The sequence below is a fragment of the Aridibaculum aurantiacum genome (genome assembly GCF_017355875.1).
Lineage (GTDB): Bacteria > Bacteroidota > Bacteroidia > Chitinophagales > Chitinophagaceae > Segetibacter > Segetibacter aurantiacus.
This window is the reverse complement of record NZ_JAFEWC010000001.1, coordinates 1556514-1614184: the sequence shown is the minus strand read 5'-3', so window position 1 is coordinate 1614184 and position 57671 is coordinate 1556514. Positions and strand designations below refer to the sequence as shown.

Annotated in this window: 53 protein-coding genes (2 of these 53 cut by a window edge); 32 read left to right on the top strand and 21 right to left on the bottom strand. The window is 42.9% G+C overall.

The features are described from left to right. Window positions 1-1153 carry the 5' portion of an exonuclease domain-containing protein gene (locus J4N22_RS06730; protein WP_207493163.1) on the bottom strand. 209 nt of this gene lie to the left of the window's left edge, so the window shows 1153 of its 1362 coding nt (coding positions 1-1153); it begins with the start codon at window positions 1151-1153; the stop codon falls past the left edge of the window. Between the two features lie 238 nt (window positions 1154-1391). On the opposite strand from J4N22_RS06730, the gene J4N22_RS20085 reads away from it, so the two are divergent. The 7 genes from J4N22_RS20085 to J4N22_RS06700 all read left to right on the top strand — a co-directional run bounded on the left by J4N22_RS20085 (window position 1392) and on the right by J4N22_RS06700 (window position 9795). Continuing rightward, on the top strand, window positions 1392-1517 hold the full coding sequence (locus J4N22_RS20085) for a hypothetical protein (protein WP_255551664.1): 126 nt from the start codon (window positions 1392-1394) through the stop codon (window positions 1515-1517). A 136-nt stretch (window positions 1518-1653) separates the two neighbouring features. Further along, window positions 1654-1893, top strand: a complete 240-nt coding sequence (locus J4N22_RS06725; RefSeq protein WP_207493162.1) for a hypothetical protein — start codon at window positions 1654-1656, stop codon at window positions 1891-1893. 160 nt (window positions 1894-2053) lie between these two features. Further along, window positions 2054-4696 (top strand): valine--tRNA ligase, encoded by a 2643-nt coding sequence (locus tag J4N22_RS06720; protein ID WP_207493161.1) that lies wholly within the window; start codon window positions 2054-2056, stop codon window positions 4694-4696. Window positions 4697-4752: 56 nt separating this feature from the next. Beyond that, complete coding sequence (locus J4N22_RS06715; protein ID WP_207493160.1) at window positions 4753-5349, top strand: phosphatase PAP2 family protein; 597 nt, start codon at window positions 4753-4755, stop codon at window positions 5347-5349. Between the two features lie 209 nt (window positions 5350-5558). Beyond that, window positions 5559-7199 (top strand): M14 family metallopeptidase, encoded by a 1641-nt coding sequence (locus J4N22_RS06710; protein WP_207493159.1) that lies wholly within the window; start codon window positions 5559-5561, stop codon window positions 7197-7199. Window positions 7200-7366: 167 nt separating this feature from the next. Beyond that, window positions 7367-9097, top strand: coding sequence for a M14 family metallopeptidase (locus J4N22_RS06705; protein WP_207493158.1), 1731 nt, complete (start codon window positions 7367-7369; stop codon window positions 9095-9097). A gap of 128 nt (window positions 9098-9225) precedes the next feature. Then, window positions 9226-9795 (top strand): GNAT family N-acetyltransferase, encoded by a 570-nt coding sequence (locus tag J4N22_RS06700; RefSeq protein ID WP_207493157.1) that lies wholly within the window; start codon window positions 9226-9228, stop codon window positions 9793-9795. A gap of 141 nt (window positions 9796-9936) precedes the next feature. On the opposite strand, the gene J4N22_RS06695 is transcribed toward J4N22_RS06700, so the two are convergent. Both J4N22_RS06695 and J4N22_RS06690 read right to left on the bottom strand, forming a co-directional pair. After that, window positions 9937-12021, bottom strand: a complete 2085-nt coding sequence (locus tag J4N22_RS06695; protein ID WP_207493156.1) for a T9SS type A sorting domain-containing protein — start codon at window positions 12019-12021, stop codon at window positions 9937-9939. A 382-nt stretch (window positions 12022-12403) separates the two neighbouring features. Beyond that, window positions 12404-12901 (bottom strand): Lrp/AsnC family transcriptional regulator, encoded by a 498-nt coding sequence (locus J4N22_RS06690; protein WP_207493155.1) that lies wholly within the window; start codon window positions 12899-12901, stop codon window positions 12404-12406. Between the two features lie 308 nt (window positions 12902-13209). Between J4N22_RS06690 and ahcY the strand changes: the two genes are divergently transcribed. The 9 genes from ahcY (at window position 13210) to J4N22_RS06645 (ending at window position 21168) form a co-directional block, all read left to right on the top strand. Continuing rightward, window positions 13210-14535, top strand: coding sequence for an adenosylhomocysteinase (ahcY, locus tag J4N22_RS06685; RefSeq protein WP_207493154.1), 1326 nt, complete (start codon window positions 13210-13212; stop codon window positions 14533-14535). Between the two features lie 88 nt (window positions 14536-14623). Next, window positions 14624-14887 carry a type II toxin-antitoxin system HicA family toxin gene (locus J4N22_RS06680; RefSeq protein WP_207493153.1) on the top strand — a complete coding sequence of 88 codons (264 nt, stop codon included), beginning with the start codon at window positions 14624-14626 and terminating at the stop codon, window positions 14885-14887. Continuing rightward, on the top strand, window positions 14877-15089 hold the full coding sequence (locus J4N22_RS06675) for a type II toxin-antitoxin system HicB family antitoxin (RefSeq protein WP_207493152.1): 213 nt from the start codon (window positions 14877-14879) through the stop codon (window positions 15087-15089). Before J4N22_RS06680 ends, J4N22_RS06675 begins: the two co-directional genes overlap by 11 nt. Before the next feature lie 329 nt (window positions 15090-15418). Then, window positions 15419-15766 (top strand): hypothetical protein, encoded by a 348-nt coding sequence (locus J4N22_RS06670; protein WP_207493151.1) that lies wholly within the window; start codon window positions 15419-15421, stop codon window positions 15764-15766. Between the two features lie 95 nt (window positions 15767-15861). After that, the gene (locus tag J4N22_RS06665) at window positions 15862-17013 is read left to right on the top strand and encodes a sensor histidine kinase (protein WP_207493149.1); all 1152 of its coding nucleotides are present in this window, start codon (window positions 15862-15864) and stop codon (window positions 17011-17013) included. Further along, window positions 17006-17725 carry a LytR/AlgR family response regulator transcription factor gene (locus J4N22_RS06660; RefSeq protein WP_207493146.1) on the top strand — a complete coding sequence of 240 codons (720 nt, stop codon included), beginning with the start codon at window positions 17006-17008 and terminating at the stop codon, window positions 17723-17725. Before J4N22_RS06665 ends, J4N22_RS06660 begins: the two co-directional genes overlap by 8 nt. Before the next feature lie 223 nt (window positions 17726-17948). Further along, window positions 17949-18968, top strand: a complete 1020-nt coding sequence (locus J4N22_RS06655) for an FKBP-type peptidyl-prolyl cis-trans isomerase (protein WP_207493141.1) — start codon at window positions 17949-17951, stop codon at window positions 18966-18968. A 110-nt stretch (window positions 18969-19078) separates the two neighbouring features. Beyond that, window positions 19079-19576 carry a deaminase gene (locus tag J4N22_RS06650; RefSeq protein ID WP_207493138.1) on the top strand — a complete coding sequence of 166 codons (498 nt, stop codon included), beginning with the start codon at window positions 19079-19081 and terminating at the stop codon, window positions 19574-19576. A 122-nt stretch (window positions 19577-19698) separates the two neighbouring features. Beyond that, window positions 19699-21168 (top strand): tetratricopeptide repeat protein, encoded by a 1470-nt coding sequence (locus J4N22_RS06645; RefSeq protein ID WP_207493132.1) that lies wholly within the window; start codon window positions 19699-19701, stop codon window positions 21166-21168. Window positions 21169-21278: 110 nt separating this feature from the next. Here the strand turns inward: J4N22_RS06645 and J4N22_RS06640 are convergent, their stop codons facing one another. After that, window positions 21279-22262: an aldo/keto reductase gene (locus J4N22_RS06640; protein ID WP_207493120.1), complete on the bottom strand. Its 984-nt coding sequence runs from the start codon at window positions 22260-22262 to the stop codon at window positions 21279-21281. A gap of 93 nt (window positions 22263-22355) precedes the next feature. Here J4N22_RS06640 and J4N22_RS06635 point away from each other — a divergent pair, with 93 nt between their 5' ends. The 3 genes from J4N22_RS06635 (at window position 22356) to J4N22_RS06625 (ending at window position 24465) form a co-directional block, all read left to right on the top strand. Further along, window positions 22356-22823, top strand: a complete 468-nt coding sequence (locus J4N22_RS06635; protein ID WP_207493115.1) for a GNAT family N-acetyltransferase — start codon at window positions 22356-22358, stop codon at window positions 22821-22823. A 178-nt stretch (window positions 22824-23001) separates the two neighbouring features. Beyond that, window positions 23002-23661: a carbonic anhydrase gene (locus J4N22_RS06630; protein WP_207493110.1), complete on the top strand. Its 660-nt coding sequence runs from the start codon at window positions 23002-23004 to the stop codon at window positions 23659-23661. 48 nt (window positions 23662-23709) lie between these two features. Next, window positions 23710-24465 carry a rhomboid family intramembrane serine protease gene (locus J4N22_RS06625; RefSeq protein ID WP_207493105.1) on the top strand — a complete coding sequence of 252 codons (756 nt, stop codon included), beginning with the start codon at window positions 23710-23712 and terminating at the stop codon, window positions 24463-24465. A gap of 78 nt (window positions 24466-24543) precedes the next feature. Here the strand turns inward: J4N22_RS06625 and J4N22_RS06620 are convergent, their stop codons facing one another. The 3 genes from J4N22_RS06620 to J4N22_RS06610 form a co-directional block, all read right to left on the bottom strand. Continuing rightward, window positions 24544-24957 carry a putative toxin-antitoxin system toxin component, PIN family gene (locus J4N22_RS06620; protein WP_207493100.1) on the bottom strand — a complete coding sequence of 138 codons (414 nt, stop codon included), beginning with the start codon at window positions 24955-24957 and terminating at the stop codon, window positions 24544-24546. Then, window positions 24938-25162, bottom strand: a complete 225-nt coding sequence (locus tag J4N22_RS06615; RefSeq protein WP_207493087.1) for a hypothetical protein — start codon at window positions 25160-25162, stop codon at window positions 24938-24940. The genes J4N22_RS06620 and J4N22_RS06615 overlap by 20 nt, the downstream gene beginning before the upstream one ends. A gap of 155 nt (window positions 25163-25317) precedes the next feature. Continuing rightward, the gene (locus tag J4N22_RS06610; RefSeq protein WP_207493084.1) at window positions 25318-25701 is read right to left on the bottom strand and encodes a response regulator; all 384 of its coding nucleotides are present in this window, start codon (window positions 25699-25701) and stop codon (window positions 25318-25320) included. A gap of 204 nt (window positions 25702-25905) precedes the next feature. Between J4N22_RS06610 and J4N22_RS06605 the strand changes: the two genes are divergently transcribed. Both J4N22_RS06605 and J4N22_RS06600 read left to right on the top strand, forming a co-directional pair. Further along, the gene (locus tag J4N22_RS06605; protein ID WP_207493080.1) at window positions 25906-27405 is read left to right on the top strand and encodes a malate:quinone oxidoreductase; all 1500 of its coding nucleotides are present in this window, start codon (window positions 25906-25908) and stop codon (window positions 27403-27405) included. Window positions 27406-27553: 148 nt separating this feature from the next. After that, window positions 27554-29509, top strand: a complete 1956-nt coding sequence (locus J4N22_RS06600) for a T9SS type B sorting domain-containing protein (protein ID WP_207493074.1) — start codon at window positions 27554-27556, stop codon at window positions 29507-29509. A gap of 8 nt (window positions 29510-29517) precedes the next feature. On the opposite strand, the gene J4N22_RS06595 is transcribed toward J4N22_RS06600, so the two are convergent. Further along, window positions 29518-30096 carry an META domain-containing protein gene (locus J4N22_RS06595; RefSeq protein WP_207493071.1) on the bottom strand — a complete coding sequence of 193 codons (579 nt, stop codon included), beginning with the start codon at window positions 30094-30096 and terminating at the stop codon, window positions 29518-29520. 140 nt (window positions 30097-30236) lie between these two features. Then, on the bottom strand, window positions 30237-31046 hold the full coding sequence (locus tag J4N22_RS06590) for a S1/P1 nuclease (RefSeq protein ID WP_242692080.1): 810 nt from the start codon (window positions 31044-31046) through the stop codon (window positions 30237-30239). A gap of 203 nt (window positions 31047-31249) precedes the next feature. On the opposite strand from J4N22_RS06590, the gene J4N22_RS06585 reads away from it, so the two are divergent. From J4N22_RS06585 to J4N22_RS06575, 3 genes are all read left to right on the top strand, one after another. After that, complete coding sequence (locus J4N22_RS06585; protein WP_207493067.1) at window positions 31250-32191, top strand: NAD(P)/FAD-dependent oxidoreductase; 942 nt, start codon at window positions 31250-31252, stop codon at window positions 32189-32191. 68 nt (window positions 32192-32259) lie between these two features. After that, the gene (locus tag J4N22_RS06580) at window positions 32260-32757 is read left to right on the top strand and encodes a DUF4251 domain-containing protein (protein WP_207493062.1); all 498 of its coding nucleotides are present in this window, start codon (window positions 32260-32262) and stop codon (window positions 32755-32757) included. Window positions 32758-32804: 47 nt separating this feature from the next. Beyond that, complete coding sequence (locus tag J4N22_RS06575) at window positions 32805-33581, top strand: oxygenase MpaB family protein (RefSeq protein ID WP_207493058.1); 777 nt, start codon at window positions 32805-32807, stop codon at window positions 33579-33581. Between the two features lie 60 nt (window positions 33582-33641). Here the strand turns inward: J4N22_RS06575 and J4N22_RS06570 are convergent, their stop codons facing one another. The 5 genes from J4N22_RS06570 to J4N22_RS06550 form a co-directional block, all read right to left on the bottom strand. Next, window positions 33642-34022, bottom strand: a complete 381-nt coding sequence (locus tag J4N22_RS06570; protein ID WP_207493053.1) for a DoxX family protein — start codon at window positions 34020-34022, stop codon at window positions 33642-33644. Between the two features lie 222 nt (window positions 34023-34244). Beyond that, window positions 34245-35330: an oxygen-dependent tRNA uridine(34) hydroxylase TrhO gene (gene trhO / locus J4N22_RS06565; RefSeq protein WP_207493049.1), complete on the bottom strand. Its 1086-nt coding sequence runs from the start codon at window positions 35328-35330 to the stop codon at window positions 34245-34247. A gap of 203 nt (window positions 35331-35533) precedes the next feature. Continuing rightward, on the bottom strand, window positions 35534-37969 hold the full coding sequence (locus tag J4N22_RS06560) for a DUF5686 and carboxypeptidase regulatory-like domain-containing protein (protein ID WP_207493044.1): 2436 nt from the start codon (window positions 37967-37969) through the stop codon (window positions 35534-35536). Between the two features lie 68 nt (window positions 37970-38037). Next, window positions 38038-38430 (bottom strand): hypothetical protein, encoded by a 393-nt coding sequence (locus J4N22_RS06555; protein WP_207493038.1) that lies wholly within the window; start codon window positions 38428-38430, stop codon window positions 38038-38040. A 9-nt stretch (window positions 38431-38439) separates the two neighbouring features. Further along, a complete protein-coding gene (locus tag J4N22_RS06550; RefSeq protein WP_207493033.1) occupies window positions 38440-40896 on the bottom strand; it encodes a penicillin acylase family protein in 2457 nt (818 codons plus the stop codon). Window positions 40897-41069: 173 nt separating this feature from the next. Here J4N22_RS06550 and J4N22_RS06545 point away from each other — a divergent pair, with 173 nt between their 5' ends. Beyond that, on the top strand, window positions 41070-41684 hold the full coding sequence (locus J4N22_RS06545) for a MiaE family protein (protein ID WP_207493028.1): 615 nt from the start codon (window positions 41070-41072) through the stop codon (window positions 41682-41684). Window positions 41685-41720: 36 nt separating this feature from the next. Beyond that, window positions 41721-42167 carry a hypothetical protein gene (locus J4N22_RS06540; protein WP_207493026.1) on the top strand — a complete coding sequence of 149 codons (447 nt, stop codon included), beginning with the start codon at window positions 41721-41723 and terminating at the stop codon, window positions 42165-42167. On the opposite strand, the gene rpmA is transcribed toward J4N22_RS06540, so the two are convergent. Next, entirely contained in the window at window positions 42164-42430 is a 267-nt protein-coding gene (gene rpmA / locus J4N22_RS06535) for a 50S ribosomal protein L27 (RefSeq protein ID WP_207493024.1), read from the bottom strand. The genes J4N22_RS06540 and rpmA overlap by 4 nt on opposite strands. Before the next feature lie 86 nt (window positions 42431-42516). Beyond that, complete coding sequence (rplU, locus tag J4N22_RS06530; RefSeq protein WP_207493022.1) at window positions 42517-42822, bottom strand: 50S ribosomal protein L21; 306 nt, start codon at window positions 42820-42822, stop codon at window positions 42517-42519. Window positions 42823-43016: 194 nt separating this feature from the next. On the opposite strand from rplU, the gene J4N22_RS06525 reads away from it, so the two are divergent. The 3 genes from J4N22_RS06525 (at window position 43017) to rseP (ending at window position 47345) form a co-directional block, all read left to right on the top strand. After that, the gene (locus J4N22_RS06525; RefSeq protein WP_207493020.1) at window positions 43017-44522 is read left to right on the top strand and encodes a GH3 auxin-responsive promoter family protein; all 1506 of its coding nucleotides are present in this window, start codon (window positions 43017-43019) and stop codon (window positions 44520-44522) included. A gap of 43 nt (window positions 44523-44565) precedes the next feature. Further along, window positions 44566-45723, top strand: coding sequence for a 1-deoxy-D-xylulose-5-phosphate reductoisomerase (locus J4N22_RS06520; protein WP_207493017.1), 1158 nt, complete (start codon window positions 44566-44568; stop codon window positions 45721-45723). Between the two features lie 272 nt (window positions 45724-45995). Then, window positions 45996-47345, top strand: coding sequence for an RIP metalloprotease RseP (gene rseP, locus J4N22_RS06515; RefSeq protein WP_242692079.1), 1350 nt, complete (start codon window positions 45996-45998; stop codon window positions 47343-47345). 218 nt (window positions 47346-47563) lie between these two features. Here rseP and J4N22_RS06510 read toward each other — a convergent pair whose 3' ends face one another. Continuing rightward, window positions 47564-49354 (bottom strand): MutS family DNA mismatch repair protein, encoded by a 1791-nt coding sequence (locus J4N22_RS06510; protein WP_207493014.1) that lies wholly within the window; start codon window positions 49352-49354, stop codon window positions 47564-47566. Between the two features lie 114 nt (window positions 49355-49468). Between J4N22_RS06510 and J4N22_RS06505 the strand changes: the two genes are divergently transcribed. Next, window positions 49469-49693 carry a hypothetical protein gene (locus J4N22_RS06505; protein WP_207493009.1) on the top strand — a complete coding sequence of 75 codons (225 nt, stop codon included), beginning with the start codon at window positions 49469-49471 and terminating at the stop codon, window positions 49691-49693. Between the two features lie 275 nt (window positions 49694-49968). Here J4N22_RS06505 and J4N22_RS06500 read toward each other — a convergent pair whose 3' ends face one another. Next, window positions 49969-50286, bottom strand: coding sequence for a hypothetical protein (locus tag J4N22_RS06500; RefSeq protein ID WP_207493003.1), 318 nt, complete (start codon window positions 50284-50286; stop codon window positions 49969-49971). 205 nt (window positions 50287-50491) lie between these two features. On the opposite strand from J4N22_RS06500, the gene J4N22_RS06495 reads away from it, so the two are divergent. Beyond that, window positions 50492-51535, top strand: a complete 1044-nt coding sequence (locus J4N22_RS06495) for a serine hydrolase domain-containing protein (RefSeq protein WP_207492999.1) — start codon at window positions 50492-50494, stop codon at window positions 51533-51535. Between the two features lie 6 nt (window positions 51536-51541). Here J4N22_RS06495 and J4N22_RS06490 read toward each other — a convergent pair whose 3' ends face one another. Together J4N22_RS06490 and ligD are read right to left on the bottom strand one after the other, a co-directional pair. After that, complete coding sequence (locus tag J4N22_RS06490) at window positions 51542-54121, bottom strand: TonB-dependent receptor (RefSeq protein WP_207492995.1); 2580 nt, start codon at window positions 54119-54121, stop codon at window positions 51542-51544. A gap of 179 nt (window positions 54122-54300) precedes the next feature. Beyond that, entirely contained in the window at window positions 54301-56928 is a 2628-nt protein-coding gene (ligD, locus tag J4N22_RS06485; protein ID WP_207492986.1) for a DNA ligase D, read from the bottom strand. A 67-nt stretch (window positions 56929-56995) separates the two neighbouring features. Here ligD and J4N22_RS06480 point away from each other — a divergent pair, with 67 nt between their 5' ends. Then, window positions 56996-57517, top strand: coding sequence for a 2'-5' RNA ligase family protein (locus J4N22_RS06480; protein ID WP_207492985.1), 522 nt, complete (start codon window positions 56996-56998; stop codon window positions 57515-57517). Between the two features lie 9 nt (window positions 57518-57526). Here J4N22_RS06480 and J4N22_RS06475 read toward each other — a convergent pair whose 3' ends face one another. Continuing rightward, window positions 57527-57671, bottom strand: partial view of a hybrid sensor histidine kinase/response regulator gene (locus tag J4N22_RS06475; RefSeq protein ID WP_207492983.1) — the final stretch only. Its footprint extends 965 nt past the window's final position; 145 of the gene's 1110 nt are visible here — the last part of the coding sequence; the start codon falls outside the window, past its right edge — the gene reads right to left on this strand; its stop codon occupies window positions 57527-57529.

The window sequence follows — 57671 nt, the reverse complement described above, 5'->3', positions numbered from 1 at the left end:
TAGGCAGCGCCACATGCTCAACCACGGCAAAGCTTGGCATCGAATTCTTCAAGTGATCGACAGCCAACTTAACCCTTGCATTATAAGCTTCGCAACTTATACCCAACGCTTCAGCCAAACTAGGCCCCGGCGAATGATCAATAAAACAAAGCCGCGGACAAAGCTCAAACTGCTCTATCAACGCCTTCATCATATTATGACCATCCAGCAACATGCTGAATGTATACAATGGCTGCAGGTGCTTTTTCTTCTTCTCTATCAACAGGCGCTGGTAGCCTCTGCCGTCTTCAAACATGTACAAACCATAGGCTTGCTCAAATCCTTTCTGGCTTCTATTGTAAATGGGCCACAACCGCTTTATCTCTACACTCTCCAGTATATAGGCCATAAGTTCAGTACCGCACACCTGGTAGGTAACATTGTATATCTCCCTAAGAAAATCTTGTTTTTGCTTCCCCGGTTTATTATTAGCAAAATGACTGGTAACACGTTTCTTCAGGTCTTTGGCTTTGCCTACATATATCACCTTTCCCTTCTGGTTGTGGAAGTAGTAAACACCCGGCAATGCAGGCAATTCAGCAACACGTTCTTCTGCAAGATTAGGAGGCAGATGACTGTTCTTATTGCGCCCTTTCAACATCGCTTTCAACTCGCCTTCCACGTCTGCCTGCAGCATTCTTTCAAACAACTTCACCGTTGCCAGCGTGTCGCCACCAGCCCGATGTCGTTGCTCAATTTCTATTTCCAGGCTCCTACATAATTTTCCGAGGCTATAACTTGGATATCCAGGCAATATTTTCCTTCCTAAGCGAACCGTGCAAAGCTTTTTACAATCCAGGCATAGCCCTGCTCTTTCAAGATGGTGCTTTATAAAAGAGTAATCAAAATTTACATTGTGCGCTACGAAGATCTTATCATGAAGCAGCTCATAGATACGCGGCGCCACTTCATCAAAGTAAGGCGCCTGGCTAACCATAGCGTTTGTGATGCCTGTCAACGACTGTACATACCTCGGAATAGGCATGTCAGGATTAATCAATGTTTCATAGTAATCCACCATTGATGTTCCATCATGTATGGCAATAGCAATTTCTGTAATACCATTAGCGCTGGCATACCCACCTGTCGTCTCAATATCTACAATAGCAAACATCTGGCAATTTCAAAGGATAAAGGTAGCATGAAGAAGAACTGGTAAAGAAAATATTCCCAGAAAAAGATTTGTTTCATATTGAAACGATTTATAACTTCAAACACAGCAAGCGCAGGTATTTGCTCTTGGTTTAACGAACATGTTCCCAGGTTTTAGTGTTGATAAAAAAGGCTTAGCCTTTTAACTATGAAAAGCCACCCTAACGGTATCATTTTTATCACGTTAAATATTAATTGCCATGGAGAACTCTACACACCACCATCACCACATGAGCGATGGCTTAAGGAACACACTGATCTTCATTTTCATTTTTGGATTGATTGCATTGATCACCTACCTGGAGTGGGCTGGTAAACTGCATTAATTTTTTTTACAGGGTGTAACATATTTCTCTAAAGCCCGTTGTAATACCGGATCGTTCAAAAAATCAAGAAAGGTTAACCTAAATTAACCATAGAGCTTTCCTTTCGTTGATACATTCGCATTACAAACCAAAGGCTATGAGAAAGTTTCTTTACATTACCACCCTGGGTTTATGTTGTACAATAACTGCTTGTCATTCTAATCAAATAAAATCTGCCTGTACAGGCATATCCACTATTGTTAGCTGTTGCAAAGCATTTAATGCAAAATGCAGCAAACTGGATATGCAGCAGGTAAAGGACCCGGGCGGCAACCAGGACGAAGTAACTGCCCCGCTACCTGCGTATTCGTGGGATAGTAAGATGATGTTTTATTGATCACCCAAACCTATCTGCTTTGAATCCCGCCGGCATGCCTGCGGGATTTTTTATTGTCCCGCCTTCCACTCTTCGATTTTTGTACATTTGCCGCCAGCTAAAAGATACAGCAGTATTTAAAGCTTTAACCTCCATCCACTACGGATCACCTTAAGAAAATATGGAACTAAGCAAAAACTACATACCGTCGGCGGCAGAAGAAAAATGGTACCAGCATTGGCTTGATAAGAAATATTTCAAAAGCCAGGTGGATGATCGTCCACCCTTCACCGTTGTTATTCCCCCACCAAACGTTACTGGTGTCCTTCATATGGGACACACCCTTAATGAAACGGTTCAGGATATTTTGGTCCGCAAGGCACGTATGAGTGGCTTTAATGCTTGCTGGGTTCCTGGAAGTGACCACGCAAGTATTGCAACGGAATCAAAGGTGGTACAGATGCTGAAAGAAAAAGGCATTGACAAGAATTCACTCACCAGGGAAGAGTTCCTGCAATATGCTTTTGAATGGAAGGAAAAATATGGCGGCATCATTTACAGCCAGATCGCTAAGCTTGGCTGCAGTGTAGATTGGGACCGCACCACCTTCACTATGGATGATCATTACTACAAGGCGGTAATCAAAGTGTTCGTGGACCTATACAACAAAGGCTTGGTATACCGCGGTGCACGTATGATAAACTGGGACCCGGCAGCCAAGACAGCCCTAAGCGATGAGGAAGTAGAATATAAGGACATCAATGGTAAGCTATACCACCTGAAATACCAGCTGGCAAACGATGCCGAACCATTACTTGATCAATACATAACCATTGCAACGCAACGTCCTGAGACAATTATGGGCGATACGGCCATCTGTGTTAATCCTACTGATGAGCGTTATGCACACCTCAAAGGCATGTACGCTATCGTACCGCTGATCAATAAGAAAGTGCCAATTATTTTTGATGAATATGTAGATCCTGCATTTGGAACGGGAGCATTAAAAGTTACACCAGCACACGATATCAACGACTACAACCTGGGATTGAAACACAACCTGGAAGTAGTGGATACTTTAAATGAAGATGGAACATTGAGTGCAGCCGCACAGATATATGTAGGTGAAGATCGTTTTGCAGCACGTAAAAAGATCGTGACCGAACTACAGGAGAAAGGTTACCTGCTTAAAGAAGAAGAATACACTACCCGCCTGGGTTACAGCCAACGCAGTGGTGCAGTGGTAGAACCCCGCATCAGCACGCAGTGGTTTGTAAAAATGAAGGAACTGGCTGAGCCTGCACTGCAAGCTGTAGTTGATGGCGACATCAAAATTCACCCGGGAGATAAATTTTTAGCTACTTATAAATACTGGCTGGAAAATGTAAAAGACTGGTGTATTAGTCGCCAGCTTTGGTGGGGACAGCAAATTCCTGCCTGGTATGCTCCTGATGGAAGTTTTGTAGTAGCAGAAACGAGAGAAGAAGCTATAGAACAATTCAAGAACCAAAATTTAGAAGTTACAATTGATGAACTAAGACAGGATGAAGACTGCCTCGATACCTGGTTCTCATCTTGGCTATGGCCGATGGAGGTTTTCAAAGGCATTTCGGCTCCTGAAGGCAATAAGGAGATAGACTACTATTATCCTACTTCTGTATTGGTTACCGGCCAGGACATTATCTTCTTCTGGGTGGCTCGCATGATCATGGCGGGCATGCACTACAACCAGGTGAAACCATTTAGCGATGTTTATTTTACCGGTATGGTGCGGGATAAACAAGGCCGCAAAATGAGTAAGAGCCTTGGCAACAGCCCGGACCTTTTGGAGCTTATTGACAAATATGGAGCTGATGCTGTTCGCTTTGGAATAATGATCTCCTCCCCTGCCGGTAACGACCTGCTCTTCGACGAAGCAAGTTTGGAGCAAGGCCGCAACTTCAACAACAAGCTATGGAATGCACTGAAGCTGGTGAAGATGTGGGAAGGAAGAAAAGCTGATGCAAACACCAGCGAAACAGCTACCAGCACTTTTGCTGTTGAATGGTTTGAAAGCCGTCTTGCGCAGGTGCGTGCCGAAGTAGACAGCCTTCATAGCCAGTTCAGGCTGAGCGAAGGTCTGAAGAGCCTTTACTCGCTAATCTGGGACGACTTCTGTAGCTGGTACCTTGAGTGGGCAAAACCAGGTTTTGAACAGCCAATAGATGCTATTGTTTATGAAAAAACTGTTGACTTCTTCGAGCAGCTGTTACAAATGCTACATCCTTACATGCCTTTCATCACCGAAGAGATCTATCACCTATTGCGTGAAAGGCAGGACGACCTTTGCGTAAAGCAATTTGAAACAGTGGCGGCAGCTGACAAAAATATCATTGCTGAAGGCGAGCTTCTGAAGCAGGTGATCACTGCACTACGTGATGCCCGTAATAAAAACCAGGTTAAGCCAAAGGATGTAATTCAACTGCACATCCAAACTGAGAACCAAGCGGCTTATGCCGTTATCGAGAACATCCTGGCCAAGCAGGTGAATGCCGGCTCCATCTCGTATGTGGATGATGCCGTAGCCAACACCATCGTAGTAGCGGTAGAAACAGATAAATTCTATATAGAAAGCGAAAAGCAGCTGGACACAGAAGTATTGAAAGCGGAGCTACTAAAAGACCTGGAGCACCAGCAACGGTTCCGCGAATCGGTTTCCAAAAAGCTGAGCAATGAGAAATTTGTAGCCAATGCAAAACCCGAGGTGGTTGACCTGGAAAGAAAGAAGCTTAGCGATGCCGAGGCACGTATTAAAGTGCTGGAGGAGAGCCTGGCAAATTTCTAATTCACCTTTTCCCTAGTATAATGAAGCACCTGTCACATCATATAAAAAGCATCCTTTTGTTAGGATGCTTTTATTTTTTATTCATCTCCTGCTTTGCACAGAATTGGGAGGCCGATGTTGTGCGTGCTATTAATCCTGAGAACACCAGCTCGTATCTGTGGAAGTATACCAACCAATCTGCAAAGCCCATCAGCGCAGGATTTCCACTGGCCTTGCTTGCTACGGGCATCATCACCAAAGACAAACAGCTGCAAAACGAGTCTTATGAAATGCTGGGCGGACTGCTCGTCACCATTGCAGCTACTGAAGGACTGAAGCAAGTAGTAAACCGCCCTAGGCCATACCAGAGCTACAGTGGCATCTACCCTAACGAGTTCAAGGACGGGAAGTCATTTCCGTCAGGACATGCATCAGTGGCTTTTTTCACGGCCACTTCGCTTTCTATCAATCATCCTAAGTGGTACGTTGTAGCGCCCGCCTTCACATGGGCTGCTGGTGTCAGTTATGCCCGCCTCTACTACGGTCAGCATAATCCAACCGACCTCTTGGCATCGGCTATCATAGGTGCAGGTAGCGCCATCGCCGCCAACCGCATCAGCAACTGGATGCAACGGAAAAAAAATACAACTACTTCCACCTCTTTACTTCCTTAAGAAGATTTCTTGTGTACAAGCAGCAGATCGTTGACCATGCTCCTGTTGCGTCGCACACTTGTACGGCATATCATTTTGCATCAGCCAACCAGCCATCTTCTCAATTTATTTTCGATACAAATAGCCTCTAGCAGCTATACCTGTAAACGCAACTAATTTTCAATGAACCTGCTGCTGTTTACCTATATTTATTTTTCAAAACCATATACATGATAAAACGTATAGCGGCCTGTATTTGTGTCGCTTTATCTATTTCTCATTACGGCTTTTCGCAAACCGACTACAGCAACTATGCGCAGCAATCCAGCCGCATCAACAGTCTTGGCAAGAGCTATAGCCAACTGGCCAAAGTGGCTTCTATTGCAAAAACAGCCGGCGGTAAAGACATCTGGATGATCACCATTGGTACAGGTATTACCGCTACCAAGCCTGCCATAGCAGTAGTAGGTGGTGTAGAAGGCAATCACCTGCTGGGAACAGAACTGGCCATTGGCTTTGCCGAAAAGTTATTGCAAGGCAGCAGCACCGACAGCATCAGGAACCTGCTGAACAAAACAACGTTTTACATCTATCCCAACATGAGCCCTGATGCCATGGAGCAATACTTTGCTAAACTGAGATACGAGCGGCAGGGGAATGCTTCACAGACTGATGATGATCGCGATGGGAGGACGAATGAAGATGGTTATGATGACTTAGACGGCAACGGCAAGATCACCCAGATGCGGGTAGCCTCTCCTATTGGCGAATGGCGCACACATCCTGATGATGCACGCATACTTATAAAAGCAGATCTTGCAAAGAACGAGAAAGGCAAGTACCTGCTTCTTATTGAAGGCATAGACAATGATAAGGATGGCAACCTGAATGAAGATGGTGAAGGTGGTGTTTGGTTCAATAAAAACTTTAGTTACAAGCACCCTTCTTTTACACAAGGCTCTGGCGAGTTTGCAGTAAGTGAACCAGAAACAAGAGCCTTGCTCGACCGCATGTACGAGCAGTTCAACATATATGCAGTGGTGAGCTTTGGCAGCAATAACAACCTGTCTACGCCACTTGCTTTCAATGCACAACAAGCTAATCAAAAGCTGGTAGCGGGACTGCTGGAGCCAGATGCAAAAGCCAATGCAATGGTGAGTGACTTGTACAACAAAGTGACCAGCATGAAAGACGCACCAAAGACTACGGCAGCAGGTGGAGATTTTCTTTCATGGGCGTACTTCCATTATGGCCGCCACAGCTTTAGTACACCGGGATGGTATATACCTAAAGCAAAAGCGGATACAGCTAAAAAAGAAAAACCGCTTAGTGTAGATGACGCATCTGCCAATTACCTGCGATGGGCTACTCAAAATAATATCACTCCCGCATTTACAGAATGGAAAAAGGTTAACCATCCTGACTATCCCAACCAAACAGTTGAGGTAGGTGGTTTAGATCCTTTTGTATTGATCAACCCGCCTTATGCTATGGTTGATTCCATTGTACGGAAACATACTACGTTTTTAACGCGGCTGGCTGCGTTACAACCAGAAGTAGATATTACGAATGTTCAAACAGAAAAACTCGGCAACAACATTACGCGCATTACTGCTACTGTAATGAACAAAGGTGCTTTGGCTAGTCATAGTAAACTCGGTGAAAGAACTTATTGGGTAAAGCGGATAGTAGTGAAGATGGATACCAACAACAACCAATCTGTTTTGAGTGGCAAAAAGAACCAGGTGCTTAATTCCTTAGAAGGTTATAGTAGTGAAACGCTTACCTGGCTTGTAAGAGGCACAGGTAAGGTAACGCTGGAAGCAGGAAGCCCAACCACCGGCACCAAACGAATCGACATCAACCTCTGAGTAATTTGAAAATTTGGCAATTTGAAAATTTGATAATGAAGAAATGAGCTTGTGGAGTGATAGCCTTATTTGGCTGAAGCTTTAGCTGAAAAATGATATTCAGTACAAGTGAGTGACACAACGATGTTGACACAAGTACAAATGCTGGTAAACAAAAAAAGATACGCATGAAATCAATCATACAAATCATTATAGTTATTGTGGGCCTGGCAACTACAGCGCAGGCGCAAACAAGGGAGCAGATATATAAAGCAGCGGGTACACCTGTTAATCCAAAGGTGCAGGTAAGCTGGAACAAATACTACGACCATGGCGGCATTAGCGAGATACTAAAGAAGATTGCTGCAGCATATCCTAATCTTGCCAAAGTGGAATCCATTAGCAAGTCGTACGAAGGCCGCGACATCTGGTGCATAGCCATTACAGATTATAAAAAAGGTGATGCTAATAAAAAGCCGGCGATGTACATTGACGGCAACATTCACAGCAATGAAGTGCAAGGCAGCGAGTTTGCCATGTATACCGCCTGGTACCTCACCGAATCATTCGGCGATACGAAGTTCATCCAGGACCTGCTAGCTGATAAAACTTTCTACATCGTTCCTACCATTAATCCAGATGCACGTGATAAATTTTTTAAAACACCTAACAATGCAAGCTCGCCGCGCAGTGGTGTTGTGCCAGTAGACAATGACCGCGATGGGCTGGTAAATGAAGATGGTTATGACGACCTGGATGGTGATGGTCACATTACGCTGATGCGTAGGAAGAGCAGCACAGGAAGGTTCAAAATTGATCCTGCATTTCCGGCGCGTATGATACAGGTGGGACCTGATGAGCAGGGAGAATACGAGATGCTGGGACTGGAAGGAATAGACAATGATGGTGATGGGCAGGTGAATGAAGACGGCGGGCAGTTTGAATATGATCCTAACCGCGACTGGGGCTGGAACTGGCAACCTAACTACATTCAAAATGGCGCGTACAAATATCCTTTCTCGCTTCCTGAGAACCGGGCGGTGATGGAGTTTGTAATGAAGCATCCGAACATTGCTGCGGCGCAGTCGTACCACAACGCCGGCGGTATGATCTTGCGTGGTCCGGGTGCCATTGAAGATGTGAATACATACAATGCTGCCGATGTGCAGATATATGATGCTATTGGTAAGAAAGGTGAGCAGATCATTCCTTCGTACAAGTACCTGGTGGTGTACAAAGACCTGTACTCGGTGTACGGCGGCGAGCTGGATTGGTTCTATGGTGGCCGTGGTGTATATACTTTCAGTAATGAATTGTGGACGCCTAGCCTGATGTTTAATGATACCTCCGCAACACGTGGTGTAAATGATCTGTCGTCGTACGAGTTTGACCGCTACCTGCTATTCAAAGATGCCTTTGTAGATTGGAAGTCATATGATCACCCGCAGTATGGTAAAATAGAAATAGGTGGTCCAAAGAAAAACTTCAGTCGTATGCACCCGGGCTTCTTATTGGAGAGTGATGCGCACCGCAATATGGCATTCACTATTTACCATGCCTACCACACGCCTAAGCTGGAGATAGACACGGTAATGGAGAAAAGTTTAGGTGATGGTTTACGAGAGATCACGGCAGTGATATCGAACAAGCGCCTGATGCCTACGCACAGCAGCCAGGACCTGAAGTATAAGATTGAAAGGCCAGATTACATCACCTTAGAAGGTGCTAAAGTGATAGCAGGAATGACGGTTGATAATCGCAATCCCACTGCTGCCGTAGAGCAACGTAATAACCCGGCTACTGTTGAGGTTCCGAATATTCCTGGCTTAGGGCAGGTGACGGCAAGATGGATAGTACAAGGCGCAGGTAAAGTGAACGTGGTGGTGGATAGTAAGAAAGGAGGAGTAGTGAGAAGATAGATGGCGGATGTCGGATGTTATGATGTCGGATGTCTGATGTGGGATTTTGAGATTTTGAGCCACCCGTTTTACATTTTGCATTTTACATTTTGACTTTTGACTTTTGAATTTTGAATTTTGACTTAGAAATGAACAACCACATACCATCCTCTACTGATCTTGTGATACGGCCTGCGTCGTTCAATGATATCAGGTACATACAACAAATAGCTGCGGAGACATGGCCGGTGGCGTATAAAGAGATACTAAGCAAAGAGCAACTGGAGTATATGCTGGGGCTGTTCTATACCCACCCGGCGCTGGAACAGCAGATGAAGGATAACCACCACTTTTTCCTGGCTATCAAGGATGCGCAACCGATTGGCTTCGCTAGCTTCAACTTTATTGAAGGAGATATATACAAACTGCAGAAACTGTATGTACTGCCTACTGTTCAAGGAACCGGAGCAGGTATAAAGCTGCTGCACACAGTAGAAGCAGTAGCGTATAGTATGGGTGGAAAATATCTTCAGCTAAATGTAAACAGGAAGAACAATGCAAAGAATTTCTACGAAAAGAATGGCTATAAGGTAATAGCAGAAAAAGACATAGACATTGGCAATGGATACTGGATGATCGACTTCATTATGCAGAAGGAACTGACAGAAGAAAACAATGACGGCATCCGCGAACAGAGGCCTACGCAGTCAATAGAATGAGCAATGGTTTTTGATCTTCGGCTGATGATTTTTATCATTTGCATTGGTTAGACAGCCCACATCTAAATCTTCATCCATAAGCATGTAAACAACAATAGCAGCCCTTCCAGGCTGCTATTGTATTTAGTCAGAAGAACTATACTATCTCTTCACAAAAGGCAGCACCTTTCGCTCGGTTGTTGTTTCTATCACCAGTGTATATATACCAGCTCCGAGGTTGCTCACCGGAATGGTGATGTGCTCTGCTGATGCGGCAGCCGATGTAGTGGCCAATGTTCTACCTGAAAAATCTTTTACAGAGACAGTCAATGAACTTGTTGCACCACGAAAAGATATGGCAGCTACTGATTGTACAGGATTGCCTAGCAATTTAACCTCTAGGGTAGACTTGTTGCCAAAGCGTACACTTCTTGTAGTGCTGTAGGTATTAGAACCGTCAGCATCTACCAGTTGCAAGCGATAGTACACCACCTCTTTACCTGCAGCAGCAATGTCTTTGTCTACAAAAGAATAATTACGCACTGCAGAAGAATTACCGGCTGCAGCCACAGTACCTATGCTTTCATAGTTTATTCCGTTGAAACTCCTTTGCACATTGAAAGCTATACTATTTTGCTCCGATGATGTAGACCACTGCAGCAATGCATCTTTACGATCAGAAGTAACAGCGAAGTCTGACAACAAAATTGGTAATGGTGACACAGACGTATTCAGTACATAGAGGTCTGCTTCCGGATCATCGCCGTCTGTAGCTTCAAATACAATCTTACCATTCAATATCCAGTAACCTTCAGGGTATGAGTCGCCGGCGGTGTTGATATTCGTTACCCGCACTGTTCCTGCTGATGTACCATCACTCTTCCAAACTTCTGTTCCATTAACACCATCATCTGCCGTAAAATAAAGCCCTTCGGAAGTGTATACGAACAGCAGATTCGAGCCTTCTAATCCACCCTCTTCACCAGGCAAGATGTCCTTCAACATGCTTGTACCTCCTTGTGTTCCATCACTCACCCACAGCTCTGTACCTTCTGTTTCTGTTTTAGCAATAAAGAAGAATTTATTGCCCTGGAACAAAGGCTGCGTATACGTTTCACCTGTGAACTCATACGCAGAAAGAATGAGCGGATAGGTGCCTTCATCAAAAGTGAAATCTTTGAACAAAGCAGTACCGGCAGTTGTACCATCTGTCTCCCATATCTGGTATCGCGTACCAAACAAATTACTTACCGGAAAGAACATCTTATTGCCGATCTTGATTGAGTTGAAAAGGAAGCTGAATGAACCGTTAGGTCCTGTTTGAATATCCTTGATCATAGCAGTGTTAGCTTCTGTGCCATCAGTAGACCAAAGCTCTTCACCATGTACACCGTCGTTCGCAGCAAACAAGGCTTTGCCATTCAACTCAAAAAATATAAAGTCCATTAACATTGACTTTGCACTACCGGTAGGGTGAATGTTTCTCAGTAGCACTGTTCCTGCCTCTGTACCATCTGTTTTCCAAACCTCTGTACCATGCGTGGCAGTGGAAGCCTGGAACAACACAATGTTGTTGTACTTAAAGAAGCTGGTAGTATTGGAGGAAGGAGAACCAGGGTTGATGTCTTTCAACATAGCAGTACCTGCTGCTGTACCATTTGATTTGAATAACTCAAAACCTGCTGCAGGTGTACGCGCAGAAAACAATAAGTAGCTGCCGTTGGAGAACATGCTGTAACTATCCGCATTGTTGCTGCCGGTTGTTCCTGGCATAACGTCCAGCACGAGTGATGTACCTGATTCTGTTCCGTCTGTCTTCCATAGTTCGCGGCCTTCATTAGGCGTGATAGCAGAGAAGTACACTGCATTGTTGAAGATGATAAAGTCTGCAGGTGTTGATGACGCTGTACCACCATTTATATCTTTCAGAAGCTTTGTGCCGTTGGCCGTACCATCAGAGATAAATAATTCAGTACCGCTGGCTGCAGTGTGTGCTCTGAATATCAGTTTGCCATTGTACAAGATACCATCACCCTTGTACATGATACCGGCACTCAATTGTGTGGTACCAGCACTGGTAGCATCGGTTATCCAAAGCGTTGAATCTATACCTGATACCAGTATTGTTTTTGTATTGCTGATCTCATAAGCCCTTGACAGGCTTTTGTTGGAGTTGATTTTTGTAACCTGTGCTACAGAGGCAATAGATAGACCTGTAGCTAAAGCGAGGAGTAATTTTGTTTTCATTGCAGTTTTGTTATGACCGCAAACTTAGAATGCCTGCACCCTCACCGTTCCCGCATAAAGATGTGACTGGTGATGAACGTAAAGAGAGATGGATAAACCCCGGCTACAGCGGTATAAGAGGAAGCGAGAGCATGCTATAACTCATAGATGAATAACAAGCTTACAGTTGATGACCTGCTGTTATCACTTATTTATGTGAGAGGAATTTCAAGTCAAAAGTCAAAAAAGTAAAAGTGGGTTGCTGATGTTTGTCTTGGTGCGTTGAGTTTTTTCGTTGCTATTCTGACTTTAACCTACGCCTTCCTCTTTTGAATTTCGACTTTTGACTTTTGACTTTTGACTTTTGACTTCTACCTATCGCCTAATGCCTATCGCCTCCGCCTCACACCACCCTATGCGTCTCTTTAATCACACCCATCACAAATACGCTCTGCACATTGCCCATGTTTTCTATGGAGCTTAGTTTGTTTACGTGGAAGTTGTAGTAGGCATTCATATCCTCCGCCACCACCTTTAGCATGAAGTCGAACTCACCGGAGATGTTGTAGCATTCGATTACCTCGTCTAGCTGCTGGATGGTTTTGATAAACTTGTCGCCGGCGTTCTTGCTGTGCTGCTTTAGTGAGACATAGCAGATGACCATCAGGCCTTTCTTCACCTTTGCATAATCAACGAGTGTTGCGTATTGTTTGATGACGCCGCTCTCTTCCATCCGCTTGATGCGTTCGTGTACGGGTGTGGTGCTCAAGTGGACTTTCTCAGAGATCTCTTTGACAGTTATCCGCGCATTTTCCTGCAGCAGCCGGAGGATCGATAGGTCCTTTTCGTCGAGTGATATAGGTGTGGTAGTGGATTCTACTGTTTTAACTGCTTTTGCCATGATAAACTGCGTGGATGTACTGCAAAAGTAGCTTTATCTACAGGTTCATCCTAAACTTTGCGGCTGTGGCAGGATATTCTACTATAGGAGGTAGATTTGTAGCTGTTGGTTTGAACCACTAAGACAGCAAGTACACTAAGATGCACTAAGGCTTTGTGTTCCTTTGCGACCTTTGTGTCTTTGTGGTTCAAGAGAAAGATGAATAAAGAACATCCAGTACAAGTGTGCGACGCAACGATGATGAAGAGCGTCCTACTGCTGGTAACAAAATCAGATATCACAAAATCTCAAAATCAGAAATAACAATTATGTCTACAGTATCTAAAAACATCGACTTCAGCCTGAAGTACAAAGTGGCTGACATCAGCCTGGCTGAGTGGGGTCGTAAAGAAATCCGTTTGGCGGAAGCTGAAATGCCGGGCCTGATGGCTATCCGTGCTGAGTACGGTCCAAGCCAGCCACTGAAAGGCGCACGCATTGCTGGTTGTCTACACATGACGATCCAGACTGCGGTGCTGATCGAAACTTTGGTTGCTCTTGGTGCTGAAGTGAAGTGGAGCTCTTGCAACATCTTCTCTACGCAAGACCACGCTGCTGCTGCTATTGCCGCTGCAGGTATCGGTGTATTTGCATGGAAAGGTCAGAGCCAGGCAGAAGCTGATTGGTGTATCGAGCAGACGCTGTTCTTCGGTGCTGCTGATCGTCCTTTGAACATGATCCTTGACGATGGTGGTGACCTGACCAACATGGTGTTTGATGTATATCCTGAGCTGATCCAGCACGTGAAGGGTCTTTCTGAAGAAACTACCACTGGTGTTCACCGCCTGTATGAGCGCATGGCGAAAGGTACTTTGCCTATCCCTGCGATCAACGTCAACGACAGCGTAACTAAATCTAAGTTTGACAACAAATATGGTTGTAAAGAATCACTGGTTGACTCTATCCGCCGCGCTACCGATGTAATGCTGGCTGGTAAAGTAGCTGTAGTGGGTGGTTATGGTGATGTAGGTAAAGGTTCTGCTGCTTCACTGGCTGGTGCTGGTTGCCGCGTGATCGTTACCGAGATCGATCCTATCTGTGCGCTGCAAGCTGCTATGGATGGTTTTGAAGTTAAGCGTATGATTGACGCTGTGAAAGAAGCTGACATCATCGTTACTGCTTCTGGCTGCCGCGACCTGATCACTGGCGAGCACTTCAAAGCAATGAAGGATAAAGCGATCGTTTGTAACATCGGTCACTTCGATATCGAGATTGACGTTGCATGGTTGAACGATAACTATGGTAACACGAAGGATACTATTAAACCTCAGGTTGATATGTACACCATTGATGGTAAAGACATCATCCTGTTGGCTGAAGGTCGCCTGGTAAACCTCGGTTGTGCTACTGGTCACCCATCATTTGTGATGAGTAACTCTTTCACTAACCAAACCCTTGCACAGATCGAACTTTGGACAAACACTGATAAGTACGAGAACAAAGTTTACGTTCTGCCTAAGCACCTGGATGAGAAAGTTGCGCGTTTGCACCTTGCTAAGATCGGTGTGGTACTGGATGAACTGACAGATGCGCAAGCTGAATACCTTGGTCTTCCTAAAGATGGTCCGTTCAAGCCGGAAGCTTATAGGTACTAATGCAAAATGTAAAAGTCAAAAATAAAAAAACCCGCTTCAGTTATGGAGCGGGTTTTTGTTTGAACAACTAGTGTCATACTTTTATGTTATGAGCAAAATGGAAAAGATATTGCTTAAACTTCTGTCGGGTAAGTCAGATAAGAATTTCCTGTTTGACGATTTAGTTAATCTTCTTATCCGGCTGGGTTTTGAAGAAAGGCATACGGGTGGTAGCCACAGGATTTTTTCACATAAAGGTGTAGAGGGAATTATTAATTTGCAGAAGACAAAAACCAGCCAGGCTAAACCTTACCAGGTAAAGCAGGTAAGAGAGTTCCTGGTAACACATAAACTGATAGACCATGGTGAGTAAATATGAAGTTATCATCTTTTGGAGTGAGGAAGATGGGTCCTATATTGCAGAGATGCCTGAGCTAAAAGGATGCCTTGCTCATGGTGATACACAGGATGAAGCCTTACGGGAAGTAAAACTGGTAGCTGAGGAATGGATCAAACTGGCACAGGAGAATTCGTGGCACATTCCGGAACCTAAAGGACGCCTGATATTTGCGTGAGACTAAGTCGGAAATTCAAGGGGATTGATTGATAAAGTCAAAAATAAAAAGACCCGCTTCAGTTATGGAGCGGGTTTTTTGTTTGGTACTTAGCTGAAGTACTATAATGAAGCATCGTTGCGTCGCACACTTGTGCTGTACTACTCCCTGCAGCATTTGCTACTCACCTATTCTGCCTACTGGCCATAATTAGCATCGTCTACAAACACCGTTTATCGACAAATCTCGGCCTTCGGCATACGCACATCCAACACCTGCCTATTAAGCAAATTCTTCCTTTAGCGCCAGCATAGTTTTCGATGTAATTATTCACCAAACAACTAAACATCATGAAACAGTTACTGATCTCTACGCTTCTTTTTACGATCCTGGTTACCGGCAGCCAATCTTCTTTCGCGCAGGAACAAGAACAACAAAAAACCACTAAATGCAAGTGGGTAAGCGATAAAGGTTTCTGGATAGTAGAAAGCAACATCAACGACAAGACTTGGGCTACCATTCATTTCTACAACAACGACAACCAGAGGATTTATTCTGAAATGGTTGACGGAAGATCTATCAACATCAAAAAGAAAAGAACACTGATGAAATTGAAGCATGCATTGGACTCTGCATTGGTAGCCTGGGAGAATGTAAACAAACAAAACAACCATATAGCTGGCTTGTCAAACAAATAAGCATTAGAAGAACACCCTGTTCAATATTATCATTTCCCGTACATAAAAAACTTGCTTCTTCCAAAGATCATTTTTAAATAGTTTTAACCGCATAAATGGAGTCGTACCAATTCATATTTTCTGATAAACACCGGCTGAAACGGCATATACTATTCTGGATCAGCTGGTGGATTTTCAGCACATTGCTCTACGGCTACAGCGCAGCCATTCTGCCTTTTCCCCTACACCTCAGGCTGCTCATGAGTATGACCGACTCGCTGTTCTTCCTGGTGCCGCAGGCCTTCATGTCGTACACGCTCATGTATTTTGTGGTTCCTCAGCAGGTACTAAAGCACCGTTACGTACTGGCGCTAATAACAGTTATTGCTGTTGCTTTACTCACTGCTTTTTCTTCAGCAGTAATAGGATTGTATGTCCTTCATCCAATCAAGAAACTTTTTGTACCTGACCTGTTCCCATTGAACTCGCCCCGCGGCCACAATGCCACTATTTTTCTTTCAGTATTGGCCGGTTTACGTGGCGGATTGACCATTGGCGGTATGGCAGCTTCTATAAAGATCATGAAGCACCTGTACCTGAAGGAACAGAGAAACATGCAGCTGCAAAAGGAAAATATACAATCGCAACTGCAGGTACTTAAAGCGCAGGTTCATCCGCATTTCCTGTTCAACACCCTCAACAATATTTTCTCGCACACACAGCAAACATCACCTGTAGCATCGCAACTGGTCATGGGCTTGTCCGACATGCTCAGGTACATGTTGTACGAAGGAAATAAACCTCTAGTGCTGCTGGCAAACGAGATAAAAATGTTGGAAGACTACATCATGGTAGAGAAGATACGCTATGGCAATAAGCTGGAAGTGAATTTTCAAATTGACGACAACATAGATCATCTTGCTATAGCACCATTGATCTTACTTCCGTTTGTTGAAAACAGCTTCAAGCATGGCGCCAGTCAGATGCTCGATCAGCCTTGGGTAAGCCTTAGCCTGCACCTCGAAGGCGAGAACATGCACTTCAAGCTTATCAATGGAAAAGCGCCAAACTATCAAGCGCCTAAAACTTCGTCCGGCATAGGCATACAAAATGTACAGCGCCGACTCGAACTATTATATCCCGATAACCATCTTCTGAAAATCCAGGACGAAGAAGAGGTTTTCATTGTTGACCTAAAGCTCAGGCTTACAAAAATGGCAGTGACCACAAAGCCAAAGGCATTAACCAAAACACCCGTTTATGAATAACCTGCAACCATTAGCATGCATTGTGATTGACGACGAACCACCTGCGCGTGAAATCCTGGGTAGGTACATCGACCAACTACCAACGTTGCAGTTACAGGCACAATTTGGCAATGCCATTGAGGCTATGACACATCTCCACCAACACCAGGTGGATCTTGTGTTTCTCGACATACAAATGCCGCAGCTAAAAGGAACTGAATTTTTAAAGGCGCTTAAGAACCCGCCGCCGGTCATCTTCACCACAGCGCATCCTGAGTATGCCATAGAAGGTTTCGAGCTCGATGCAGTAGACTATCTTCTGAAGCCAATTCGTTTCGATCGTTTTTTACGGGCAGTAAACAAAGTATCCAACATCAAAGAACATAAGCCCGCAGACATTGCACCTGTGAAGGAGGAACGGAACCAGCCATCGTTCGTATATGTGCGGGCCGACAGGAAAATGGTGAAGGTCATGCTCAACGACATCCACTTTGTCGAAAGCATGAAAGACTACGTAAAGATCTTCACCAACGAGCAGGTCATCATCACAAAACAATCGCTCAATTCAGTAGAAGCCATGCTACCCGAGCAGCAGTTTGTAAGAACCCACCGTTCCTTCATCGTCTCATTATCTAAAATAAGATCTTACACGCACGAGCTGATCCAAATAGACAACAACGAGGTACCCATTGGCAAACTTTATCGCAATGAGGTACTTAAAATGCTGAGCTAAACCAGGTAGCGAAGAATAAGTTTGGTACCAGCATGTGAATGTTTACGGAACATCGTTGCGTCGCACACTTGTACATATGCACTTCCTTCAGCAGTCCAACATAAAGCTTCCAATGAACTGAAATACACAAACCAGGCTGCATCGTCACAAGAAGAGCATAGCCATGGAATAGTAACTTCCTTCTCTTTCACTATTTCCTGTAAGTTTGGCCAAACAACTTTTCATGCGCCTGCTTACAGTCCTCCTATGCTTCATTTCCCTAAGCACTATAGCTTCCAGCGATTCAACTATTACTTATTCTTTACCTGATACTGTTAAGCCAGTAAGTATGGTTGTGGATATAACCGTCACTGGCTATGGAAAGAAAGAAGCATTTGCAGGGATTGGAACAAAGTCAGTAAAACTGTATGTAGAAAAAAATAAGAAAGAGCACCTGGTAAGCTTCAAATTTCCTGAGGCTAGCAAGACGATTGTTAGAGGCCGTGACGTGCGCATGAAAAAGGCTCAACTTGAGTGGAAGTTTGATTGGCAATTGAATACAACATACAAGCTGATGCTGGCCACCGCTACGGACACAGCGGAGAAATTCAGCATCGTCTCCGCTTATATTTTTCTACCAGCCGAACAAAAATGGAAGTTGATCGGCACCTGCAGAATGAAAGATGAAGTGCGTCCTCTTGAAGATTTGAAAGCAGTAAGATCAACAGGCAAAGCATCAAGAATGGATGTATCATTTAGCAATGTGATGGTACAAACGGCAAGAGGCTGGAGAAGACTGGATGATACAAAACAACCTGTACCCTCTCCTGCTGTGCCGCCACTTGCCAATGTTGATAGTGTCTACCAGGTACAGGCCGATAAAGATCTCATTGACGTTGCCACAGGTTTAGGTGCCATCAAAGCAAAGGAAAACATTGAAGGTGTATACTACGAAATCATCAACCCGGGAAGCGGCACATCATTTACTGCAAAAGACTCCGTATCTGTCCGTTACCAACTGCGCCTGCTGGGCTCACAAGAAGTAATTAGCGGCAGTGAAACGGAACAATATACATTCATGCTTGGCAGCCTGATAAGGGGTTGGCAACTGGCTGTACCATTGGTTAAGACTGGAGGTAAAATAAGATTAGTAATACCATCAGGCATGGCTTATTCCATTAGAACACGCTCACCCAAAATACCTCCTAACAGCGTTCTTGTTTTTGATATTGATGTGCTGGATGCAAAGCCTGCAGCGAAGTGATGCGTTCCCAATTTTCATTAATATGTACCTACAACCACTACGCATGAGTAAGCTTGTTGAAACAACTATTCATGCATTTGAAATATCTTCCCCATTCCAAAAAGATGAACGTGTCTAAACGAAGTGACTATATAAGCTGGGATGAATATTTTATGGGTGTTGCATTATTGAGTGGCCGCCGTAGCAAAGATCCAAATACACAGGTGGGTGCATGCATTGTAAATCATCAAAACAAGATCGTTGGTGCTGGTTACAACGGCTTACCCATAGGGCTAAGCGACGATCAGTTCCCCTGGCAAAAAACCGGCGATTTCCTGGAGACAAAGTACCCGTATGTATGCCACGCCGAATTGAATGCTATCCTGAATAACATAGGTATGAACCTGGCAGGATGCCGAATTTACACCGCACTATTTCCCTGTAATGAATGCGCCAAAGCAATCATTCAATCAGGAATTGTAGAGGTGATTTTCTTAAGTGATAAATACGACGGCACTGATGTTTCTAGAGCAAGCAAAGCCATGCTGAATGCGGCTGGTGTGGCTTATAGAAAAGTTGTTGTAAACAGGGAAAATATAGAACTATCGTTCAAAGAAGAGCACGTATAGTTACATATAATTTTTCCGTTATAAGACTTGCATTCTTCTAGCAGAATGTCTACTTTGGTTGTACTACCTGCGTGGTAGTTGTTGCTAACCTCGCCACTTCATCAATCAAAAACATTTTGCACATGAAAACGACAACACTCCTGTTAGTAACCGCCTGCTTTTTACTCAGCACCACTTTTACCGCCTTCGGCCAAAAGAAAAGCCAAACCATTACTTTTTCCTCCTCTAATCCCGAGGCAATGGAACTATTTAACCAAGGTCTGAAGGCTTATGACGAGCTGGATTTTCCAACAGCCAATCGCTTATTCAAACAGGCGGCCGCCAAAGATCAGAACTTTGCAGCGGCTTTTTTATTTGCCAGTAGTAGCTCCCAAAATCCAAAAGAATTCGCTGAGAATATTGCAAAAGCCAAGTCCATTAAGAATGCTACGGCAGCGGATAAATTGCAGTTGCAGTTGGCCGAAAGTTTCCTGACAGACAACTGGAACCAAAGGATGGCTGCGGCACAAGCCATGGTTAAAACATTTCCTCAATCTGCGCGTGCCTATGTAGAACTTGCAAATACTTATGCAGCTAATTACAAAATGGCAGAAGCTCGCAAAGCATTTGAAAAAGCAATTCAGCTAGAGCCTGATTGGGTAGGTGGTTATGTTGGCCTTGCCAGCTCGTATGCTTTTGATGAGCCGAAGAACATGGCACTTGCAGAGAAATATGCTTCACAAGCAGTAGAGAGAACGCCTAATAGTGTAGGTATGCAAGTATTGCTGGGTGATGTTTATCGTGGTCAACACGCATTGGAAAAAGCAAGAGATGCTTATTCGAATGCTATGAAAATCCAGGAAGACAATCCTGTTTCCTATTACAAAAGAGGCCATGCGCTTACATACCTTGGGAAACTGGAAGATGCACGTAAAGATTATATGATGGCAGGCCAAAAGGATAAAGAAGGAAGTTCCTTGGCGAACCAATCCATTGCCTTCACTTATTTATATGCTGATGACCCGACCACAGCTTATAAATTTTTAGTTGATGCAGAATCAGAAATTACGCCTTCAACTAACCCGGTAAATAATCAAAGAAAATATGAGCTGCTTTATGCTGCGGCCAATATAGCCAGCCATACCAATAATCCAGAACAGGTAATAGATATCATGAAAAAGATGGAACCGCTGAGTATGCAAATTGGAAATGACCTGGGCACCAAAGAAGGCAAGCATCTTACAAAGTCGGACATGCTGTACTGGCGTGCTATTGCGGAAGCAATCAAAGGTGATTTTAACGCAGCAGAAAAAACTGCGAATGAAATGAAAACAGAACTTGCTTCCATTGTGAACCCGCGTAAATATGAAACTCATGAATCATTGCTAGGCTTTATCAATTTCAAACAAGCGCGCTACGACCAGGCGGTAAACAACTTTAAGCAATCCAATAAAAACAATGTGTACAACAAGTACTGGCTTGCCCGCTCATATGAAGCTGCAGGCGATAAAGCAAATGCCACTGCTATATACAAAGAGATAGCTGATCATAATTTCAATAGTGTAGGTTATGCACTAATAAGAAACGAGGTAAAGAATAAAATAAAAGAGTAACTACATGTTTTAAAAATAGTGAAAGCCTGTTCTTTTGGAACAGGCTTTGTTGTTTTTAGAATACCTTGATGTGATTGCTGCAGACAACCAGCTATTGCTTCAGATTGATATCAATATACACCCCTGATCTTAGCTTTTATTTTTTCATTGTATAAGTCACGTAACTGCGCGTGAACTTCTGTAGGTAACGGTGAAAGATCAGATGCTGCAGTATTGCTTTCTACCTGCGATACTTTTGATGCACCAGGAATAACTGTAGTTACTGCATCATGATCCAGTATCCAACGCAGCGCCAATTGCGCCATATTATCTCCTGGCAAAATTGCAGCAATCTCTTTTGCTAGTTGTACACCATCATTGAACGCAACACCAGCAAAAGTCTCTCCTACATTGAACGCTTCCCCATTAGCATTGTAGTTGCGGTGATCTGTTTCATTAAACACATAACCTTCATGAAACTTACCAGAAAGTAAACCACTGGCTAACGGCACGCGTACGATGAGCGCAACATTTTTTTCTTTTGCCTTTTCAAATATTTCATCTGCCACATGCTGCCTGAAAAGATTAAAGATGATCTGCATTGAAGCCAGCCCATCCTGTTCCAAACAAAGCAAAGCCTCCTCTGAAGTTTCTACGCTTACACCCCAATGCCTGATAAGCTTTTCATCCTGTAGCTTCCTGAAATGATCGAATACATCTCCTTTACGCAATTCATCAGTAGGTATACAATGCAATTGCTCCAGGAATAACTGCGAAAGCTGGAGATTTTCCAAAGAATTCTCAAGGTGGGCTTTCATTCCATCGTAGCTAAAGTTCTGCGGCCAGCCACAACTTCCATCATGACGTCTGCCAAGCTTGGTAGCTACATACAGATCTTTGGTTGTGGTCTTTAAAAATCTTCCTATCACCTTTTCACTTATTCCCGATCCGTATACATCAGCTGTGTCTATAAAGTTTCCACCTGCGTCTACAAAAGACTGAAGTATGGCAAATGCTTCATCATCATTTACAACGCCCCAATCGGCACTTCCCAATTGCCATGTACCTAATCCTATTTCTGATATTTCTGTCCCTCTGAATGACCTGTAGTTCATATATAATGTATTGAAGCTTGAAAAATATTTTTCAAAAGTAGAACATGTAATACAAACCGTAATATCCTGCTGCACATCAACAATTACCTTTGCATGATGATTACGCATGTGGTAAAAAGAACGGATACTTCTGATCCAGGTTTTCAACAGTTAGTACATAAACTGGATCATGAACTTTGGAACGAACTCCTGGAGGACCAGGCAACATACGATCCACTAAATAAAGTTCCTGATATAAAAACTGCAGTGCTTGTTTATGTAAATAATGAAGCTGCTGCATGTGGTTGCTTCAAAGAATATGCAACAGGAACCATTGAAGTGAAACGCATGTTTGTACAAAAAGAATATCGCGGAAAAGGTTTATCAAAAATTGTATTGCAAGAATTAGAACAATGGGCAAAAGAACTAGGTTACCATTCTGCCTTACTGGAAACAAGTATTCATTTTGATGTTGCCATCAACCTATACAAAAGCAATGGCTATGTGCAGGTAAAGAATTATCCACCTTATGAAGGATTTGAAGAAAGCATTTGCTTAGGAAAAAGATTGACCATTGAATGATCAGTTGTTGAGCATTATTCACCTACACCGATGCTTGGTTATGCAATGCAACAAGTGAAGTTCATTTACCTACATAGATGAATCATTTACTACAGGTACCTCCGCTGATGTATATCATGTTTGATGAACAAATACGCAAATAATTTTGCTATCAACCAGTTGATAAATGTTACATCACATGAAAGCCTTTCTCACTCTTGCTTTTGCTCTTTGTTTATTCTCGTGCAAACAACATGTTGAAAAAGCAACAGAATCTCCTTCTCCCATAGAGATATTAATGAAAGGCAACAACCGGTTTCAAACCAATAAACCTATACATCCCGACCAGGCAGGTTCTCGCCTAAGAGAGCTTACTGAAGAACAACATCCTTTTGCTATTGTTATCAGTTGTTCTGATTCACGTGTACCGCCTGAGTTAGTTTTCGACCAGGGGCTTGGTGATCTTTTTGTCATTCGCACTGCCGGGCATGCGCTGGGCGATTATGAACTTGCCAGCATTGAATATGCTGTTGAGCATTTGCATATGAACAATATCATTGTATTAGGTCATGAGAATTGTGGTGCCATCAAAACGCTTATGGAACATCCTACTGGAAAGCTACCCGGGCACCTTAATGACCTTGTACAATACTTACGGACAGAACCCGAAGAACAAGACCTATTTGCACATAGAAACAAGAATTTAAAGAAAGCGATTGTTGCAAATATTGAACATGCGGTATCCACCATTGCGCATAGTCAACCCATACTGAAACCAAAAGTGGATCATGGTCATTTGAATGTTTATGGCGCTTACTACCACCTCTCCAATGGAAAGGTTGACCTGGTGAGAAAGTAAGAGCAGGAACTAGGCGGAATAACATTTGCTATCCTGTTGATAAAACAGATGATTTTACCTATTGGTGATGACAATAGAGACCGCCGAATCTTTCCCTTCATTAATTATTTACTAGTAGCACTCAACATCTTTGTTTTCTTTTACTGGCAACAGTGGGGAAACAATGTGCCTTTCACTTTTGCATTTGCTACCGTACCTGCAGAAATATTGACAGGGACTGATATCATTACTGAAACAAAAGTGCTTACTGATCCTTACACGGGTCAGCAGTTTGATATGCCGGGTTTGCAACGTACACCCGTAAATGTATACCTCACCTTATTTACCTCTATGTTTATGCATGGCGGTCTAGCGCACTTATTTGGCAATATGATGTTCCTCTGGATCTTCGGCGACAACATAGAGGACGCGCTGGGGCATATCAACTACCTTATCTTCTATTTGCTTTGTGGAGTCTTGGCGAGCCTTAGCCACGTATTCAGCACATTGGTATTAGGTCAGAATACTCTCATACCCTCACTTGGTGCTTCGGGTGCCATATCGGCTGTGCTGGGAGGGTATATCTTATTGTTTCCAAAAAGAAGCGTTCATGTGTGGACATTCTTTTTCATAAGCACTATCCCGGCGTTCATAGTTGTTGGGCTTTGGTTTGTTTTCCAGGTGCTAAATGGTCTTGGAACACTTGGTGGAGAAGAAGCTGGTGGAGTGGCTTACGCCGCCCACATCGGCGGTTTTATCTTCGGCTTGTTGCTAGTAAAAAAGTTTGTCAGTAAACGTACTGTGGTGCGAAGAAAGAGGTATTAAATCTTTTAATTATTACTTGTGAGTGTGGACACTTATTTGATGAAAGCAAATAATGTAGTTCGCTTTTGCAATTGCAGGCTACTTGTCGGAGAGGTAGGCGGCGATTGTTACAATCTTTGTCTCTTCAAAGCTTTCGAGGGCAAGAAGGTCTTTGTCACCAGTGATCAGGTGAGTAGCTTTTCCGTCAGCAGCAAGCGACAACAAAAAGTTGTCTTTCGGGTCTCTGCAAGCATCTACAATACTGGTAACAGTAACAAATTTTGAGCAGAAACTTAGCTCTTGCAGCAGATCTCGTAAATCAGCCAAAGAAAAGTACTTCTTAAATTTAGGCCTCCTTGCTACTTCAAGAAATTCATCGATTAGTTCCTCGCTAAATAAAATTGTAACTGTCTTTTCTGCAATCAACTTATCAAGAGAGGAAAAGTCTTTCGTTAGCAAAAAACTAATCCAAAGGTTCGTGTCAATAATGACTCTATCCTGTGTTTTTGCCATAGCGTTTTGCTCTTAGTGTTTCCACTTCTTTTGTGATGTCTTCCAAAGAAGGCGGATTGTCAGCTGCTTTTGTACGTAATTTATTAATGCTCTTCAAGAAACCGTCTTCTGATGTTTGCGTAATGGAAATGAGGTTTAGGTCGGCAAGATTTTGCAATAATTTTGCTGCTTTCGGGTTCAATATGTTTACCTGATATGTCTGCATAACCAAATATAAGAAAAACTCAACCGGTACTCCTTTGCTCACTATAAGTACCAATGAAGGTTTCACCGATTTACAAAAATTACCTTTTCAACTGTAAAAAGAAGAGCCTGCAAAAGCAGGCTCTATAATAATATCTATTCAAAATAGTGAAGCTTCTAATTCAAAAGTCCCATCATTGAATTGAACAACTGATCTTTTGTAAATGGCTTTGTAAGGAAAATATCTGCACCATTTTCAAGCGCAACATCTTCAGCAGAAGCATCATAACCAGATATCATAATGATCTTTATACCAGGGTAATGCTGCTTTATATAACGGATGAAATCAATTCCAAAACCATCAGGCAGTTTATTATCAAGGATGATCACGTTAGGATTTTCTTGTCCAAGATATTCTTTTGCGGATTTCAGATCTTTCACATGATCAAGTTCCACATCGTTACCATTCAGCATAATGTTCAGCAGCAAGCACATATCACCTTCGTCTTCAATTATCAGGGCCTTCTTCAGCTTCTTACTTTCTAAAGTAATGTTTGACATAACCAGGATTTAAAATGTTTTGAGATTGGGTTTTGTTGTTAATAGTAAAAAATCGTTCCAACTATTTTTTTATAATATCTGGTTACCAATGCCCTACTCGTAAAATGTCATTCATTTTCTGCTACTACAAAACCAGCTTAAACCGGAAGGCGCTCTGCAGGCATCATTTTATTATAAAAATTCAACTACAAGCCCCTCCAGGTCATGAATAATCAACAGCATACAGATATAATTTTAATTGGCGCAGGTATCATGAGCGCCACTTTAGGCACGTTATTGAAACTGCTTAACCCCGGCTATAGCATCAGGATATTAGAAAGACTGGATAAAGCAGCCGCCGAAAGTTCAGATGCGTGGAACAATGCAGGCACCGGCCACTCGGCATTTTGTGAACTGAATTATACACCTCAGAAAGAAGACGGTTCTATCGATACTTCAAAAGCAGTGAAAATTGCTAGTTCATTTGAAGAGTCGAAACAGTTCTGGAGCTTCCTTATAGAGAACAAACTGGTAGAGGTGCCACAGAATTTCATCAGGAGGGTGCCCCACATGAGTTTTGTATGGGACGATGCTGTTGATTATTTGCGCGCCAGGTATGACACCCTTACGCGTTGTCACCTTTTCCGCGACATGCAATACTCCGAAGATCACGAACAGCTAAAACAATGGATGCCGCTGGTAATGAACGGCAGAGACAAGAGCCAACGCGTGGCTGCAACAAGAATGGAAATAGGTACGGATGTAAATTTCGGCTCGCTTACCCGCTGCATGTTCGAGTACCTGCAAAAGCAAGAGAATGTAGTAATGCAATTCAACCATGAAGTGCGAAGACTGAGACAAGACAGGAAACGCAATTGGCATATCCGTGTGAGAGATATAGCTACCGGTGAAAGAACAACCTACACGGCCAATTTTGTTTTTATTGGAGCTGGCGGTGGCGCCTTGCCTTTGTTGCTGAAAGCAGGCATACCAGAGGGTAAAGGCTACGGCGGATTCCCGGTAAGCGGGCAATGGCTTCGCTGCAAGAATGAAAATGTTATACAGCAGCACAGCGCTAAAGTTTACGGCACTGCTTCTGTTGGCTCGCCACCTATGTCTGTACCTCACCTGGATACCCGGTGGATCAAAGGAAAAAGAGAACTTCTATTCGGTCCCTATGCAGGCTTCACCACAAAATTTTTAAAAGAAGGTTCTATTCTCGACCTGGTAAAATCTATCAGGTTGTCCAACTTATGGCCAATGGTGGCTGCGGGTTTTAAGAACATTCCGCTCACCAAATACCTCATCAACCAGGTAAGGCTGACGCCGGAAGCACGCTTAGAATATTTGACACATTATGTGCCCGATGCGAGGATGGAAGATTGGGAAATGGAGGTAGCGGGCCAACGCGTACAGGTGATAAAGAAAGACGAAAAAGAAGGCGGCATTCTTGAATTTGGTACCGAGGTAGTAAGTGCGGCAGATGGCACAATTGCATCCTTATTAGGTGCTTCACCTGGCGCATCCACTGCAGTTTCCATAATGATTAATTTGCTGAAAAGATGTTTTCCAAATGAATTCAACTCACCCGAATGGCAGCGAAAACTAAAGGAGATCATTCCTTCTTTTGGTGAGTCGCTGGCAGAAAATGCAGACTTACTGCAGCGCTTACGAGCTCATACAGAAGCTGTACTTCAGTTAGAACAACCAGTAGCAGTAACATAAAAAAATAGAAATACTTGAGTTCATCTTTTACTATACGTAGAACAATAAACTATACACGGAAATATAAATTCAAACATCTAAACCTCTCATTCCTGGTAAGCATTTTCAAAATGTATAATACTTACCTTAGTAGCAACAAGAACAAAACTTGAAACGCTACCTGTTATACATATATACTCCTTCGCTGCGCAGTTGGAGAGGGTTGATCCTTTTGCTCTTCCTATATACTATTACAAAAACAAATGGGCAGGAATGCCCTCCCAATATTGATTTTGAAGCCGGCAATTTCACAGGTTGGACCTGCTATACCGGCACCACTCATGCAGCAGGAACTACCAATGTTATGGCGCTCATGCCGGTAAATGCCCCTGTTCCTGGGCAGCATACAATTTACCGCGCCGGCACAGGAGAAGTAGATCCTTATGGCCGCTTTCCTGTTACCTGCCCCAACGGCAGCGGGTATTCTGTAAAGCTTGGAAACGATATGGGCGGCGGCCAGGCTGAGGGAATTGCTTATCAATTTACCATCCCTGCTAACAACAATAATTTCCAGCTGATCTATCATTACGCGGTTGTTTTTGAGGCGCCCCGCCACCAGCCTCACCAACAGCCGCGCATGGAAACTGAAGTTCTCAATGTAACGGACAACCGGTTTGTTAGTTGTGCCACCTTTAGTTTTATTGCCGGCTCAGCACTACCAGGCTTTCAGCATGCAACAAACACAGTTGATACTACAGAGGTGCTTTATAAAGATTGGTCTGCTGTTTCGGTTGATCTTTCTGGTCTTGCCGGCAAAACGATCCGGCTGATCTTTAAAACAGCAGACTGCACCTTTGAACGTCATTTTGGATATGCTTATATTGATGTGAACAGCGAATGCAGCAGTACGTTTGTCGGCGCAAATTTTTGCCCAGATGATACAGCTGTAAATGTAGTAGCACCCTATGGCTACCAATTTTACACATGGTACGATAGCGCAAAAACAACAGAATTAGGCACAGGCCAGGTTTTGACAATGAGGCCACCTCCAGCCTCTGGCACTACCGTAGCTGTAAGCGTTGTTCCTTACAGTGGCTATGGCTGCGAACAAACATTTTATGCGCAATTGATGGATACATTATCTGTAAGAGCAAATGCAGGTAACGACACTTTATCATGCAACCGCGCTCCAGTTCAGATAGGTAAACGACCTATACCGGGGTTGGTTTATAGGTGGGAACCGGCAACAGGATTATCCGATCCATATGTGGCGAATCCGATGGCGGCGCCGGATACCACCACTACCTATGTGCTTTATACCAGCAGTAGTGGCGGTGGGTGTAAAACATCAGACACGGTGGTGGTTACAACTTCCTACATAGATAAAGCGGTACAGCTTATCGGTAAAGAAGGTTTTTGCCAGGGCAGTGGCGATAGCGCCGTTTTAGAAGTGGCGCCTCAAAGAAGAATTCAATGGCTAAAAGATGGAGTAGTAATTCCAGGCGCTACTACTAATAGGTATAAAGTAAACGCTCCTGGTGTTTATTCCGCGAATATTCAAAATGTGGACGGCTGCGCTGTCAGCACTATTCCCAGAAGGATAGTAATAGAAACACCTGCTACGCCCGTACGTTATGCTGATGAATATGCTTTGGAAAATCAACCTCTTCAACTAAACGCCCGACGCATTGGAAGTTCAGTATCCTGGTCGCCAGGTTTCCAGCTCAATAACAGGAATTCATTTACACCCATCTTCAATGGCACCAGGGAGCAGTTGTATACAATAGACATCAGGACCATTAATGAATGTAAAGTGGTAGATACCCTGCTGGTAAGAACTGTAAAGCAGGTAGAGATTATTGTTCCTACCGCGTTTACACCTAACAACGATGGACGGAATGATTTGATAAGACCAATCCTTTACGGCGTGCGCCAGCTAAAGACATTCAAGATATTCAACCGTTGGGGACAGATCATGTATGAAACCAACCAAATGAGAAGTGGCTGGAATGGCATGTTTAAAGGACTGCAGCAACCACCTGGCACCTATGTATGGATAGCAGAAGCCATAGGCGTTGATGGGAAAAATTACAGTACAAAAGGAAGCTTCGTCTTGTTACGGTAACAAAAGCTTTAATTGTTTTGCGCCATCACCAGTAGAACATCATTACCACGCATTAAATGCAGGCGTCCATTGCTTATCCTAAACGAGTTTACTTGGTTGATCTTTTCTAGAAAATCTTTCTCATCAAATTCACCTATGCATTCCATTCTTGTAGAAGGATTGGCCGCTTTAATCGTTAGTTTATTTCCTGAACTGGTATACCTACCTGCAAAGCGGTTACAACCGGTAAAGCCGGTGAAAGTGTGGTTCTTTCCAAAAAAGCTAATGCTGGGTGGCTGAGGCTTATGCATGATTTCTTTCTGCTGCGGAGTTATCTGTTTCTCCTGCTCCCTTATCATCTGTATCTCGGTTTCAGTGGTCACTACAGTACCTCCTCCAACAGTTTCTGTAGTAGTGGTCGTCTCCCGTTTCGTTTCAGTACCTGGTGCAGGTTTCTTCTTATACACCTCCTGCATTCTTTGTTTATTGGCTGCTTTAACGCCAGATACCAGCGTCCAACTTCCTTCCAACCTGCCCGGCGTTTCTCCCCTACCCTCTACTGGTATATAAGCTTCGCCGGTGACAAGTATTGAATCTTGTGCTTGCATAGTAGAAGTAACGAGTGAAATTAATAGAAGAAGAATAAGGCTTTTCATACTGCTTTTTCAGCTAATCATTCAATAATGCTGCCAGTACAAAAAAAGCAGGAGCCCTGGTGGAACTCCTGCTTTCGCTTTTGTAAAAATATTTATACAGTTACATTCTTAAATAACTCATTCAGCAGGCCTGCAAGACGAACACCGCCTTTCAGCATCTGGTCGTACATGGTTTGCTGGTGCCTGAAGTTGTATTCATACATCAACTTCTGGTTCGGCTGCTTTATTTCTTCATGCAATACATTACTGATAGAATACGACTCGTATAGCCACTGACTTATCGGCTGGCTTTGCCACGTTCTTCTCTGTTGTTTATTGGTGAAATTGATAGCACGTACCATTTCTGTATAGCTCAGGTCCTGGAAACTTACCAGGTGCTCATCCCACACCCTGTGCAGGTTACTTGGCTCATTAAACCAATTCACCTTCACCTGGTTGCCTCCAGTGGTTCCTTTGGCACTTACGTGCAATGGCTGGTGAAGGTCGCCAACAATATGTACTATCAGGCGCAGGTACATGGCTTTGGTTTCTTTCGGCACATCTTTCTTCTTCATCTCCTCCATCATAAAGTTGAGCTTGGTATATGCATCTACCTCTTTATCGGATGCAAGGAAATCCTTCATTTGCTGGTACGAAAGACCTTGTTCAAAATTAATATAGTGCCAGGTATTCAGGTAGCGGTAGTTGCTATCTGACTTTATAAAATCTGCCCAGTTGCTGCCCATTGCCAGCGTTTCATTACCCACCAGCTTACGGATCTTTCTTTTTGTAGCACCTGTTAAATAACCTTGGGCTATTTCGCCCACTACTCTATGTCCATTTTGTCCCCAGGCTAAAGACTCCAGTGGCAGGTGACAGGCCATGCAAAAAATAACGATCCATAACAAAAAGGATGAACGCATAAAACTTAGTTTGAAAATTTTGCGCTAAACTATGACATAAACCGTGAAGAAGAAGTGAACGAAACAGCACAGCCTGGTTATTTCACCGGCTTTTACCAACTATTTACTTATATGTTACCTTCTTTACCCACACCTGCTGAAGCTGCACCGTTTCATATTAGCATCATGTTTGCAACACTGACCTTATCAGTCAAAAAAAAGATATGGAATTAGTGGATGTGATCATCATTGGTGGCGGGCCTGCAGGCCTGAACGCTGCCGTGGTTTTAGGAAGATGCAGGCGCTCCGTTTTGTTGTTCGATACAGAAAGCTACAGGAACAAATCTTCTCATGGAATGCATAATTACCTTACCCGCGATCATGTAGATCCTGTAGAGTTTATCAAAATATGTCATGAAGAGCTAAAGAAATACGGCGTTCAGCGGATAACGAAAAGAATAGTGAATGCACGCAAAAATGATGAAGGCTATTTTGTAGCAGTGGATAGCGAGGGTAACAATTACTATAGCAAGAAATTATTAGTAGCAACTGGCCTTATGGATAACCTGCCTAAGATCCCAGGCTTTGAGAAATATTATGGCAAGTCAATCTTTCACTGCCCTTACTGCGATGGTTGGGAAGTACGTGACAAACGTATAGGTGTTTATGCAAGAAATAAAAATGGCTGGGAACTAGCACTGGCACTAAAGGGCTGGACCGATAAAGTAGTTCTTTATACTGATGGTAAGCAAACTGTAAAACCATCGCAAATGGAACAGTTGATGGCAAATGATATTACAGTTGTAACTATGCCGATAGAGCGTGTAGAAGGCAATGAGCACCTGGAAACCATTGTTTTTAAAAATGGAACTACAGCACCGGTAGATGCTATATTCTTTGTAAATGGTTTTACACAACAATGTAACCTTGCCGAAGCTTTTGGCTGCGAAATGACCAACAAAGGCGTAGTTAAAGCCAACAAAATGCAACAGACTAATATAGAAGGATTGTACGTAGCGGGAGATGCCGCAAGGGATATGCATTTTGTAGTGGTCGCTGCTGCTGAAGGAGCCAAAGCAGGTGTAAGCATCAATAAAGAATTACAACACCAGGTAACGATGGCGAACGTAGAGAAAGTAGCCGAAACAGCAGTAGTAGGCATTTAACGCTTCATGTATGCCAGCTGCGGAAGGATGGTATATCATTTGGACATCTAAAGCAAAATATCAAGCATATGTTTTTAAGGATAGCCGTCATTCTAAGTGTGATCAGTACAGCAATATTTACCAGTTGTTCTACAGCCAGCAATACTAGCGGCACTAGCAATTCTGAAGCAGTAAACCTGGTGAAGCAACGATCATATATTTTCCAGGCTCAATCTATCACTCCACAAGGAGGAGGTTTGCGTCCATTAACGCCTGAATATGAATTGACCGTTTCAAAAGATACTATTCATTGCTTTTTGCCTTACATGGGCAGAAGCTTTACTGCTCCAATGGATCCAAGGCAGATAGGACTTGATTTTAATTCTACTAATTTTGAATACCAGGAAACCGCACGCCGCAATGGAAGAATAGAGATAACCATTATACCCAAAGACAACCGCGAGGTCAGGCAAATGAACTTATCCGTTTCGCCAGATGGATTTGCTATGCTGAATGTAGGAATGCTGAATAAACAACCGGTAGCTTTCAACGGCATTATTATTCGCCGCACTACTGACAGGCGATGATTTGATTTACCAACTCCTACAGACGCTTTCATTTTGTATTTTCCGCTATGGAATATTTTGTAAGACCCGGTAATGTTGTTAGAGAAATCTGGGGTAAGAGCGATACCATACTTTTTATTTTTGCGGGTGCCTCTGCTGAATTTGCTTTGAACAAAGCAGTCGATTGGCTATACTTCACTGGTCGCTTACCAGCCGATCCAATAGGCAGGTTATTCTCAACTGTTCGTTATGCGAGAGAGATTGTTTTTTCGCCACGCGATGCCGCACTTAAAGCCATTCATAAAATAACTTCTATACACCAGGGCGTTGAAAACAAAAGAGGTTCAGTAATTCCTATGTGGGCTTACCGCGATGTTCTTTTCATGCTTATCTACTATTCTATTGCTGCGTACGAATTGCTCGAAAAGAAACTTTCAGATCCGCAAAAAGAAGAAGTTTACCAGGTGTTTTACGAGATGGGGATCAATATGGGTATTGAAGATCTTCCAGCTACTTATAAAGCATGGCTTCCGGTGCGTGAAGCACATTTACAAGCAGACCTGGCAGTTAGTGATCATTCCATTGACCTTTTTAAACAGTACCGCAAGCACCTGGGTGCTGCACGTTATGCCATATTAATAGAAGGTCAAAAACTGGTTGTTCCAAAGCGGGTTGGCGAGCTACTACAATTTTCATCTATCCATTGGATGGCTCCTGTGGTACCTATCTTCAAATTCAGCCGGCTCATTCATATGGACAAGCTAATTAAAGCAGCCATTTTACCTTTTAAGTATAAAGATGATTTTAAAGCACTGGAAGAAAATTTACATGAACCGGTAAAATAGATTCTGCCTGTCAAGGCAAAAATTGTCTTGAGAATTTCGCAAAACTTCAAAGTCAGCTCATCAAACAGTTCGTGCATTGCTTGCTATATGCAAAGCAAAAGCAGCAATAGCAAGGTCTTTTAAAAAACTGATCAATGCCATTTGCTGCATCTCTACATCGCCTGCATGCATGTAATTTGGAAGATGAATAGTGAAAACAAAAATTGCAAGCATGGTTGCTAATAATATGGCAGACAACCGCACCATTTTATGTAAAAGAAATGAAATGGCTGCCAGTATAAATGCGGTACCGGTAATATATACCCAAATAATTCCGCCAGGTATATAAGAAGGAACAAACACTAATAAATTTTTGGGATACATGTAATGGTATATTCCAAAAATGATCATCACAACAGCAAGTATTATGATGGAAATTCGGGAGGTGAGCTGCTGGTTCATATTGTCGTATTTAATTATATTAAGTTACTCTAATATTTCCACGAAACCCTTCAACAGCCAGTTAAATAAAATGATTGGAATGATAAGTTTATAGATGGTTAATCCACGTTGCACCTTAAATTTTTATACCTTCTACAGCAGCAGCAATAGCTATATTTATTACTATAAAATGAAAAAAAGGCACCTGGTAAGATGCCTTTTTAATAAAGGTGAAAATGATATTCAATCTTCAGTTTTAATACTGGCTTTATCTAGGCTAAACCGCATCTGTTTCATTTCTTCAATGGTTGGACGAAGACGCATTCTTGATTTATTGAAAACCATTATTCCATTTTGTTTTCCTTCCCGCAGTTTCTTTTGCTCCTCTTCCGGCAGGTTGTATACATGTTGACATTCAGGCGTACAACAGCCATCATATTTAGCTGCGCAAGCTTCACACTGGATGAATAATAAATGGCACGCATCGTTTTTACAATTAGTATGTGTATCGGCAGGCGTTCCACATTGATGACATTTAGCAATCACATCCTCTGTTATACGCTCTCCCAGTCTATCGTCAAACACAAAGTTCTTTCCAATGAATTTGCTTTGGATACCATGTTCCTTTACCTGCTTAGCATAATTGATTATTCCACCTTCCAGGTGAAATACATGATCGAAACCATGATGCAGCATATAAGCACTTGCTTTTTCGCAGCGAATGCCACCAGTACAGTACATAATAATGTTCTTGTCTTTTTTGTCCTGTAGCATATCTACTGCCATTGGCAGTTGTTCACGAAAAGTATCAGAAGGAACTTCAAGCGCTTTGGTAAAATGTCCCACTTCAAACTCGTAATGATTGCGCATATCTACAACAATAGTATCCGGATCTTCCAGCAGTTGATTCATCTGCTCAGCATTCACATACTTACCCTTTCTCTCCATCGAGAAATTAGGATCATCAATACCATCTGCCACTATCTTTTCACGCACCTTGATCTTCAAAACCCAAAATGATTTACCATCATCGTCTACGGCAATGTTCAATCGAATTCCATCTAAAAAACTGAATGAATATAGAAATGCTTTCAGGGCTTCAAAATTGGAAGAAGGAACACTTACCTGTGCATTGATCCCTTCTTTCGCCACATAAATACGCCCGAATACCTTCAGGGCATTCATGCCTTTGTACAATTGATCTCTAAACTCTTGCGGGTTAGCAATAGGATGATACTGGTAAAAGCTGATAGTTGTGCGGGGCTGGGTTTCCTGGTACAGCCTCTCTTTAAGTTCCTTTTGAGAAACACGGTTGTGTAGTAATGCCATATAATATTTTTTAAGCCACTCATCATTTGGTGAATGATGCGTGTTCCATGATACAATGGACCCATTTGCAGGATGGGCAAAAATTGCGCGGCAAAAATAGTCTTGCTGCTCCAGAATAATTATGACGAAAAGCAGAATTAAGAAATCATCTTATTAAAAGTTTTGACTAACAAGGACAGCATGGATGTTTTAAAACCTAATTATTAATGCTCCTCTCCACGAAGTATAACAGGCACAGAGAAACGAATACCAGAATTATTACCAGAAGCATGATTGGTGAAGGATCGAACATAATCAATCCTGAAAACCTTCAGAATATTCTCGACACCAACAAAGGCTTCAGTGTAATAAGTGCCATTGTTAAGGTACAATAGGTTGCTACCTGTAACCAAAAACCAATTCAGCTTCTTAAAGCCCGGGATCTTATTTGTAAGTAAACCATTCAGGTGGTATTCAATATGCGCTGTGGTAGATAGGCGTTGCGTATTGCTAAACGTATAGAACGGCATCAATTGGAAGCTTTGCAAGTAGCGAGAAGCAGCATTGTATTGGTTAGCTAAATAGTGCTGGTAGTCGGGTAAATAGGCACTTTTGGAGTGGATGAAACCACCTGCTGTTGCCCTGTAACTAAGCCGTCCCAAAAGCTTCAGGTTTATATCGTCGTTCACTACAAACTGCCAGCGCGAAAAATCTACATCACTACCGGCAAGGCCTTTTATACCATGGGTATAAGCAAAAGACAATGTTGGATACCTGGAACCAATATTGATCTTCCTGTCAGGCATTTCTATATATCGGGCGCCTGGTTGCCAGGTTACACTAAAAGTAGCCTGCAAAGCCTGGTGTCTTGGCAATGGCAGGTTAGGGGTAAAGAAGCGGTCTTCAAGGTCGCGCCATTTATAATCAGTGGTGTTTACCATCTGCGACCTGTCCTGGAATTGCACATTAGCACCAATGGTAAAACCCTCTCCTATTCCAGCTGAATATGCAGCACGCATATAGGCGGCTTCATATAACTTTAAATAATTACGTTCGTAGTACAGTGTGCTGATCGTGTTGGTTCTCGGCAGAATTGGATTATTGTTGTCAAACTGGTAAACACGCCTACCGCCTGATAGTGATACTGTGGAAGAATATTTCTTACCAAAAGTATATGCTGTAGTTAAGTGGGAATTGAACCGCTGGTTACTAAATCCATATCGTATTGAAGGAATGATAGCTAGTCGTTTTCTTCCCGTTTTAGAAAATCGCTTAACTATTTGTGGAGCGAAATTTATCACAGCTCCTTCCATGGTATTGTAATTCACAATATCAAGCAGTGCATCAACTGACACAGTAAGCAACTGCTTTTCTTTACCGAATGTTTGGCCGGTTGTAATAAGTCCCATTACGTTTGGCTGGTTACGTTTCCTGTCAAGCGAATCCAGGTACTTAGGATCCTGCCGCGCTACCTCCAGGCTATCCTTTTTCTGGTAGTCCTTTACCTCCTCCTCCAGCAGCGGAACCGGCCTGGCCGTATCCCAATAGGAAGCAGGCTTTTTGTTGGAGCTGTCGTTGTACTTCAGGATAGTGTTATCAAAAAAACCTTTTGCAAAAACAGGATTTAAATTGAAGTCATCGTAGACCTGCAGAAAATACCCATGCATATCAAAACCAAACATTTTTATAGCAGGGTAAATTGTTTGTTGTTTGATGGTCCATACATTTCCTGCCGGCACATATAGTTGTTCGATACGGAGCGTATCAACAAACTGCATCTGGTTCTCTTTATACAGAATCAGTTGCACACTATGTACCCGCCATTCATTTTCTATAATGTTGATATAACCATTGAACAAAGGCTCATACTTTCGCTTTGGTGCTACGCGTATGCGGTTGATCATTTGGTTGTTTTCAAAGAAGGTACCTTCTAGTTTATAATTATAAAAATTAAGAGCACCGATAGCTATAGGCGAAATAAAACCACGAGGATTTAAATTTCCGAGCATAATATTATCCTGGTAAAATGAAAATACCTGCGGGCCACTAAAACCAAAGGCGTCGCTGTTTCCACTTACTTTAGTAGACAATACCTCAATCTTTTGTTTGTTTCCATCAACAGAAAGTTTAGCTACTGTTTCGCTCAAAAAGAGCACTTTCTTTTTGCTGGTGTCACCATCTTCAAAATCAACTTTTTGTCCCATGAATTTATTAGGATGATCACGGACTTTAAGCTGGCCTTTGGCGTACACTTCAGCCTGGTATTTCTTTATTTCATTCTCGTAATCCGGCTTCTTTTTTATTGTGTTTCTGATGATCTCATAAGCAGGGTCCTCACCTTGTTTTACAACTACATTTCCAAGATCGTACTGCTGCTCAGGTAGTGCAAAATCCACTTGCTGATCACTATTTGTCACGGTTACTGTCTTTTCCAAACTACGATATCCAACATGTTGAGCAACCAGCGTATAAGTACCCGGATCGAGCATGATAGAATATTCTCCTTTTACATTTGCTGAAGTGCCTTTCAATGTTCCCTTTACCAGGATAGAGGAAAAAGATAGAGGCTGATTGTTTTGATCAGTTATTTTACCGGATATTTTTCCTGCAAAAGAAAAAATGGGAAGAATGAAAAAATGAAGGAAGATTAGGGTTCTCATGAGTAGTTATTGTAACGAATATAGCAGTAGCTTTTTTTATTTCAAACGACTGGTATCTTACAGCCGCTTCATTCTTCTGCCAAAGCCACAGCAGATGTTTTTTCTTTTTGCTTTGGGAAAATTAAACTTCTTAATAGGCTTCCTGAGAATGCAGCCATCCCGGCTACCAAACCTCCTAAAAAGGCCGTAACCATTATCAAGTAAGTAGTTGATCCTTGCAGGTAAAGAATAGACGCTACTCGTTTGGCGAGTATATCATCATTTTGAAAAGAAATAACCATAGCAATGGTAGTCCATAAAGTGACCAAAGCTCCGGAGCCGGTAGCCAGTGCTGCTGCTGGTTTTTGTGGTATAGCCACAGCTACAATAAAAGCTGCCACAGCAATTATCCACCATGGGAAGAATAAACTACCTGCAAAAGCAAGCAGCATCGTAAGAATATAAGCAGAGAAATTCTTCATGAAGGTTTATTAAGGGGTGAAAGTAATTTTCCACTTAATAGCGGGATGATTAGCAGCTTGTGATTGTTTTATAAACAGAAGCTTGTAGAATTTACCGTCTGCCCAATTATTAATGAAAGTATCATAATACTTGCTGCCGGGGTTACCACTCTGGCCACCGGGGTAAACACCATAAGCTTCTATTTCGTCCGTCAGGTGAACTACCATGCGCCAACTCGGGCCATGATATCTTTTGGTAGCGTTGATGATATGTTCACCTCCACCAATAGGAAGGTGAAGTCTTCCTAATGCGGATGTACGTAACAGATGCCGCACGCCTGTGTCTTTATATTTTGCCCACGCCAGGTTGTTCTTAGCTGATGCAATTTTCAATTCCTTTGCTGCACTCTTAAAAGCTGTTAGAACCTTTTCATTGATTGTTTCTACCGTAGGTGTTCTTATGTCATCAATGAACTTAAACGAACTATCCCTGGTGATTGCTTCTAATAAAGTTCCTTCATCAGGCCAGCGTAACGGAAGTTTCGTTTGAGCAAATTCATCGCCCCAAACTTCTGCTTCCAGGCTATCCCACCAAACTTTAAATATGGTAGCACCTTCAGAAGTGGGATCGTTATATAGGTTCCATCCCACAAAATTTTCATAAAGCTCTTTTTCATCATCCGCCAGCTTTCCTGCATCCATGTATTTCACCAACACCGGCCGGGCCATTTCAGCAAACACATTGTAGTTGTTGGTTTGCAATTGCATCATGTCATTGGGTGTGATATTGTTCATTTGGTTCAACAGCCGGTTTATGATAACGCCGCGGTACACGGGGTAAGAGCCACCCAGGTAGTATGGGTAAGTATTATCGACAGGAAGCTGGTTGGCACTGCTCACAAATCCACGTGGCGGATTAAGCATCATAGGGTTTTCATTAGCAGGTATATCTCCTTCCCATAGATAAGAAGAGTCTGTTCCAGGCATTGGGAAATCACCTTGCCTGAACCACTTTGCTGGAAATGCGCCTTGCTGGGTTATAGCTATATCACCGGTCTTTGTTGCGAACAACATATTTTGTCCGGGTGTCTGGTAGGTGCTGATTGCCTGCTTATAATCATCGTAATTATGGGCACGGTTAAGCATGGTAAATGTCAACAGTTCATTGCTTCCCTCGTGTGCCTTCCATTTTACCGCGTAATACTTTTTGTCTCCTAACTTATTCTCGTATTTGTGATCGTACATCACTGGACCAAAAACGGTCATAGCTATCCTTTCTACAACATCTGGTTTGCCCTTGACTTTAATTACTTCAGTTCTAAAGGTGGATTTGTGCCAGCTTCCATTGTACATGTACTCCTGCATGCTGCTGTCCCTGAATTGTATCTCGTAGTAATCCCGAACATCGCGCATGGCATTGGTAAAGCCCCACGCACTGCTATCATTAAAGCCAATTATTATAGCAGGTGAACCTGGAAATGTAGCGCCGTAACTACTGAATGTAGGAGTAGTTAATTGCATTTCGTACCACAGCGAAGGCAGGTTTAATCCCAGGTGCGGGTCATTGCATAATATGGGTCGTCCACTTTGGGTTTTACTTCCTGCTACTGCCCAATTGTTACTACCGTTGTCTTTGTCAGGTTTTACTAGTGTGGATTCCAATTGTGCCTTCCTTCCAAAGTATAGAGAATCGGCGCTGGCGGGTTTTGTCAATGCCAGTCCTGCTTTTTGAAAAACGGTTCCCTTTGGCACCATGGGATCTAAAAAATCCTGGAAGGCGGGGTATAACAATTCAAAATCTTCAGCAGAAAAAAGCTGCTTTGCATTACTCATTTCAAAATCCCACTCCGAACCTGCAAGATCATAGGACATATATTTTAGAAACAATGCCGTTTTCATATTTGTCCACGGCTCGGGAGCATAATTCAGCAGTTTATACTCTAGCGGTAATTGATGTGGCTGCAGTGATTGTATGTAGGAATTCACTCCTGCTGTGTATGCATCTGTTTCAAGTTTGGTAATAGCATTGGCTTCCATTTCCTTAAGAGATTGCTCGGCACCATACACCATTCCTAACCTTCTGAAAAACCTATCAAGTGCCAGGAAATCTGTCTCACCCACTTTCTCACCCATTATTTCACTAAGCCGGCCACCAGCAGCATATGTTTGAAAATCCATTTGCCAAAGCCTATACTTAGCATGCAAATAACCTTGCACGAAGTATGCATCACGCTCATTGTCAGCATAAACGTGCGGCACAAGTCGCTCATCAAAATATACATCTACTTTACCTTGCAAACCTGCAAGCTTCAATTCACCATTCGGTTCTGTAAACCTACTTTCAGCATTTTGCCAAAACCCGTGTTGCGGACTTAAAAATTTACCTAAAGGAGGTACAGTGGTGCCTGCCAGATGCAGTTGTATGTTGAGAATATATATCAAACCAATAGTGGAAAACAAAGAAACCAGGAAAGCAACAAAACGCATAAAAAGCAATTATAGCTTGAAAATAAGGATTTTAAGAAAGACAGAATCCTTAATCAGCTGTATAGTTTCATCTATTACAACAACGCAGTGTGCGGATGGAAACATAAGAGCTTGTAAGCTTTGATACATGTAGCCAGAGTTAAAGATATTTGCAACTCACAGAACCTATCACAATGACAGAAGAGCAATCACAATACGATAAAAACATATTAGGCCTGAAACTGCCTACCGATCCGCGGTGGGTAGACCTGGCGAATATTTCGTTAGAAGAAATACTGACAGATCATGCATACTGCGAACAGAAAGCAGCTACCAGTTGCATTTCCCTCATTCAACGTTATTCAGAAAAAGAGAAACTAGTAACAGAACTCGCTCCCATCGTTACTGAAGAATGGGGCCACTTCAGGCTTGTTTTAGCTGAATTAAAAAAGCGGAACTTGAAGTTAGGTCGCCAGCGTAAAGATGAGTATGTAAATAAACTGATGGAGTTTCAGAAGAAAGGCGGCAGTGAGGCAGAAACCTTATTAGATCGCTTATTGATATTTGCTCTTATAGAAGCTCGCAGCTGCGAACGCTTCAAACGTTTAAGCGAAGGATTGAATGATCCATATATGTCAAACTTCTATCGCCGTTTCATGGAAAGCGAAGCGGGTCATTACACGCTCTTTATTGAACTGGCGGAAACATACCTGGATAAAGAGGTGGTAAGAAAACGTTGGCAGGAGTGGCTGGAATATGAAGCCCTTGTCATCCCAAAACTAGAAGTTCGCGGCGACAGGATGCACTAACAACCATACAAGACCCACATAAAAAAATCCCGCTCATTGAGCGGGATCTATAATTTAAGCGTCCTAAAAACCTATTATGATTTTTTCGCAGCAGCTTTTTTAGTAGCAGCCTTCTTAGGAGCAGCAGCTTTTGCAGCGGCTTTCTTTGGAGCAGCGGCTTTTGCAGCGGCCTTTTTAGGAGCAGCAGCTTTTGCAGCGGCTTTTTTAGGGGCAGCAGCTTTTGCAGCAGCTTTCTTTGGAGCAGCAGCTTTAGCAGCAGCCTTTTTAGGAGCGGCAGCTTTTGCAGCGGCTTTCTTAGGAGCAGCAGCTTTAGCGGCAGCTTTTTTTGGAGCAGCGGCAGCCTTTTTAGGTGCAGCAGCAGCTTTTTTTGCAGCAGCCTTTTTAGGAGCTGCTTTTTTTGCAGTTGCCATGTTTTTAAATTTAATGGTTAGTAAATATGCATTAAAAGTAAAAACTTATTCGGTACTGCCAAAAAATATTTAAGCTGTAGCTTCTACATTAACCACTGATACTGTGGTTCTTTCGTTGCGTCCTTTCCTAAATTCTACCACTCCATCAGTCAATGCGAACAGGGTAAAATCTTTACCTACACCAACGTTTTTACCTGGGTGGTAAGATGTACCACGTTGGCGAACGATGATGTTACCAGCAATAGCAGGTTGTCCACCGTAGATCTTTACGCCCAAGCGCTTGCTTTGTGAATCACGACCGTTCTTTACGGAACCTTCACCTTTTTTGTGAGCCATTGTAAATTATTTTGATATTTTTTGAGATAGTGAGATTTCGGAGCATGCAAAATATCTACATAATAGATAATTCAGCAACCCAAAAATTACGCGATGCTTTCAATTTTTATTTGAGTGTAATGCGTACGATGACCTTTCTTCTTACGGTAACCTTTTCTTCTTTTCATTTTAAAAGCAATTACTTTATCACCTTGAACAAGATCAGCAAGGATCTCGGCGGTAACTTTTGCTTTTACATCTGAACCGGTAGAAAGAGTTCCGTTGTCGTCAGTTAACAGCACATCGCTGAACTCAACTTTATCTCCGGATTTACCTTGCAGGTGAGGTACATACAAGCTTTGTCCAGCTTGAACTTTAAATTGTTGTCCTGCGATTTTAACTACTGCGAACATAACTTTTCCAAAATTAGGAGTGCAAAGGTAAGGGTTTAGCACTTACAAAGAGGGACAAAAGACAAAAAATAATAAAAAAACTAGAAGGATTGGCAGTTCATTTTGTTTCGGCCACTGGTATGGGTGCAAAAATAAACTTTATCAGCTACTGTTTCTCTATTTTTGCCCACCGCTGGTAAAATCCGGCTTGTTGCATGAATCTAAAATCGCTGCTGGCAAAACCTTTTGCCTATTATATATTCAACCAGATAAAAAAAGGAACAGAAACGGCGTTGGCAGACCAGGATGCTATTTTCAAAAACCTGGTAAAGACCGGGCGCAACATTGAATTCGGAAAAGATCATGGTTTTGATGAAATAAAGAATTACGACGATTTCAAAAAGGCTGTTCCTGTACGAGACTACGAGCAGTTGAAGCCATATATAGAAAAGGTAAAGCAGGGTAAGCACAATATATTATGGAAGGGTAAGCCAAGTTATTTTGCGAAAACCAGCGGCACAACCAGTGGAGTTAAATACATACCAATCACTAAAGACTCCATTCCAAACCACATAAATACAGCTCGCAATGCACTGCTGTGCTATATGGCGCAAAGCGGCAACTATGCATTTGCGAGTGGTAAATTGATTTTCCTGAGTGGGTCGCCGGAACTTGAAAGAATAGCGGATATACCAACCGGCAGGTTGAGCGGAATAGTGAATCACCACGTTCCATCTTACTTAAGAACTAACCAACTACCTAGCTACGAAACCAACTGTATAGAAGATTGGGAAACCAAACTGGATAAGATCGTTGACGAGACCATCAACCAGGATATGACGCTTATTAGCGGAATTCCCCCTTGGATGCAGATGTATTTTGATGCATTGGTAAAACGCAGCGGTAAAAAAGTAGGCGAGCTCTTTCCTAACTTTTCTGTCATGGTACAGGGAGGCGTAAACTTTGAACCATACAAGGCGAAACTGTTCGAAAGCATTGGCAGGCCATTAGATACTATTGAACTTTTTCCTGCATCAGAAGGTTTTTTCGCTTTCCAGGATAATTATAAGGAGCCGGGGTTGTTGCTAAATACCAACTCAGGCATATTCTTTGAGTTTATCCCGGCCAACGAAATTTTCAACGAGAACCCTACCAGGCTCAGCCTGAAGGATGTGAAGATCGGCGAGAACTACGCCCTCATTATTAGCAGCAATGCAGGCTTGTGGGCCTATAACATAGGCGATACGGTTAAGTTCATCAGTACATCACCGTACAGGTTGATCGTGTCTGGGCGTATCAAGCATTTTATTTCAGCATTTGGAGAACACGTGATTGGCGAAGAAGTAGAATATGCATTGCTGAATGCCGCTAAAGAAGAAGGCGTGCGTATTATTGAATTTACTGTGGCTCCTTTTATATCTTCTAATGAAGGCAAAAGCTACCACGAGTGGTTTATTGAATTTGAAAACGAGCCGGCAGACCTGAAGGCATTTGCAAAAAAAGTTGATGATAAACTAAGAGGTAAGAATGTATACTACGATGACCTTATTAGCGGTAACATCCTTGAAGTATTGAAGATAACACGGGTAAAGAAGAACGGCTTTATCAATTATATGAAGAGCATTGGCAAATTAGGTGGCCAAAACAAAGTACCCCGGCTGAGCAACGACCGTAAGCTCTCCGATGAGCTACAACCTTTTGTGGTTCATGGAATTCTGTAACAGGTTTATTCATCCATTACCTTTACGAGGCTAAAAACAAAACATGTCGCAAAAAAGAATTGCAATCTTTGGTTCAACTGGTTCTATAGGCACACAAGCCCTTGAAGTTATTGCGGCCAACACTGATAAATTTTCTGTAGAAGTTCTTACAGCTCAAACAAATGACGAGCTGCTGATACAACAAGCATTGCATTTTAACCCCAATGTGGTGGTGATTGGTGATGAGCGGAAATATCAAAAAGTAAAAGACGCGCTTTCTAAAACAGATATAAAAGTATTTACAAGCGAAAGCGCATTGGAAGAGGTGGCGGCTATGGATATTTACGACCTGATGCTGGCTGCGATTGTTGGCTATGCTGGTCTAAAACCTACCTTACAAGCTATTGAAAATGGTAAGCCGGTGGCGCTGGCTAATAAAGAAACGCTGGTAGTGGCCGGCGATATTGTAATGCAGAAGGCGCTGGAAAATCGAGTTCCGGTTATACCTGTTGATAGTGAGCACTCTGCCATCTTTCAATGCCTGGTGGGAGAAACAAGAAATAAGATTGAGAAGGTTATTCTTACTGCAAGTGGCGGACCTTTTCGCGGAAAGAAGCCAAACTTCCTGGTAAATGTGAAGCGCGACCACGCGCTGCAGCACCCTAACTGGACGATGGGCGCCAAAATAACTATTGACAGCGCCACCCTGATGAATAAGGGGCTGGAGATGATTGAAGCGAAATGGCTGTTTAACCTGAAGCCTGACCAGATACAGGTGGTAATTCACCCACAAAGCATTATTCATAGCATGGTGCAGTTTGAGGACGGCAGCCTGAAGGCGCAGATGGGACTGCCTGATATGAAACTGCCGATACAGTACGCACTTGGTTTTCCTTACCGTATACAAAATGATTTTCCACGTTTCAATTTCAAATCTGTTTCTACGCTCACTTTTGAAGAGCCTGATGTAAAAACCTTCAGGAACCTTGGACTTGCAATGGAAGCACTGGCCAAAGGTGGAAACATGCCTTGCATACTAAATGCTGCTAACGAAATAGCGGTTTATGCATTTCTACGTAACCGTATTGGGTTTTTAGATATGACCGAAGTAGTAGAACAAACCATGAACAGGATCAGCTTTATTGAATCCCCTACCTTGGAGGAATATTATGATACAGATGGTGAAGCAAGAAGCTTTGCTGCATCTTTGATACAAATGTAAGTTTGAGGTTGGAGGTTGGATGTTGGAGGTTGGAGGTTAAAGCCTTTCGAATTTTAACTTCTGACTTTGCTCCTGGCAACATAAACATTAGCTGAGCTTTATATACAGGTGGTGCGGAAGGAATGGTGAAATATTCTTTCTTTGCTGCCATTGAAAATAAATGCATGTACTGGGGCTGGCAGTACTACCGTACAAGTGAGTGACACAACGATGTTGAAAAAAGCTCTGCCGTTGGTCACCAAAATAAAATACGCATAACGCGATCACAAAGAATGATGACATTATTAGCGATTGACTGGAGTAGTGTTGCTGTGAAGACAGGACAGTTTATTCTATCGTTTTCTATACTGGTAGTGCTCCACGAGATGGGGCACTTTTTCCCGGCGAAATGGTTTAAGTGCAGGGTCGAAAAGTTCTATCTTTTCTTCAACCCGTACTTTAGTTTGTTTAAAACAAAGCGAGGCGAAACAGAATATGGACTGGGCTGGGTACCATTTGGTGGTTATGTAAAAATAGCCGGCATGGTGGATGAAAGCATGGATAAAGACCAAATGAAGCAGCCACCTCAGCCGTGGGAGTTTAGAAGTAAACCAGCCTGGCAGCGATTGATAATAATGGTAGGCGGTGTATTTGTAAACATTGTGCTTGCTATTGTTCTATTCATAATGATCATGTGGGTGTGGGGCGAAGAATACCTGCCTGCAAAAAATCTTCAATATGGTGTGTATGCTGATAGCCTTGCTACGCAAATAGGCATACGCGATGGTGATAATATAGTAGCCATAGATGGTAAACCTGTTGATAATTTTGGAACCATTCCGGCAGAAATAATATTGAACGATGCGCAGCAAATACAAGTGCAGCGTGATGGCCAGCTGGTAAACCTGCCGGTGCCTGAACACTTCATCAAGAAATTGAACAAAAACAAACTGGAAGGTTTTGTTGATGTTCGTGTTCCTACAGTGGTAGATACCGTGCTGGGCTCAGCAAATTTCATTGAAGGAAAGCTTCAGAAAGATGACCAGATCATTGCCTTCAACGGAACACCTGTACCTTTTTTCCACGACCTGAACAGGATAAAAAAGAACCAGGGAGACAAGGAAGCAACACTTACTGTACTCCGTGGTCAGGATACTGCGCAGGTAAAAGTAAAGCTGAATGATAAAGCATCTATTGGATTTGGCACCAGGTCGCCAGCTGTATTGTTTGGAACCACTACAAAACGCTACACATTTGCACAATCCATTCCTGCTGGCTTCAACAAATGCTTTGAAACGCTTGATAGATACATGACAGGCCTGAAGCAGTTATTCACAGGTAAAGTGAATGCAAGCGACTCTTTGGGAAGTGTGATCAGTATTGGTAATACATTTCCGGGCGTGTGGGATTGGCAGCGGTTCTGGACACTTACCGCTATTTTTTCTATTATTCTTGCGTTCATGAATATCCTTCCTATTCCGGCACTGGATGGTGGACATGCATTGTTTACGCTGGTAGAAATGATCACAGGCCGCAAGCCTAGCGACAAGTTTATGGAATATGCCCAGATGGTGGGCATGATACTCCTGCTTGGACTAATGGCTTATGCGCTTGGCTTAGACTTCTGGAGATTGTTCAAATAACACAGAACCACGATTAATAAGATTAAAAGGATTATGAGGAGAAGGATTCTTCATAATCCTTTTTCGTTTTTGCAGAACCACGATTGAAAGGATTGGAAAGATTATGAGGAAAAGGTCAAATCTTACTTCCTTCCTTCCCACTCAAGAGTAATCAATAGTTCCCACATCCCAATTTCCTCATAATCCTTTCCTTATCCTAAAAATCAAGGTTCCATTCATCATGGTTCCATCTGTATCCCTATCTTCTTCATAAGAATGGATGCATTCAAGCTTTGGCAAATGCCGGTCTTTAACTTATAATCGAAGTATAGCTCCTCTCCTTCTACCTGTACATCAAAATGGTAGTTCTTAATGCTGGTGATATAGGACCGTTCCAGTGCTGCCAGTTCTACATCATGCGTAGCAATGACTGCTACAGCACGCTTGTTTAGCAGCTGCTTTATCAAAGCCTTAGAGCCGGTGTGGCGGTCGAGGGAATTGGTGCCTCTTAATATCTCGTCAAGCAGGATGAACATTTTTTCCTGCGTATTCACTTGCTCTATGATACGCTTCAGCTTTTTTAGTTCTGCATAAAAAGTAGAAGTATTCTCGGCAAGATTATCTGCTATACGCATGCTCGTATATAAGTTCACGGGGCTGAGGGTGAAGGAAGTCGCACATACCGGCGCGCCCATTTGCGCCAGCACAATGTTTACACCTATGCTTCGTAAAAAGGTGCTTTTACCAGCCATGTTAGAACCAGTGATGATGGCCACTCTACCCGTACCTGTTGTACTAAAACTATTGTTTACCCGTACCTTTTCCTTTATCAGCGGGTGGCCTACATCGGTAGCATGTAGAGTAAAATGCTGGTCTACCACTTCAGGGAACACCCATTGAGGATAATTGAAATGTAGTGTAGCTAAAGTAGAAACCACTTCTAACTGCGCCACTGTCTCGAACCAATGTGCTACATCCTGCTTATGCTGTTTACGCCATTTGCGAAGCGCCAGCAATTGCTTCAGATCCCACAGCAGGAATGTGTTTAGCAAAAAGAAAACGAGAATGTTCAACCTGTAGTCAAACCTGTTGAGGATGTTTCTTAACTGGTGGATACTTGCTGACGCTTTGCCTGTAGCCGATAACTGCTGCTGAAAACGCACCAGCAAAGGCGACTGCACCTGCAGGTTTTCAAAATGCCGTAACTGCTGGTTAAGCGTTACTACCTCGTCTACTATTTTAGAAAGTTTACTATAGGTCTCGTTGATGTTTTTGCTAATACTTAAGCCTGTAAAAAAATAAACAAACACCAGCAACGTGAACAACGAAGAATTGATGAATTCAAAACTGTAAGCAGCTACTGTTGCTAAAGTGATAAAAGCATAGATCCACACGATGAATTTCCAGATTGGCTTGCTGTAAGGCATTTTGCTTTGCAGCCAGTTGTGGATGCTACCTTCTGCATGCAACGACAAAGGATTGGCTATGCCTGCAGCCTGGAATTCCTGCCGCCACTGTACCTGCGGAGCCAGCTCCTTTACCGCTTGCTGAACGTACAATATCATTTCTTTATCCAGCGGCGCCAGCAGCCTGTTAGCCAGCAAAGCTTTTCCTTGTTCTGATGTACAACGATCCGTAAATTGGTATAATGAGAATGCACCGAAAAGATCAATATCTGCTGCATAGGCATGGTCATGTGGCTCGTATTGTTTGCCATCATCGCGGTGATCAAAATTATGCTCAAGGATCTTCAGCTCTTCTTCATTAATGGTCAGCATCCTTTCGTTGTGCGCTATCTTTTCGTTGTTCTTCGCATCTATAGCCACTGCTAATAAAAACAAAGCAATACCTGCAGCTATCACCAGCCATCCTGCTAATGTTGAAGATCCAAAAGCATACATAGCCACAGCAAAAGTGATAGCAATAACTGCCAGCCTCAGCCACCCCAACATGCGTCTTTTCTTCTTTAATCCTGCAAGTGCTTCTGCAAAAGATTGTACCCTTTCCTTATAAATTTCTGTCACTTCCATGTTTAGCAAAAAAACTGAAAGATAAACCGATAGCAGGGATTGCAATAGCTGGTGGTATAAACAATAACGATTTGTAGATGGCACAGGTTTTTGGAGAATGTCTAAAAAAAGATCATGGCAAACAACGATGAGGAAATACGATTGGACAAAGGCCCGGAGGCAGCAAATGAACCATTGATGCCAGGCGACAACACCATCAAACCAACAGACTCACCTACTACGACGGATGGTGTAAAATTCTCGGATAATGCTAACCTGGAGCACAACAAAACACCTACTTTGGATAGCGCTCCTGACATACAAGATAAAGAGGGTACAACCGAACAAAAAAGCAGCTAAGCCTTACCAGGCGCGGGTTTGCAAAAAATTTCCAAAAACAGGAACAGAAGCTGCAGAAAGTTTGGCAGGGAAAAACATTGTAGCTAATTTTATTCCTCACCAAAGAAAAAGGAGGTATTCATGTCTACAGATCAGTCATGGGCGCCTTCGGTAACTTTCTAGTTCGCCGAGCTCGTTCAAAAACATATCTGCTAATGCCAAAGAGCATTAGAAAAGCCACCAGCTAATGCATGGTGGCTCTTTTTTTTATTGTAGATGATCTTATGCTTCAGTCGTTACAAATCAGTAGAACTGGATTTTGTTACAGTTACCCTGTCGGTGTGACTGCTAACTGTTCTATCTGAACCACCGCCACGCATTAGTGCTACCAACAGCAGTACAAAAACCGCAATTCCTACTACCCAAACCCATGGAGAGGCATACCAGTTAGATGTGGTAGTTTCTGTACGCGTGATAGATGTTGTTGTTTCAGCAACGCCGCCACCTGAGCCAGAGCCGCCGCCATCCTGGGCCATTAGCAATGCATGTACTATCATTGCGAAAGAAAATGTCATACATGTTTTCAGTGTCATTCCACTAAGATCTTTTTTCATAATAGATATTTTAATTGTTGTACAGAAGCATATATTCAACAACTGAGCCACAAGACTTTAGCGGATTGCCTAATGCGTCAATCCACAGATTTTACCTTTTACCAACCCAATGATGTGGCCTAACAAGTTTTTACCAATTAGAAAAGATGGTATTTGCTCTCATGTTATATTTGATGCTCAAGCCATCTTCAACCGGCTTTTTATCATGAAGCACCTCCAGTCCCGAATCCTTTTATTAGCACTGACTTTTATTTGTTCTGCAAATTCTTTTGCCCAAGTTGACACTTCGTTACTTTCGGCCAAACTAGAGCAGGTAAAATCGCAACTGGGAAAGAATATTGTTTTTGCATTGTACAAAGACGGAAAGATCGAGTACAAGAAAGAAAGTGGCGACTTCAATATGAAAATCCAGCAGCCGATCAATGCGAGCAGCCAGTGGCTGACAGCTGCACTTGTGATGACCTTTGTACAGGAAGGAAAGATATCGCTGGATGATAAAGTGAGCGACTACCTGCCCATCTTCAGCAAGTATTACAAAAGCTATATTACCATCCGCCACTGCCTTACCCACTATACAGGCATACAAAGCGAAGGTGTAACACGCCTTACCAGCAGCCGCCGCTATAGCAGCCTTGAAGAAGAGGTAAATGATTTTGCATCTAAAAAAGATATACAAACCAATGCAGGTACCGAATTCAGGTATAGCAACATTGGTTTAAACATAGCAGCGCGTGTGCTGGAGGTAGTTACCAAACGTACTTTCGACAGGCTAATGCAGGAGCGCATCACACGTCCCTTGGGCATGCGGGCAACCACATTTGCAAGCGATAACTATGACCTTGCCTTTAACCCATCTGGTGGCGCCAGGAGTACGCCTGCAGATATGGTCAACTTCCTTTCTATGCTACTGCAGAAAGGCAAGTTCAAAGACAAGCAAATCCTTTCAGAAGAATCTGTAGCCATGATGCATGAACTGCAGGCATCTGCCATTCCGGCAAAAAATGCACCTAAAACCACTGAAGGCTGGAGCTATGGACTTGGCACCTGGATCATGGAAACATCAGCAAAAGGAAGCGCTTCTATTGTTACCGTTCCTTCGCTTGCTGGCACCTGGCCAGTGCTTGACCTTTGCCGCGGTTATGCATTTATCCTGTTCACAAAAGAACTATCATCGGAGCCGGCGCGCAATGTGTACATGAACATCAAGAACATTATTGATGATGCGCTGCCTGCTAATCATTGTAAATAATCTTCTTTAAAACTCCATATCTCCTCCGTCTGGCTCATCAGCAGAGCGGCGGCCCCTGTCGCGGCGCAGCGAGAAGTTTGGATTACCAAAACGGTAACTAAACACCAGCCTAAAGTTGCGGACATTCCAGCGGCGGTACGAGTCCTGGTAAAAGTTTTCGGTATCGTAAATGGTTCCAAAACGCCTGTGGTTGAAGACGTCGTTGATGTTAAATGTGATGGACCCTTTTCGTTTCAATACTTCCTTACGCAGGGCAAAATCAACCGAATACTGCTCTTTACGTAAACCTTGTGGTATCACTTCAGGCGATTCATATTGGCCGGTAAGCTGGAAGCTAAGATTGTTCAACAGCGGAGCACGTTCAGTTACTATTTTATAATTAATGATCAGCTTCGAGTTCCAGTTAAAACCTTCATTACTCAAGTCGTTGTTGAGGTTGTTACTGTTGTTGCTCGATGCATTCACATTCCTGTACTGGAGATTAAGCGTAGGCACAATATCAAAGTTTTGCGCCAGCTGTTGCTGAAGTGTAAATTCTGCACCTATCCTATTAGAAGTATTAGCATTGATGAACGTGTTCAAAATAGCATTAGGCTCTATGGCTGCATTGTTAAGCTGCTGGTATTGAGCGGCCGTAATAGTATCACTAAACTGCGTGATCTCACCCTGGCTATTGCGCCAGTAAAGCACACCCAAGAAGTTTCCTCCTTTATATCCTTTGCTGTAGTTTAACTCGTACGAATTGGTGAATACCGGGCGCAGCTGTGGGTTTCCCTGCTGAAGATTTACCGGGTCGCTAATATCAATGAATGGATTCAGCTGACGGAAACCTGGCCTGCGTATACGCCTTGAATAATTCAGCTGCAGGTCTTGTCTTTCACCTATAGTTTTAGTTAGGTATATACTAGGAAAAAGTGCATCCCAAAGATTGCGCAGCGAAGCAGGATATTTGTATCCAAACTGCTGGTTGCGGTCAAGCAGCTCGCCCTGGAAATCCGATTGTTCGGCGCGTAAACCTAGTTGATATGCAAAAGTGTTCACTTTATTGCTGTAGGTGATATATGCTGCGTTCACCACTTCTTTGTAACGGTAGTGGTTGCTCAGCGGAAGCTTTACCTCGCTACCTGTAGAACCTACAGAAAACGCATCGAACAAGCTAGTGAAGTTGCTGATGAAGGTGCGAGCTCCTGTTTCTATCTTACCGTTCTCTCCTACCGGGTTCACATAATCCAGCTGAACGGTCAGCTGGTCATTGTCGCCCAGGCCATCGTTCCTTACGCGGTTAGGTGAGGCTGAAGGCAAACCATTAGGAAAAGTATAGGTATTCAATATGGTTGAAAATGTGTTCCGGCTTCCAAAGTTGTAATTCACATCGGCAGATATCTGCTTGCCTTGCTTTGCAAACTTGTGCGTGTAAATGAACTGTGTATTATTGCGGGTAAAATCAGAATTGCTAATAGCCAGCCTTTCTCCCAGCTGGTAGATCCGGTTGTTTACATCCCTGAATTCCTGGTCCTGATCTTCATCACTGTCGAACCTGCCACGAACCAGGTTTTGCGAAAGTGTAATAGTATTTCTATTGTCGAGGAAAAAGTCAAAGCCAAAACGCACAGAGTAAAAACGTCTCAATCTGTCTGTGTTGGAAAACTGGTTGAAGTAATCAGTTATCCTGCCGTTCCGCTTGTTTTGCCTAAAAGTTTCACCAGACGCTATACCACCGGATTGATTAAAGTTTCCACTGGCGAAGAAATTGAACTTGCCCTGCCTCAAGTTGAGCGCAAGGTTACCTGTAAGCACTTTAGGATATCCCGCACCTGCTGATACCGTTCCATTCAAACCAAGGGTGCGGTTCTTTTTTAAAACCACGTTTATGATACCACCCGTACTTGCGGCATCAAATTTTGCCGAAGGATTGGTTATTAGCTCCACGCTCTCAATGTTATCAGAAGGTATCTGGTCAAGTGTAAGAATGGTTGGGCGGCCATCTACAAATATCTGCGGCGAGCTATTACGCAGTTGCACATTGCCCTCCACATCCACCGTAACAGATGGAATATTGCGCATTACATCCACGGCAGTACCACCAGTAGCGGTTATGTTTCTTTCTACATTGTATACTTTTCTATCTATTCCTATCTGCGCCGGAGGCGTGGCGGTAGTGGTAACGGTTACATTCTGCAGCACCTGTGCTTCCTGCTCTATCCTTATGTTGCCCATGTCTTTTTCACCATCACTTAGTTCTACCTGGTTGATGAGTATGGATTCTTCTACCCTACCAAAACCAATAGCGGTTACAACAAGCCTGTAATTATTGTTCAATAAAATATTCTCGAAGCTAAAATCACCATTTGGCCGGGTAAGCATACCGGTAATCAGCGAGTCGCCCTGCCTTTGAAAATTCTCATCAAATTTTGCAATGATGATCTGCACGGAAGCAGCTTCCACACCCCTATTACGCGCATCTACTACCTTACCTATTATACGTCCTACTACCCGCCTTTCACCTGCAGTTACACCTGTAGGATCTTGCGAAAAAACGCTGGTCAAAGAAAATAGTGTAATTATCAAAAAGTAAAACTTTCTCATGTCTATTATATTACCTGTACTATACGGCTGATTTACCTGTAAACCTGTGCAGGCCTAAAAATCATGCCTTTCGGCATGGGCGACTGCAATCTTCAGTTCACCGATTTTCTTCAATCTTTTGTCGGCAAAAATGAAAAACAATAACTGCAAGAGGAGGAAACACTTCTACAAGACATCGATCAAAGAAGGTTCTTTAAGATCTTACTGTTAGCAGTAGCATGCTTCTTTAAAAGCACTTCGCTGAAAATATCGCCTGTTTTCTCAAGTCGCTTCAAGATTGTATTGATATTGAACTGAAGCGGGTCGAGCCCCAGCTTGATCTCGCTCCATTTGAGTGGAGTAGAAACAGAAGGCTGATGAAACGGCCGCACCGAATAAGGTGCAGCTACGGTATCGGCTTCATCATTTTGATTTGGATCAAGGTAAAGCCTGTTCCCCCGTTGGGAAACACTTATTTCTGTAGTAGTAAATGAAGAAGTAAGGCTATGAATTTCTGCGCAAATATTTTCGGCTATGGAACGCGCTTCAGGAAAAGTGAAGCCGCGGCACGGCAGGTAAATATGAATTCCTGTTTTACCGGATGTTTTTGCAAAACCCTTTATCTTTTGCTTCTGCAGGTAATCTTTGGCAGCAAGTGCAGCTTCTATTGCTTTAGAAAAATCATCGTCTGAAGGATCCAGATCAATAATAATGTAATCAGGGTGCAAGTGATCGTGTATGGTTGCCGTCCACGGGTTTACGTCTATACATCCAAGATTGATCATGTATAAAAGTGTTGCTTCATTTTGGCAAACCAGGTAGTCTATGATGTCGCGCCTGTCCTTCTTTTTATGTTTACGCTCTATAGAAAATATCTCTGCCCAACCGGGCTGGTTATTCTCCATGTCTTTGATATAAAAACCCGGGCGTGTAGCACCATGAAGCTTTATATGCAGCGATTGCGGACGATCTTTTACATGCGGCAAAATATAAGGAGCCACATGATGATAGTATTCTATCAGCTGCGCCTTTGTAACATCTTTCCATAGCTTATGCTCCACGTTGGTTAGCAGCACCGGCAACTCATCTATAAGCACCTCAGATTGCGATGTTATCTTTTGCTCTTTAATCAATGACCAGTTGCTATCAACCTGTACTTCTACATCTTTCTTTACAGGTGATGTTTTTACAACTTTCCTTTCCTCTTTAATAGATAAAGGCTCTTCTTTTACAACTTCAGTAGCGGGTTTATCGGTGCGCAAACCAAGAAAAGTAGCGGGCTTACGAATCTTGCCACCTTTGGTAAATGTGGCATACTTGATAACTGCAACCAGCTGTGGTTTTACCCAATGCGGTGTGGTAGAATGATCAACATCGTTTACAAAAGGCTTCTTCCTTATCTCCAGCTTTTTCAGCTGCTGGAATAACTCCGGCATCTCTGCTTCTTTGAAACCACCACCTGCGTGGCCAACAAAATGCAGCTGCCCATTATCATAATGACCAAACAGCAAAGACCTGAAAAGCCTTCCACTGTCAGACTCTGTCCAGCCTCCTATAACAAATTCCTGCCTTACATGTGTTGGCAGCTTCAGCCAATGTTTACTTCTTTTAGCTGGCTGGTAAATGCTATCTCTCTTCTTAGCAACAATGCCTTCTAAACCTAGTTGCTTTACCTGTGCAAGCAGCGACTCACCATCATCAAAATGATCGCTATACTTCAGCACATCGCTTGCTGGCAGCAATTGCTGCAATAGTTCCTTTCTTTCAACAAGCGTTAGTCCTGTTACGTCATATCCATCCACCCACAAAAGATCGAAAACATAATACGCCAGGTGCTCCTCACCTTTGTATGCCTGCAGTGCATCAAAATCAGGCTTACCTTCTTTATCCAAAACCACCACTTCACCATCCAGCACAACATCTACCGGTAAGGCTGCCAGCTCATCTACCAGCACAGGATAGTAACGGCTGTAGTCTAAGCCACTCCTGGTAAGCAAGCTTACCTTCTTGTTCTTTTTAGTTCCAAGTATCCTGTAGCCGTCCCACTTCACTTCGTAAAGCCATTCATCATCATTCATAACATCTTTCACCAGTGTGGCTAGCATAGGTTGTGGCCTGGCAGGAAAGGCTGATTTCCTTCCTGATTTCAGTAATGCTTCATCTAAAACCGCAACGGCAGTTTCTTCTTCTTTCTCTTCTTTCAAGCTGCCATTTGGATTGCGGTTACTCTGCCATTGTGCAGCATTTTTCTTTGCAGCCATTTGCTCAACGGTAAGGCCAGACTTAATGGATTTATCTTGTTTGGTAACATCTACAGCAGAGGCATATTCATCTTTTATTTTTATAAGAAACCATGCATTGTCCTGTTCTTTTTCCGGTGCCTTAACCAGGGCAAAATCACCTTGTAGCTTTTTGCCATACAGCCTTAGTTTCAGTGATCCTTTATAGAAATTGGAAAGCAATTCCTTTTCCTGTTGCTTTTTGCTTTTGCCTATAGCACTGGTCAGTTCGTATGTACCTTCATCCCAAATGATAACAGCACCTGCACCATAATTCCCTTTAGGTATGATGCCTTCAAAATTTTTGTAGTCATAAGGATGATCTTCCACCATCATTGCCAGCCGCCTGTCATTGGGATTAAGTGAAGGTCCTTTGGGTACTGCCCAACTTTTTAAGACGCCTCTCATCTCGAGCCTGAAGTCGTAATGCAGGTGTGAAGCCGCATGTTTCTGCACTACAAAAGTCAATGCAGGTTCATCACTTTTACCACCTGTAGGTTCAGGCGTTTTTTCAAATTTCCGTTTCTGCTTGTACTTCTCCAGGCTCATAATTACATGCAGAAGTGGCAAAACTATGCCACTGCATTAGGGTACAATTATTTTAAAGATCTGCAACATGCAATTCTTTTTAGCTATAGTACTACCACCGGAGATTTCGCAGGCTATACTACGCATTCAACAGCAGTATGGAGATAATCGCACGGAACCACATATAACGCTGCGACCACCCGTATTGCTGACAGACCAGCATCAATGGCTACAGGCAATACATAAAGTTGCACAAGCCTTCCCTACGTTTGATGTACACCTAACCGGCACCGGCAACTTTGGAAAAAGAGTGTTGTTCATTAAAAGTGAAAGCACAGAGCTATATCAATTGGAAAGGTCACTTGTACCTGCAATAGAACCTTATGAACAAGCCACAGGAAAAAAGGATCAGCCGTTTCACGCACACCTGACGCTGGGAAGATTGAATGTTGGCTTCTCGCCAAAAGCATTGGAAGAGATGAAGCAACTGGCAAATGAGATGCTGGCTACACCCATAGTTTTTGAAGCCAGTTTTATAAGAATATTTTATAAGCCGTCAGTAAAAGAGCGTTATAAAGTCTTTGAAGATGTTCCTCTGAAGCGTGCATAAAAATTGTTTCTACTTTCTCCATGTAAAGAAAAAAGTACTGCCTGAACCGGGCTCACTCTCTACCCATATTCTTCCGCCCTGCTCTTCTACCAGCAGCTTGATGATGTTCAATCCTACTCCTGTACTACTCTCAGATGCTGCTTTATTTTCTGTC

Bases quoted from the DNA above. Each gene is read 5' to 3' on its own strand.
- J4N22_RS20085 (WP_255551664.1), top strand. From the start codon at position 1,392: ATGGAGAACTCTACACACCACCATCACCACATGAGCGATGGCTTAAGG.
- J4N22_RS06725 (WP_207493162.1), top strand. From the start codon at position 1,654: ATGAGAAAGTTTCTTTACATTACCACCCTGGGTTTATGTTGTACAATA.
- J4N22_RS06720 (WP_207493161.1), top strand. From the start codon at position 2,054: ATGGAACTAAGCAAAAACTACATACCGTCGGCGGCAGAAGAAAAATGG.
- J4N22_RS06710 (WP_207493159.1), top strand. From the start codon at position 5,559: ATGATAAAACGTATAGCGGCCTGTATTTGTGTCGCTTTATCTATTTCT.
- J4N22_RS06705 (WP_207493158.1), top strand. From the start codon at position 7,367: ATGAAATCAATCATACAAATCATTATAGTTATTGTGGGCCTGGCAACT.
- J4N22_RS06700 (WP_207493157.1), top strand. From the start codon at position 9,226: ATGAACAACCACATACCATCCTCTACTGATCTTGTGATACGGCCTGCG.
- J4N22_RS06695 (WP_207493156.1), bottom strand. From the start codon at position 12,021: ATGAAAACAAAATTACTCCTCGCTTTAGCTACAGGTCTATCTATTGCC.
- J4N22_RS06690 (WP_207493155.1), bottom strand. From the start codon at position 12,901: ATGGCAAAAGCAGTTAAAACAGTAGAATCCACTACCACACCTATATCA.
- ahcY (WP_207493154.1), top strand. From the start codon at position 13,210: ATGTCTACAGTATCTAAAAACATCGACTTCAGCCTGAAGTACAAAGTG.
- J4N22_RS06680 (WP_207493153.1), top strand. From the start codon at position 14,624: ATGAGCAAAATGGAAAAGATATTGCTTAAACTTCTGTCGGGTAAGTCA.
- J4N22_RS06675 (WP_207493152.1), top strand. From the start codon at position 14,877: ATGGTGAGTAAATATGAAGTTATCATCTTTTGGAGTGAGGAAGATGGG.
- J4N22_RS06670 (WP_207493151.1), top strand. From the start codon at position 15,419: ATGAAACAGTTACTGATCTCTACGCTTCTTTTTACGATCCTGGTTACC.
- J4N22_RS06665 (WP_207493149.1), top strand. From the start codon at position 15,862: ATGGAGTCGTACCAATTCATATTTTCTGATAAACACCGGCTGAAACGG.
- J4N22_RS06660 (WP_207493146.1), top strand. From the start codon at position 17,006: ATGAATAACCTGCAACCATTAGCATGCATTGTGATTGACGACGAACCA.
- J4N22_RS06655 (WP_207493141.1), top strand. From the start codon at position 17,949: ATGCGCCTGCTTACAGTCCTCCTATGCTTCATTTCCCTAAGCACTATA.
- J4N22_RS06645 (WP_207493132.1), top strand. From the start codon at position 19,699: ATGAAAACGACAACACTCCTGTTAGTAACCGCCTGCTTTTTACTCAGC.
- J4N22_RS06640 (WP_207493120.1), bottom strand. From the start codon at position 22,262: ATGAACTACAGGTCATTCAGAGGGACAGAAATATCAGAAATAGGATTA.
- J4N22_RS06635 (WP_207493115.1), top strand. From the start codon at position 22,356: ATGATGATTACGCATGTGGTAAAAAGAACGGATACTTCTGATCCAGGT.
- J4N22_RS06630 (WP_207493110.1), top strand. From the start codon at position 23,002: ATGAAAGCCTTTCTCACTCTTGCTTTTGCTCTTTGTTTATTCTCGTGC.
- J4N22_RS06625 (WP_207493105.1), top strand. From the start codon at position 23,710: ATGATTTTACCTATTGGTGATGACAATAGAGACCGCCGAATCTTTCCC.
- J4N22_RS06620 (WP_207493100.1), bottom strand. From the start codon at position 24,957: ATGGCAAAAACACAGGATAGAGTCATTATTGACACGAACCTTTGGATT.
- J4N22_RS06615 (WP_207493087.1), bottom strand. From the start codon at position 25,162: ATGCAGACATATCAGGTAAACATATTGAACCCGAAAGCAGCAAAATTA.
- J4N22_RS06610 (WP_207493084.1), bottom strand. From the start codon at position 25,701: ATGTCAAACATTACTTTAGAAAGTAAGAAGCTGAAGAAGGCCCTGATA.
- J4N22_RS06605 (WP_207493080.1), top strand. From the start codon at position 25,906: ATGAATAATCAACAGCATACAGATATAATTTTAATTGGCGCAGGTATC.
- J4N22_RS06595 (WP_207493071.1), bottom strand. From the start codon at position 30,096: ATGCAAGCACAAGATTCAATACTTGTCACCGGCGAAGCTTATATACCA.
- J4N22_RS06590 (WP_242692080.1), bottom strand. From the start codon at position 31,046: ATGCGTTCATCCTTTTTGTTATGGATCGTTATTTTTTGCATGGCCTGT.
- J4N22_RS06585 (WP_207493067.1), top strand. From the start codon at position 31,250: ATGGAATTAGTGGATGTGATCATCATTGGTGGCGGGCCTGCAGGCCTG.
- J4N22_RS06580 (WP_207493062.1), top strand. From the start codon at position 32,260: ATGTTTTTAAGGATAGCCGTCATTCTAAGTGTGATCAGTACAGCAATA.
- J4N22_RS06575 (WP_207493058.1), top strand. From the start codon at position 32,805: ATGGAATATTTTGTAAGACCCGGTAATGTTGTTAGAGAAATCTGGGGT.
- J4N22_RS06570 (WP_207493053.1), bottom strand. From the start codon at position 34,022: ATGAACCAGCAGCTCACCTCCCGAATTTCCATCATAATACTTGCTGTT.
- trhO (WP_207493049.1), bottom strand. From the start codon at position 35,330: ATGGCATTACTACACAACCGTGTTTCTCAAAAGGAACTTAAAGAGAGG.
- J4N22_RS06560 (WP_207493044.1), bottom strand. From the start codon at position 37,969: ATGAGAACCCTAATCTTCCTTCATTTTTTCATTCTTCCCATTTTTTCT.
- J4N22_RS06555 (WP_207493038.1), bottom strand. From the start codon at position 38,430: ATGAAGAATTTCTCTGCTTATATTCTTACGATGCTGCTTGCTTTTGCA.
- J4N22_RS06550 (WP_207493033.1), bottom strand. From the start codon at position 40,896: ATGCGTTTTGTTGCTTTCCTGGTTTCTTTGTTTTCCACTATTGGTTTG.
- J4N22_RS06545 (WP_207493028.1), top strand. From the start codon at position 41,070: ATGACAGAAGAGCAATCACAATACGATAAAAACATATTAGGCCTGAAA.
- rpmA (WP_207493024.1), bottom strand. From the start codon at position 42,430: ATGGCTCACAAAAAAGGTGAAGGTTCCGTAAAGAACGGTCGTGATTCA.
- rplU (WP_207493022.1), bottom strand. From the start codon at position 42,822: ATGTTCGCAGTAGTTAAAATCGCAGGACAACAATTTAAAGTTCAAGCT.
- J4N22_RS06525 (WP_207493020.1), top strand. From the start codon at position 43,017: ATGAATCTAAAATCGCTGCTGGCAAAACCTTTTGCCTATTATATATTC.
- J4N22_RS06520 (WP_207493017.1), top strand. From the start codon at position 44,566: ATGTCGCAAAAAAGAATTGCAATCTTTGGTTCAACTGGTTCTATAGGC.
- rseP (WP_242692079.1), top strand. From the start codon at position 45,996: ATGATGACATTATTAGCGATTGACTGGAGTAGTGTTGCTGTGAAGACA.
- J4N22_RS06510 (WP_207493014.1), bottom strand. From the start codon at position 49,354: ATGGAAGTGACAGAAATTTATAAGGAAAGGGTACAATCTTTTGCAGAA.
- J4N22_RS06505 (WP_207493009.1), top strand. From the start codon at position 49,469: ATGGCAAACAACGATGAGGAAATACGATTGGACAAAGGCCCGGAGGCA.
- J4N22_RS06500 (WP_207493003.1), bottom strand. From the start codon at position 50,286: ATGAAAAAAGATCTTAGTGGAATGACACTGAAAACATGTATGACATTT.
- J4N22_RS06495 (WP_207492999.1), top strand. From the start codon at position 50,492: ATGAAGCACCTCCAGTCCCGAATCCTTTTATTAGCACTGACTTTTATT.
- J4N22_RS06490 (WP_207492995.1), bottom strand. From the start codon at position 54,121: ATGAGAAAGTTTTACTTTTTGATAATTACACTATTTTCTTTGACCAGC.
- ligD (WP_207492986.1), bottom strand. From the start codon at position 56,928: ATGAGCCTGGAGAAGTACAAGCAGAAACGGAAATTTGAAAAAACGCCT.
- J4N22_RS06480 (WP_207492985.1), top strand. From the start codon at position 56,996: ATGCAATTCTTTTTAGCTATAGTACTACCACCGGAGATTTCGCAGGCT.